The following is a 57,671-nucleotide window of genomic DNA, read 5'->3' on the forward strand; positions in this document are numbered from 1 at the left end:
ATTAGATGACCGAGGTACATTATTTCAAAATGGCCAATTTGAATTACTAGGTCGTTTTGACCGTATTATAAAGCTTGAAGAAAAACGCTTAAGCCTTGACGAACTAGAGCTACATTTATGCAAAAGTGAGTGGGTACAGGAAGCTAAAGTAATAACGCTAAATGGGAAACGTTTAGTATTAGGCGCTGTTATAGTGCTTACACATAAAGGACGAACATATTTAAACGCCAATGGAAAGTTAGCGACTAATACGCTTTTAAAAACACATACATTGAATCGTTTTGAAGGGATCTGCACGCCTAAAAAATGGCGTTTTCTAAATCAATTACCCTACAACACGCAAGCTAAAATAAATTTAAAAGTATTGGAGTCTCTTTTTGTCAAAGTTGATTAACACAAAGCCTGAACTTGTTAACTGTGTATCGTCAACGCAGAGTCATTGCCTAACGCTTTTTATACCGCCAAGTTTAGATTATTTTAAAGGTCACTTTAGTCAAGGCCCTATTTTAGCAGGTGTAGTGCAGCTCGATTGGGCCGTAAATGCCGTGCGAAATTACTTTAATGTTAAACGTGAAGTAAAAGATATTGAAGTGCTTAAGTTTCAGGTTGTTATTACCCCTGGTCTAACAATTAAATTAACTGTTGAAGAAAAGCCTGGCGGTAAGTATGGCTTTTCGTATCAATCAGATAAAGGCCAACACGCCTCAGGGCGTATAGTGTTTAAAAGTGATACAGATGAATAATTTTTGTATTGTTATACCTAATTTTAATCATGTAAGTGTTATAGATGAAGTACTTGCAACGTTAACTGAGTATACGCTGCCAATAATAATGGTTGATGATGCCAGTAGTGTGCAGGCTAAATCTCTTTTTGCTACTCTTGAGAAAAAATATGCCCACCTCACTCTTATATCGCATGAGCAAAATGAAGGCAAAGGTGGTGCGGTACAAACAGGTTTGCGTTGCGCGTATGAGCAAGGTTATAGCCATGCAATACAAGTAGATGCAGATGGGCAACATAATTTATCAGATATCAAAAAGTTGATTGAGCTTTCAAACACACACCCACAGGCATTAATTAGTTGTTGCCCAGTGTATGATGAATCGGTTCCCAAGCACCGTTACTTAGCACGTTATTTAACCCATGTGTGGGTATGGATAGAAACGCTCAGCTTTAAAATTGTGGACTCAATGTGTGGTTTTAGAGTCTACCCTTTAAATGTGACTAATAAGCTTATAAGTGAGGTTAATCTCGGTAAGCGTATGGACTTTGATCCAGAAATACTGGTTAGGTTATATTGGCGCAACGTTCCATTTGTTTTTTTACCAAGCCAGGTTATTTACCCAGAAAATGGCTTGTCACACTTCCAGCCACTCCAAGATAATGTGCGTATTTCGTGGTTACATACGCGTTTATTTTTTGGCATGCTGCTTCGTTCACCTGTTTTACTATGGCATAAATATAAGAGACGTTATGGCCGTTAAACATTGGTCTAAAATGCAAGAGCGAGGTAACTTTTTAGGTATACAAATATTACTATTTGCCCATAAAGTACTTGGCCGTAAAGGGTTGTGGGTTATTTTATTCCCGGTTGTTTGCTATTTGTTTATTACCGGTAAAGTTGCACGCGCGGCTTCTAAGCAGTTTTTAGTCCAAGTTAATAATTACAATAATGTTGAGCGTAAAGTAACTTTTAAACAACAGCTTATGCATTTTTGTAGTTTTGCCGATAGCGCCCTTGATAAAATTGATGGTTGGCTCGGTCGAATTTCAAAAAAGGATATCCAATATACTAATGAACAGCTGTTTATTGATTTAAATGAGCAACAGCAAGGGGCCATTTTTATTGGCTCTCACTTGGGTAACCTTGAGGTATGTAGAGCACTGAGCCAGCATCGCAGCAGTAAAAAAATTAATGTGCTTGTATTTACTCATCACGCTGTTGAATTTAATAAAATGCTTAAAAAAATTAACCCCGCGGTGTCGGTTAACTTAATTCAAGTGAGCGATATGGGGCCTGATCTAGCTATTTTATTAAAAGATAAAGTAGAGCAGGGTGAAATAGTCGTTATTGTTGGTGATAGAACAAGCGCTACAACGGGTGAGCGATCAACATGTGTTGAGTTTTTAGGTAAGCCAGCATCTTTTTCTCAAGGGCCTTTTATATTAGCTGCATTATTAGATTGTCCCGTTTACTTTTTATTTTGCTTAAAAGATAAAAAAACAAAAAAGTATCATGTGATTTTTGAACATTATAGCCAAACATTAAAAATACCACGCTCACAAAGGCAAGGACTATTAACCACTGTGATTACAGATTTTTCTGCACGTTTAGGCTTTTATGCCGCGCGGTATCCTTATCAGTGGTTTAATTTTTATGATTTTTGGCAAAACGATCAGCAAGTAGAACGCAGCAATGCAAAGGAGAAGTAGAGTGTCAGCTCAGGAAGTACAGCTTTTTGGAAACCAACAACTTTCTATTGAAGATATTGTTAATATTGCACATCAAAATACTCAGGTGCAATTAAGTGGCTGCGAGCAATTTAGCGCAAAAATTGATAGCGCGCTTAGCTTTTTAGACTCTCTACTCAAAGAAGATGGTGTGATTTATGGGGTAACTACAGGCTATGGTGACTCAGTCACGGTTCCTGTGCCACTTAACTTAGTTGATGAGCTGCCATTACATTTAACGCGCTTTCATGGTTGTGGACTAGGCGATGTGTTTAATAAAGTGCAAGGGCGTGCAATTTTAGCTACGCGCTTAGCATCACTTTCACAAGGCTATTCTGGCGTAAGTTGGGAAATGCTTAATCTTCTCAAAGACTATTTAAACCTTGATATAGTACCTGTTATTCCTCAAGAAGGCTCGGTAGGCGCTAGCGGTGATTTAACCCCACTGTCGTATGTAGCAGGTGCTATGGTTGGTGAACGTGATGTTTTTTACAAAGATAAAATACTTAACAGCGCACAGGTAATGCAAGCGGCTGGTTTAAAGCCTTTAACGCTTCGCCCAAAAGAGGGGCTTGCAGTTATGAATGGTACAGCTGTGATGACCGCACTGGCTTGTCTAGCGTTTGATAGAGCTAATTATTTAGCAAAACTTGCAAGTAGGATTACTGCATTGTCTAGCCTTGCTCTTAAAGGTAATAGTCATCATTTTGATGAAATTTTATTCTCTGTTAAGCCTCATCCTGGGCAGCAACAAGTTGCTAAATGGATACGAGATGATTTAAACCATCATGACCATCCTCGTAACGCTGATAGACTGCAAGATAGGTACTCTATTCGCTGTGCACCGCATGTTATTGGTGTATTGCAAGATAGTTTGCCATTTTTCAGGCAGATGATAGAAAACGAGCTTAATTCTGCAAACGATAACCCTATTATTGATGGCGAGGGTGAGCATGTACTTCATGGTGGCCATTTTTATGGCGGCCACATTGCAATGGCAATGGATAGTATGAAAACAGCGATTGCAAATCTGGCAGATTTAGCTGACAGGCAAATCGCTTCATTGGTCGATACTAAATTTAATAATGGATTACCATCAAATTTATCAGACAGTGAGGCTGAACGTCGTTACATAAATCATGGCTTTAAAGCCGTGCAAATAGGCGCCAGTGCCTATACTGCTGAAGCGCTTAAGTTAACGATGCCTGCAAGTGTATTTTCTCGCTCTACTGAGTGCCATAATCAAGATAAAGTAAGTATGGGGACTATTGCCTCACGTGATTGTTTGCGTATTTTACAGCTTACAGAGCAGGTTATTGCAAGTACGTTACTAGCAAGTATTCAAGGGGTGAGGCTGCGTATTAAACAAGGCGAGCTTGAATTCTCAAGTTTAACTGCAGATATGCAAGCGATGTATACTGACATAACTCATTATTTCGAAAACCTAACTGAAGATAGGCCAATGGAAGCGGTACTTAGACAAACCATTAGTTATATTCAAGAAAGACGTTGGGCTTTATATGAATAGTAAAGGCGCTTTGCTAACTCATGAAGTGGAAATTGAAATTCCATTTCATGACTGCGATCCGATGAATGTTGTATGGCATGGTAATTACCCTCGCTACTTAGAGGTGGCTCGCTGTGAGTTACTGCGATTATTTGATTACGACTATCCTCAAATGATGGAGTCGGGTTATGCGTGGCCAATAGTGGATATGCAAATTAAGTACGTGGCATCCGCCATATTTACCCAAAAAATTAAAGTGACCGCGCATTTAAAAGAGTTCGAAAACCGATTAAAAATTGATTATATAATTACAGATGCCATAACGAATAAGCGTATTACTAAAGCGACTACCACTCAAGTTGCTGTTAAGATATCGACTAAAGAAATGCAGTTTGCCTCACCAGCGGTGATAGTTGATAAGCTTGCAAAAATACTTAGCTAATATTGGATGATGCTATGAATTATTTAAAAAATTGTGTGTTTGTTAGTGCTCTTTATTTTGTTTTTTTTAGTGCCAGTTTATTAGCTGCTACGACAGTTTCGGGTGAATTTAAGCAATTAAAGCATTTTGCCGGCTTCTCTAAACCATTCATCTCTAAAGGGGAGTTTACACTTGAAGGGGAAAAGCTGCTTTGGTATGTAAAAACACCAGTGCAAAGTACATTACTAATCGAGAATGGCCAAGTATTTGTGAAAAATAAAGAGGGTGAGCTTACTCCTCAGCCTGGCAGCGAGCAGTTTGTAGGCTTATTAACTGACTTACTCGCATTAGATATGAAAGCCTTATATGCGCGGTTTGATGTAACAAATCAAACAGGCTGTTTATTATTAAAGCCAAAAGATACGCTATTAAAACAGCTGTTTAGCCATTTTATTCTTTGTGAAAATAACCAGCGTGTACAAAGTATAACCTTAAATGAGCACTCGGGTAGCAACACAGTAATAGAGTTTTCTTATGCAAATACACCTAATAATTAATAAGTGTAAGTAACCTTCGGAAGAGTGATGTGATTAAACGTATTAGTGTACTTATTACATGGTTTGGTTTTTTAGCTGTTTTACTTTGTGCTGCTTTGTATATCACTAAGCCTGTATTAAATGCTGATATGTTTAGTTTATTACCAAAATCACATTCTCAATTGGCGTACGGCCAAGAGGTCTTTTTTAAAAAAAATGCAAACCGTATTATGTTTTCATTTACTGGTGATGGTAAAAACTTAGCACATGATGAGCTTAAATCATGGCTGTTAAAACGCGATATAAAAAATAGCTTTGAACTGCCAAGCATTGAGCAGTTATCTTCAGTGTTCTCTGCGTATCAACATGCGCTGCTCAGCGACAATTATAAAAATAGTATGGTTGATAAAGCACAGTTTGAGTCATTTTACCTTACTCAATTAAATCAATTAGGAAACCCTTTTGTAAGTGCCACCCTAAAAGCCGATATTAGTTTAAGTCTTGCTGCATTTATAGGCGATAATTTAAAACAAAGTCAGTTATTCTCTTTAAAAAATGAGCGGTTAACGCGCCGTCTAAATCATACTGATTATGCTGTTATATTGGCTACCATTCCTAACAATAGCCTCCCAATTGATGAGTCTATTAAGCTTGCGAGCAGCATTAAAAATAAGCTTGAAAGTTTAAATGATACGTACCCACAGACCACTATTCGCTATTCAGGTGCTCTTTTTCATACAGCTGAAAACGCTCAGCAAGCTAAGTATGAAATGAGCTTATTTGGTGGCCTTAGTGTAATCGCATTACTTTTAATGGTGTTTTGGGTATTTAGGCAAGTCAGTAGCATTTTGCTTGCAAGCTTAACCGTACTTAGTGCACTGGCTGGTGGTGCTACGGCCATGGTATTTGTGTTTAATTCGATTCATTTGTTAACACTAGTTTTTGCTGTAACCCTAATTGGTATAGCTATTGATTATGCATTTCATGCGATGACTGATTTAGCGTATGGCAACAGTTTTTACCAAAGTAGTGGGTTAAGTAAAGGCACAAAAACAGCTTTGCTTTTATCTTTTATTACAACAGGCCTCGGCTATAGCTGTTTATTAGGTGCGCCAATTTCACTTTTATCGCAAGTAGCAGTGTTTGTAATTGCTGGGCTTGCTAGCGCCTGGTTATTCACATTAATTATATTACCTATCTGGCAATCTAAGCTTGTACTCTCTGAGCGAAGTTTGATTAAAAGTCAGCAGTTATTAGGTTTAATGGTGCGCTTTAACCGTTGTAAGCAATCGGTTTTACTCGTATTGGGGCTGGTGTTAATGTTTTTGTTTTATCTTAAACCCATTTCATTTAACAACGATGTACGTTTACTAAATGCAAGCCCACAGCAACTAATACTTAATGAGCAAAAGCATTTAACTTTAATGGGACAGTTAGATGCCCACATTCTATTTTTATTTGCATCAAATGCTGAGCAACTACTGCAAAAGCAAGAGCGACTAATAGATGATTTAAAGCGTATTAACCCACATCTTAAACACAATGCTATTAAGCGTTGGTTACCTAGTAAGCGCACGCAAGAAAATAATTTAGCGCTCTTTAATGGGGCTGTAGAAAACGATGTGTTAATTATCACTGAAAAATATACAGGGATAAAAGTTGAGTCAGCTAACACAGAACTTTTGAGTTACGATGCTTTAGTAAATAGTCATTTTTCAGTACTTTTAAATGCACAAATGTTTGTTGAGCCTAATAAAGCTGTTACTTGGTTTTCTGTATCGGGAGTATCCACGCAAGCGCTAACTTCTAACGTTAATGATTATGAAGATGCGTTTATATATAACAAGCCTAAGCAAATCAGTAGCCTACTAGAAAACTACAGCCAGTATTTATTGCTTACATTGGGTGTGGCCATTGTTATTTGCTTTGTTTTATTTAGCTATAAATTTGGCCTTCGGATTGGCACTGTGCAGGTGATAACATTAAGTGCCAGCCTATTGACTATGCTTTGGGTATGTAATGCAGCGCAAGGAAGTATCTCAATTTTTAATCTGCTAGGTGGCTTACTCATTATTGGCCTAGCCATAGATTATTTAGTGTTTTACCAAATTAACAACTTAACGGCGGTAAATGTATTGGCCATTAGCTTGTCGGCCGCCTCTTCGATGTGTGTGTTTGGTATGCTCGCCTTTTCAGATACCCCCGCCATTTTTAGTTTTGGCCTTACTGTTATGGTAGGGATTTTAGCCGTATATATTTTATCTCCATTAAGTGTATTAAAGTCTCAAAAGGAATAATAATTTGAACAACCTTGAGCAGTATGATGTTGTGGTTATAGGAGCAGGGCCTTCAGGTGCACTTGTAAGTAGCTTATTAGTACAAAAAGGCTGGAAAGTGCTGGTGCTAGAGCAACAAGTATTTCCTCGTTTTTCAATTGGCGAAAGCTTATTACCTCAATGTATGGAGTATTTAGCTGATGCTGGGCTAGTTAACACAATACATGAACATGCAGATGAGCTTGGCTTTCAATTTAAAGATGGTGCTGCGTTTCATCGTAATGGCCAAAATACAGCTATAAATTTTACTGAAAAATTTAGCCCAGGCCCGGGTACTACTTTTCAAGTTAAACGGGCTAATTTTGATAAGCTGATTGCTGATAGAGCGCAGCATCAAGGCGTTGAAATTCGCTATCAGCATAGTGTTATTGGTTTTACTGATGAAGCTGCTAGTGCGACGCTGCAAGTGCAAAATAATAAAAAACAAACGTATGACGTAAGGGCTAAGTTTGTACTTGATGCGAGCGGTTTCGGCCGAGTTTTACCAAAACTTTTAAATTTAGAAAAACCTTCTACTTTTCCTGTGCGTAGTGCTTATTTCAGTCACTTTAATGATGGCATTACTGACGAGATGTTTGATAGAAATAAAATTTTAATAACCGTTCACCCTAAATTTAATGATGTTTGGTATTGGCTCATCCCCTTTAGTGATGGCACGTCCAGCATTGGGGTTGTTGCAAAGCAAGCACGCTTTAATAAGAGTAGTGAAGCTGACACCTTAAAACAGTTTATAGAGCAAGACCCTTACTTAAAAAAACTTTTAGCTAATCGCGTACCTATAACACAGGCGCGTAGCATTAGTGGTTACTCTGCTAATGTATGTACGCTACATGGAAAACATTTTGCTTTACTAGGCAATGCGGGTGAATTTTTAGATCCGGTGTTTTCATCTGGGGTGACTATTGCTTTAAAGTCTGCACACTTAATTGCCCCCTTTATTGATGATTATTTAAATGGAGAAGTGATTGATTTTGAGGAATGTTACGCCGAGCCATTGCAGGCAGGAGTTGATTGTTTTAAAACCTTTGTTAAAGGTTGGTACGATACCCGATTTCAAGACGTTATTTTCTATTCAGAGCAAAACTCGCAGGTTCGTGAAATGATCAGTGCTATTTTAGCGGGTTACGCATGGGATAAAAATAATCCATTTGTTGCTCAAAGTGAGCGTCGTTTAAATGTATTAGCGCAGCTATGTCAAAATTAATCCCAGTTATTGAGGCTCATACCAGACACTTTTTAAAATGTACTTTTATAGCTTTAGTGTGTGTTTGCATAACAGCATGTAGTAGCACATATAAAAGCAGTGAGCGTGTTGATATTTCTGCAGCCACTACACTTGATATTTCGCATGTGCCTGTACAAATGTTTGATCAAAATTGGCAGCATGTTTTATATATTCAAAACAATGAGAAAGAGCATACATTATTAGCACAATTAGAAATAAACAAGCAGGGTACTATCAACTTATTGTTAATGACTACACAAGGCTTACCTATTTTAAAGCTTGAGAAACTAAATAACCAACCACCTAATGTTACTAAAATGATAGTCGGTGTTGATTTAGACCCAGCTTATATATTGGCAGATATTGCCTTAGTGCATTGGCCTGTATTATTTCTTAATGAGAAAATATCTGGGGCGATTATAAAGCAGATAGCCACACAAAGGCGTGTAGTAAAAAATAACCGCTCGATTATTACAATAAATTATAGCGATAATAAAACAGTACTAAATAATAGTGAGCGACATTATCAAATTACATTTGAGAAGGTAAACTAGTGACTTTTTGGTTAAATGATTTAGGCATTGTAAGTGCAATGGGCAAAGGCGTTGAAGATACAATTATTAGCCTAAATAACTTACAAAATAATGAAGCCCCACAGCTTTTAAAGACAAAAGATTTAAGCACAGAGGGTTTGCCATTTTATGTTGGGCACGTGGACTGCGTTCCTCTAAGTCAAAAGCACCGTATTGATACGCTAATTGATATAGCCCTTGAGCAAATATCCCCAACACTTAATCGTTTTTCACATATTGATAAATCACGAATTGCTGTTGTGGTAGGTACAAGTACATCTGGGGTGCATGATGGCGAACAAGCTCGAGCTGACCACGACAGTTCAGGTGTGTGGCCAAGTGACTTTTTATATGCTGATCAAGAACTTGCTACTCCTTCGCATTACATAGCCGAAAAAGTAGGGGCGTTAGGTCCTTGTTATAGTATTTCAACGGCATGTACCTCAAGTGCTAAAGCTCTCATTAGCGCAAAAGCTTTAATAACTGCTGACTTAGCAGACGTTGTAATTTGTGGTGGCGTAGACAGCCTTTGCAAACTTACCATTAATGGATTTAATGCCTTGGCATCAATGAGCACAGGAATGTGTAAGCCTTTTTGCGATGACAGAGATGGTATTAATATTGGTGAGGGTGCTGCGTTATTTGTCATGAGTAAAGAAGCACCGTTAGAAAATGGCGTCATGTTTTTAGGTGGTGGTGAAAGCTCTGATGCTCATCACATTTCGGCGCCAGACCCTAGCGGTAATGGTGCAAAATCGGCAATGAAAGCAGCTCTGGCCGTTGCTGACTTATTACCTAGTGATATTGACTATATAAATGCACACGGCACAGCAACAATTAAAAATGACGAAATGGAAGCCCTTGCAATTAATAGTGTGTTTGGCAACAATACACCGCTGAGCTCCAGTAAGTACTTAACTGGGCACACTTTAGGTGCAGCTGGTGCAATTGAAGCAGGTATTTGTTGGCTGTTGCTCAGAGGGAGAGGAAATATTACTTTGCCTTTTAATAAATGCACACACAGAAATAAGCTGGCAGATGTTAATGTTATTGAGCAAGCTAGCACGGTTAAATTAAATTACTGTCTATCTAACTCATTTGCGTTTGGTGGTAATAATGCTAGTTTGATTTTAGGTACTCATAATGAATAATTATTCTATAGAGCAGGTTGTACCCCACGATGCTCCTATGATTTTAATAGATCAGTTAGTTGAATACAGCGATGAAAGTGCAACCTGCTCTGTGACTATTACACCCCAAAGCCCTTTTTATAATGAGCAAATTGAGGGAGTGCCAAGTTATATAGGTGTTGAATATATGGCCCAGTCTATAGCTGCCTATGCTGGAGCATTAGCTAACGATATTAATGAAGCGGTTAAAATTGGCTTTTTGATCGGCACGCGAAAATATAAAACACATCAGGCCATGTTTTGTAAAAACAGCACCTTAACTATTTATGTTCACAAGCTTTACCAAGAAGAATCTGGTTTAAGTGTGTTTGAATGCCAAATAAGCGAAAATAAAAAAATATTGTGTGATGCAAAAATAAATGTATTTCAGCCAGAAGATCCGCTGGAATTTATAAGAGAAAACCAATGAATAAAAGAATTTTAGTGACCGGCTCTAGCCGGGGTATAGGTAAGGCTATTGCACTTAAACTTGCAGCTCAAGGCTATGACATTACTGTTCATTGCAGAACTGGTTTAGAGCAAGCTCAGCAAACATGTGCAGAAATACACGCACTTGGACAAAGCACTACACTACTACAATTTGACGTATGCAATAGAGAAGCGGCAAAGCAACAAATTGAGCAAGATATTACAAACAATGGTGCTTACTATGGTGTGGTGTGTAATGCGGGCATTACCAACGATATGGCTTTTCCGGCAATGCAGGGCGATGATTGGGATAGCGTAATTAGAACTGGGTTAGATGGCTTTTATAATGTTGTGCACCCAACAGTTATGCCCATGGTACAAACTCGTAAAGGTGGGCGCATTATTACTATGGCTTCAGTGTCGGGTATTGCGGGCAACAGAGGGCAAGTAAATTACAGCGCAGCGAAAGCAGGTATTATTGGCGCTACCAAAGCTCTATCGCTGGAACTAGCTAAGCGAAAAATTACTGTAAATTGTGTAGCGCCTGGTTTAATTGAAACAGCAATGACGGATGAGCTTCCGGTTGCTGAAATGATGAAAATGATTCCACTTAAACGTATGGGAACAGTGAACGAAGTGGCTGGTACGGTTGCATTTTTAATGTCTGATGATGCTGCTTACATCACTCGCCAAGTTATTTCGGTTAACGGCGGGATGGTTTAATGAAACGTGTTGTTGTTACAGGGATGTCGGTTATAACCGCATTGGGCGATGATTGGGATGAATTTAAAAGCGCCTTGATTAAAGGTGAAAATGCAGTTGTAACAATGCGTGAATGGGATAAAGCTGATGGGCTTAATACGCGCTTAGCTGCCCCTGTCACCCATTTTGAAAAACCTAACCATTATAAACGTAAGCAAATACGCTCAATGGGGCGAGTGGCACTTATGTCCACACGTGCAACTGAGCGTGCGCTTGAGCAAGCAGATTTACTTGAACATAAAAGTCTTACAGATGGCTCTACCGGTGTAGCATATGGCTCATCCACCGGCTCAACACCGCCACTTCTCGCATTTGCAAATATGTTGGAAAGTGGCTCAATGTCTGGAGTCACAGCTACAAGCTATATTCAAATGATGGCACATACAGCACCAGTAAATGTAGGCGTATTTTTTGGCTTAAAAGGACGAGTGATCACTACAAGTTCGGCATGTACGTCTGGCTCGCAGGGTATTGGCTACGCCTATGAGGCAATTAAATTTGGTCGTCAAAAAATAATGGTAGCAGGGGGGGCAGAAGAACTTTGTATTACCGAAGCAGCTGTATTTGATACGCTGTATGCTACAAGTATTAAAAATGACACCCCTAAAAATACGCCTCGCCCATTTGATAAAAACCGTGATGGATTGGTTATAGGAGAAGGTGCCGGTACTTTAATACTTGAAGAGTATGAGCATGCTAAAGCTAGAGGGGCAAATATATTGGCTGAGGTTGTCGGTTTTGGCTGTAACTCTGATGGACAACATGTTACTCAACCATCTTCAGATACCATGCAAATAGCTATTGAAATGGCATTGCAAGATGCCAATTTATCACCTGATAAAGTAGGTTATGTCAATGCGCATGGTACCTCAACCGATAGAGGTGATATAGCTGAGTCTCATGCCACTTTTAATGCGCTGGGAGTTAAACCTATTAGCTCTTTAAAAAGCTATTTAGGGCATACTTTAGGGGCGTGTGGTGCAATAGAAGCATGGGCTACTATTAATATGATGAGCGATAATTGGTTTGCACCTACAATAAATTTAACCGATATAGATAATGATTGCGCTGAGCTTGATTATATTAAGACACAAGGGCGAGAAATTAACACCGATTATGTCATGAGTAATAACTTTGCATTTGGTGGGATTAATACATCTCTTATTTTTAAACGGTATAAGCAAGATTAATCAAGTTTATAAACACTAATCACTAACTGTTGACGTGTTTTTGCTGTATAATTTGCGACCCTTGATAAATGTGGCCGCAGGTTATACAGCATGAATTTTAAATCTTTTAGTTTTTCCCCTGAACTTATTCAGGCGTTAGACGAACTTAATTACCACACCCTTACGCCCATTCAGCGTTCAGCTATTCCGGCTGTTCGTAAAGGTAAAGACGTTTTAGCAAGTGCCCAAACAGGCACAGGTAAAACGGCTGCGTTTGCTTTACCTATCATCCAAAAATTAACTGAATCTGAGCTAAGCACAAGCAATGCTCCGCACGCGTTAGTGCTTGCGCCAACTCGTGAGCTTGCAGAGCAAATAGCAAATAACTTTAAAGCCTATGCAAAACATACCGCTTTAAAAGTAGTGAGCCTATTTGGCGGTGTTAATACCGCAGGCCAAGCAAATGCACTTAAAGACGGCGTAGATGTTGTAGTTGCAACCCCAGGGCGTTTACTAGATCATATTCGTTTAGGTAATTTAAGCCTAGCAAGCGTTAAACACTTAGTACTTGATGAAGCTGACCGTATGCTTGATATGGGCTTTATTGAAGATATGCAAAGTGTTATTAAAAGTTGTGACGAGCAGCGCCAAATTTTACTTTTCTCAGCCACTTTTCCAGCGGCTATTAAGCAGTTTGCAGCAAAAGTATTAAAACAGCCTGAAATTGTTCGCGTAGATCAAACTAATAGTACTGCAAGTACAGTACAGCATGTTGTGTACCCAGTTGAAGAGCGCCGTAAACAAGAGCTGCTTTCTGAGCTTATTGGTAAAAAGAACTGGCAACAGGTACTTGTGTTTGTAAACATGAAAGAAACGGCGGATGAGCTGGTTAAAGAGCTTAACCTTGATGGTATTCCTGCCACTGTATGTCATGGTGATAAATCGCAAGGTAACCGCCGCCGTGCACTTCGTGAATTTAAAGAAGGCAAAGTACGTGTTTTAGTGGCTACCGAAGTTGCTGCGCGTGGTATTGATATTGAAGGCCTACCACGAGTAATTAATATTGATTTACCATGGCTTGCAGAAGATTACGTACATCGCATTGGCCGTACAGGTCGTGCTGGTAATCAAGGCCAAGCAATTTCGTTTGTAAGCCGCGAAGAAGAAAACACCTTGTTTGAAATAGAGTCGTTAATTGGCCAAAAAATCAAGCGTGTTTACTTAGAGGGTTATGAAGTAAGTAGCCGTGAAGTACTTATTGATAAAATAGGTAAAAAACCAGCGCATTTACGCCGTAGCCGTACTAATAAGCCAACAGGGCAAGCAACAGGCGAAGCACGTGCGGTAAATCGCTCACGTATTTCAAATGTGCGTAAAAGCTTAAAAGGCGCCAAGCTTACCCTTAAAAAGTAAGCTAAAACGTAAATTTTAATTAAAAAACCTGAGTTTACTCAGGTTTTTTTGTATTTAATGACAGTGTTTTATCAATTATATCAGCATAAGTGTACGCAGCTTGCTCTTGGTTTATGTTAGCAATAATAGATAATCCAACCGGTAAGTTACTTACCTTGCCCACAGGGAGTGTTATATGTGTGCTTCCTGCTATTGCGGGCAAAGAGCTACTGCTGCCTTTAAAATTATCACCGTTAATGAGGTCGGTTTTCCACGCTGGCGATACTGTTGGGGCAATAACAATATCTATATCATTATTTTTATATAAATTAGTAATTGCTGATTTAGCCAGTGCACGGTAGCGTGTTTTAACGCGTTGGTATTTATCTTTATTCGTTAAATCAATTGCCTGCGACTTAGTAAGTATATCTTGTCCGAAGTAGGGCATTTCTGTTTCTTTATTTTGGCTATTAAAGTTAATGAGTGCCTCTAAGCTTTTAGTTTTTACTTCTTTTGGTGTGTTAGATAAGTAATGATTTATTTCAGCTTTAAAATCGTAAAGTAAAATGTAGTATTCATCAGCGAATAAAGTATCTAGATTGTCGGTTACTTCTATTTCAGTAACGGTATGCCCTGCTTGTTTAAGTGCATTTAATTGCTTTTTATAAAGCTGCTGAGTTTGAATCGTAAATTTATCACTTGGTAGCGCACCAATTTTGAGTGCTGATTTAGCCGTTAACTCTTTTGAATTTAAAACAAACTCATGTGTTGATACATCTTTTTTATCTTCGCCTTGTAATACTGCAAGCACAAGTAGTGCATCTTTTAGGGTATGAGCCATAGGCCCAACAGTGTCTTGGCTGCTTGAAAGGGGAATAACCCCATTGCGCGATACTTGGCCCATGCTTGGTTTTATAGCATATACACCGTTAACTGATGCGGGGCAGGTAATAGAGCCATCGGTTTCTGTGCCCAGTGCAATTGGTGCAAAGTTAAGTGCTACGGCCACTGCAGAGCCAGCACTAGAACCACACGGGTTTCTAGTTATATCGTGAGCATTATGTGTTTGTCCACCTACAGCGCTCCACCCAGAGGAAGAGTACGAAGATCGAAAATTGGCCCATTCACTCAAGTTTGCTTTACCTAAAATAATAGCACCCGCTTCTCGCAGTTTTTTAACTACAAAAGCATCTTTATTAGTAATATTGTTTTTTAAAGCCAAAGAGCCCGCTGTAGTCGGTAATTTACCTTTGGTCTCTATGTTATCTTTAAGCAGAACGGGTATGCCGTGAAGTGGCCCGGCCCATTTAGAATTTGCATAGAGTAAATCTAAAGCTTTAGCCTGTTCAATAGCTGAGGGATCGATATTAATCACAGCGTTATATTGTGGGTTGAGTTTTTCTATTCGGTTTATATAAGCTTGTGTAACGTGTTGTGCATTTGTAGTTTTGTTTTTATAAACTGCGTGAATTTGCTCTATAGTTTTTAAATTATTCGCTTTAGCACTAAATACACAAAGCACACAAATTAAAGAAATAATGGTTGTTTTGGTCATTCTATTAAGCCGCTAATTATTATTTATTATACATTTAGCACAAAAAAGCCCCACAAAGTGAGGCTTTTCGGTAAATAACTTAAAAAACCGGTTTAAGCGTTTTCTAACATTGAGAGTGCAACTGCTTCAGCCGCTTTAATACCATCAATGCCTGCAGATAAAATACCACCTGCGTAACCTGCGCCTTCACCTGCTGGGTATAAACCTTTTGTATTTATACTTTGAAAGCTTTTATCGCGTTTGATACTAATAGGCGATGATGTACGCGTTTCTACACCGGTTAATAAGCCATCGTTAGTTGAAAAACCACGAATTTGCTTATTAAATGCAGGTATGGCTTCGCGTATAGCATCGATAGCAAACTGCGGGAGTACATTTGCTAAATCGGTGAGTTTTATTCCTGGTGTAAACGACGGTTGTACATCACCTAAATCGCCCGATGCTTTTCCTTTTAAAAAGTCGCCAATTAACTGTGCTGGTGCATCGTAGTTGCTACCGCCTAATGCATAGGCTTGCTCTTCTAGTTTACGTTGCAAATCAATGCCGGCAAGCGGGTGACCAGGGAAGTCTTTTTCAGGTGTAATACCTACTACAATGGCACTATTTGCATTGCGCTCACTACGAGAGTATTGGCTCATACCGTTTGTTACTACGCGGCCTTCTTCAGAGGTGGCGGCTACAACAGTCCCTCCTGGGCACATACAAAAGCTGTAAACTGTGCGGCCATTATCACAATGGTGAACGAGTTTATAATCAGCAGAGCCTAAAATGGGGTTACCTGCGTTAGGTCCAAAACGACACTCATCAATCATCGATTGCTTGTGCTCGATTCTAAAGCCCACAGAAAACGGTTTAGCTTCTACATAAATGCCTTTATCGTGGATCATTTTAAAGGTATCACGGGCGCTATGTCCCACAGCAAGTACTACATGGCGGGTTTTGAGCTTTTCACCGTTTGAAAGCGTTAAGCCAGTTACTTGACCATCATCTATATGAATGTCGTCTACGCGCGTACTAAAGCGGATTTCGCCGCCAAGTTCAATAATACGTGCGCGCATTTTTTCAATCATGGTAACAAGTTTAAACGTACCAATGTGTGGCTTACTTACATATAAAATTTCATCTGGTGCGCCGGCTTCTACAAATTCGGTGATAACTTTACGGCCGTAATGTTTTGGATCTTTTACTTGGCTGTATAGTTTACCGTCTGAAAATGTACCTGCGCCACCCTCGCCAAACTGCACATTAGACTCTGTATTAAGGGTACGTTTACGCCAAAAGCCAAAGGTGTCTTTGGTACGTTCGCGTACTTCTTTACCGCGCTCTAAAATAATAGGGTTAAAACCCATTTGAGCCAGCACTAAGCCCGCAAATAATCCACACGGGCCAAAGCCAATTACGACAGGGCGCTCAGTAAGGTTAGCGGGGGCGTGGGCAACAAATTTGTATGAGGTATCAGGGGCAGGTTTTACGTGCTGATCTTTAGCAAATGCGTTTAACAGTGCTTCTTCGTTATCTACTTCAATATCGAGGGTATAAATAAGTAAAATAGCCGTTTTTTTACGTGCATCGTACCCACGTTTAAACACATTGTAGCTGTGTAGCTGCGCTGGCTGTATTTTTAGTTTATCAACTATGGCTTGGCCTATAGCGTCTTCGTTATGGTCAAGCGGCAGCTTTATTTCGGTTAAACGTATCATTGTTATCTCTTTTAGGTGTCTTAGCGGTAATATTATCCGCTCACAATAAGAAGTGTAGGGCACGTAATGGCTATACATTAAGGGCGCATATATTACGTTAAATTGACCGCAGATGGCACATATTTATTGTGTTTTTAATGGGGTTGGGTATGATCCTCGCTTTAGATAATTAATTACTAGGTTTAAACTATTATGGCGTTTGTGGTCACCGAAAACTGTATTAAGTGTAAATACACAGATTGTGTGGCGGTGTGCCCTGCAGATGCCTTTTACGAAGGCCCTAACTTTTTAGCAATAAGCCCTATTGATTGCATAGATTGTGGATTATGCGTACCAGAGTGCCCAGCTGAAGCAATTTACCAAGAAGACGAGTTGCCAGAAGACCAAAAAGAGTTTACCGAGCTTAATGCTGAGCTTGCATTGGTGTGGCCACGCATTGTTGAGGTAAAACCAGCGCCTGCTGATGCCGATAGTTGGAATGGTGTGGCTAATAAGGTTAAATTAATTGAAACCTAGCTTTTAAATTAAGCCTTTAATATTAATTAGTTAAAAAAGCTATTGTTTTTAGTATCAAACTATTAACAAATGTACTGACTTAAATTACACTGCATAAATAAGTTTACCTTTTAAGGGTAAACACGTCTAAATGGATGTTTATGCAGTACTTAATAATTATAAAAAAACAATGCAGTGCTTTATTCCCCTTCTTATTAGCACTTTTATTTTCTAACCACCTTTATGCCAGTGAAAAACAGCAGCATTCTCTTGTACATATAAATGCAGATATTACTGTAGATGGCGTACTTGATGAGCCCCACTGGCAAAATGCCACTTTAGTTCCTATAGCATTTCAAGATGAGCCTAACGAAAAGGGCGCCCCACCGGTTAAAACTGATGCTTACATGTATGAAGATGGCAGCAACTTATATGTTGCTTTTGTAGCCGAAGATCCACAGCCGAGCGAAATTACAGCTTCTCTACGTGACAGAGATACGCTTTGGCAAGATGATACGGTTATTTTAATTATTGACACTTTTAACGACGAACGTTCAGCTTACGAATTTTATGTAAATCCATTGGGTGCGCAAGGTGATACCCGGATGAGTGACACCGATGGCTGGCAATCAGACCCGTCTTGGGATGCAATATGGGATAGCGCAGGGCAAATTACCGACCAAGGGTTTGTGGTTGAAATGCGTATACCTTTTAAAGCGCTAAGATTTCCTGAAAATAAAACAGATTTAACATGGGGCTTTGCCCTTATGCGAAATTACCAACGTGATGTACTGTATCAGCTTTCAAATATGGGGTTTGACCGAGATATAAAATGCAGTTTATGTCAGTTTGATAAATTAAATGGTTTTAAAAATATAAAAGCCAGTAAAAATCTGCAACTAACGCCTACACTTACGGCGCTCAGAAATGATTCAAAAGCTACCTTGCCAGGGCAGTGGGATAATGGCGATATAGACACCGAAGCTGGCCTTGATTTACGCTGGGGGGTTACACAAGATGCGGTAATTAATGCCACTATAAACCCAGATTTTTCGCAAATAGAAAGTGATGCGTTAGCCCTTGATGTAAATACCACGTACTCAATTTATTATGCAGAAAAACGACCATTTTTTTTAGATGGCGCATCCTACTTTAAAAGCAGTTTATTTGAACTATTGTATACCCGCACTATTGCAGAGCCTGAAGTAGGGGCGAAATTAACAGGTAAAACAGGGCAACATAGCTATGCATTTATGTATGCCGATGACAATAATAGCAATATTTTATTGCCTACAAATCAAGGCTCTGGTTTTGCAATTTTAGAGGATAAAACCCATGCAGCAGCAGCGCGTTATCAATACGATATTGGCCAACAAGGCACTATAGGGCTAAGTACGACTCACCGCGAAAGCGATGATTACTACAATACAGTACTTTCTGTCGATGGCAGCTATTGGTTTAATCAATCAGATCTACTGACCTACCAGGTAGCTACAACAGATTCTAAAAACTCTGATTTTTTAACAAGTAACTATAACTTATCTAAAACTCAATCTGATGAAGCGTACGCTATAGAGTTTACCCGTGATAAACGTGACTACAATTTGTTTGCTAGCTACGAAAATATAGGTAAAGACTATCGTACTGACTTAGGTTATCAAGAAAAAGTAGATTATGAGAACGTAGGCTTTGGGGGCGGGCAAACCTGGTATGCAGATGAGTCTGGCTTATTAACGTCATGGTCTTATGAGGCTGATTGGGATAAAACATGGGCGCAAAATGGCGACCTACTTGAAGAAAAATACCAAGGGTTTATAACATTAAAAGGGCAAAAGCAGTCTATTTTTGAAATTGGCTTACTGCATCGTTATGAAAACTATAATGATGCTTTTTATAACCAAAATATTGGCTTTGTTTATACGGGCTTTAAACCTAAAAATAATATATGGCTTTCGTTTTATGGCGAGTATGGCAGCCGCATTGATTACGCCAATGAGCAAATTGGCGATTCGTATGCAACGCAAACACAAGTTACGTGGGATATAAACGATCATTGGCAAGTAGACGCTACACATAACTACAGCGTTTTAGATAACCCTCAAGGGGAGCGAGTTTATACTGCGAACTTATTAGATTTTAGGCTTTATTATAAATTAAGCATGCGCGCTATGCTCAAGCTTATATTGCAATTTGAAGACATTGATAGGAATAAAGACGCCTACTACTACCAAGTTAGCCACATTAATAAAGACTACGGCAGCCAATTAGTTTACTCGTACAAAATTAATGCTCAAACATTATTTTATTTAGGCTACTCAGATAAAAGCTATCAAGACGATTCCCTAAAACACGTTGAAAGAGATCAACGCACATTTTTTACAAAAGTGAGCTATGCATGGCAACTTTAAATAACCATAAAAAGGATGAATATGAAAACAATAAAAATAACTATCGCAGCTGCAATGGTAGCAACCCTAGCGGGTTGTGCTGCTAAGCAAGATATAACTCGCTTTGACACTGTGAAACCAGAAGTAGTATGTATAGCTGAACATAAGGCAGTTAAAGAAGGCGTTGTCACAGCAATGGAAGAAGGGTTTGCAAAACATAACGTCAAAACACGTGTAATTGCTGCTAACTATGTATTGAAACATCAGGAGTATCAAACTGAATTACCTAATGCTGACATCGCAGGGTGTAATGCCGTTGCTTATTACGTGGCTAACTGGCATTGGGATTTAGCGTTGTACATGTCGTACGCGAATATTTGGGTTACAGACGCTCAAACCAATAAAAAAATTGCGCAAGCATCTTATCGCACCGGCGGTGGTTTGGATAAGTTTATAGACGCGAAAGAAAAAATTATCGAACTAATCTATGGTATGTATTAAATACTTGTAATATTAGTTTTTTCAAACATTTTAAGCTTAAGGTTTATTTTTATTCATCACACTCTATAATTAGTTAATTACTAAGCATTAATTTATTCTTTTTGAGTACAGTTCTAAAAATTTTAATGAATAAGGACTGTGCTATAGCTTGCTTAGTACTAAAAACAGGCGATATAATCGTCTTTTAGTAACGGGTTTATAGGATAAGTAATTTAGATGGATTTTGTTGATGAATAAATTTAAACCCTTAGGCGGCATTTTTTTTGTATTTATCTTGTTTTGCTTTTGTTTAAACATCGAACTAACAAACCAGATTAACCGCATTAATTTATTCAACCCTGATATAGATTTACGCCACTTTGATATTGTAGATACAACGCTCGAAATGGCGCCTTGGTATAACCCTATGCTCAATGGGCACTATTTAATACACCAGCCTTCTGCCGATTTTTTGTTAGTTAAAACTACCGACACGGAATTTATCGCTGCAAACGCAACAAAGCTTATTTTAATGACGCTAACGTCGCCAATAAACTTTATATTGGTGTGTATGGTATTGTTTGTTGGCTTTACAATTATTCGTAAAGAGCGTAAAAAAATCTCTTATCAGCATCAAATTGCACAACTGAATAACAACGCTAATCAATTGCTTGTAGCCTTTAACCTACAACCCCAACACGACAACCCATCAGGGTTGGGTAATTTAAGCCAGTCAATAAACAATTTAAATACCCATGTTGCTAATTATTTAAAGCAAACACAAACAAGTATCTGCCAAGATAAACTAACCTTGCTCATTGACCGCCATGCTTATATTGAGCATATAGATAGGCAAATAAATTTTACTGATGAAGAGCAGCTTAAATGCGCCTTATTGTTTATTGACCTAGATGGCTTTAAACAGGTAAATGACTCGTTTGGCCACAGCTTTGGTGATGAAATTTTGGTGCAAGTTGCTACGCGCCTAGCCAACGTATTACGCCATCATAAATTAAGTAATATTAACGAGGCGAATCAGTTAGAGCAAAATTTATCACGTTTAGGCGGTGACGAATTTTCAATTTTTATTGAGTCGGTAGATACCGATAATAAAGTGGTCGATATTGCTAAGCACGTACTCAGTGAACTTGAAAAGGACTTTGTACTAGGTAATAAAATAATAAAAATTAGCGCCAGTATTGGTATAGCGGCTTACCCAGAGAGCGCATCAACCCCACAAGCATTATTGCAATTGGCCGATGTGGCAATGTACCGTGCAAAAAGCGATGGTAAAGGCATTTTTAAAGTGTACTCCCCAGAGATGGGTAATAAAATGCGCCGCTATCACTATTTACTAGAAGAGTTGCGTTTAGCGGTTGCGTGCAAAGACTTTTACTTATCTTTTCAACCTATCGTGCATGTAGAAGATTGCATGATAGATTATTTTGAAGCGCTTACACGCTGGGATCATCCTATAGAAGGGATGATTTCACCGGCGGAGTTTATACCTATTGCCGAAGAGTCTAACCTTATTTTAGAGCTCGGCGATTGGATTATGCATGAGTCGTGTAGGCAAATGGCAGCATGGCATAATGCCGGTATGCGCAAAGTAAAAATTTCGGTTAATGTATCGGGTGTGCAACTAAAACACCGCTCAGTGTACGATTGGATAATGAAAAACCTAAAAAACACAGGGCTGCCATCGCATTCTTTAATGCTAGAAATAACAGAGTCTACGTTTATTAAAGCCAGTAAAAGTATGATTGAAGAGCTTGAGCGGCTTCGTGCAGAAGGTGTGACAATTGCTATTGACGATTTTGGTACCGGCTTTAGTTCATTAAGTACATTGGCTGATTTGCCCATTGATGTAATAAAAATAGATCGCTCGTTTATCTCTCAAGCCGATAAAAGTCCAAAGTACAATGACATCCTTAATACGATTAGCGAGTTAGGTCAAAAGTTAGGACTTAAAATAGTGGCTGAGGGCGTAGAAGAAATCGAGCAGTTTGAACTTGTAAAACGCATGGGAGTAAGCTCTGTGCAAGGCTATTTGGTTAGTCGCCCTCAATCATCTATCAATGTGGGTAACAAAGTTTTGCGTAAAAATACGGCTAACTTATCTGCAGCGGGCACCAGCGCGTGGGAAATAGAAAGTTAGAGCCTGTTTATTATAGGTAATTTAATAGCTTATGTAGGGTTTTAGGCCCATGCTATGGTATTAAATTGCCCCTACCGATAGCGATTAACTTGAGCATTCACTGGTGCAGCTATTCAGGCCGCGAAATGTTAAACCCTATATTGTGCTTAATTGCCCCTAAATAAAACTAAGTTCTTTAGGACTACAGCCTTAAAATTTAGTAAAAAAAATGCCACTTTTAAAAGTGGCATTTTTGTTTGTAGAATCTAACAACTACAATTTTATAAATCGAATGTGCGTGATATAGCAAGTACTATACGCTCATCAGCGTAATCGTAATCTAGGCTTGTGTCTTCAGCAGCAATCTCAATACCAAAGCCTTCGTAGCTAGTTTGGTACGCTAGGCGGTAATGTTTGTATGATTTCTTTTGGTTTACATCCCATGCCCATTTTTCGCCATCAAGCGAATTAGAAATATCAAAGCTTGCACGAATGGCATGATTCGGGGCAATTTCAAAGGTGTGGGCAATCATAGAAATAACATGGCCAGCCCCTGTACCAAAGTAATCCCAGCTATACCAAAAGTTTAGCTCTGTTTGACCATACTCACTTGCATAGCCAAATTTTGTGTAGGCTTCGGCGTAGTTACCATCGCTGTTATTACCTTGGTATGTGTAATAAGCAATACCGTAATCAGCGCTAACCGTGTCAGTTAATTGCACGTATTTACCTAGGTAGGCATCAAGTTCAAAATCAGTGTCATCACCAAAATCTACATTAGATGCCCATGCACCCGCGTAAACACCGCTGTCGAACGCGTAATCAAGGCTTGCTTGAATTGCAGGGTCGTTATCAGTTTGTGTTACACCGTTAAAAGTATAGTCAGATGCTGCTGTAATGGTTGTTGACCAGTTAGCTGACACCGTAGTTGATAAAAGTGCGAAAGGTAGCGCTACTGCTAATTGTTTTAGTTTGTTATTCATTGTTGATCCCTAATGTACAGTTTCTATTTTTGTGTAATCTATTTTGTTTGCTTTTGGCGAACTGTCTATATTGTTAACCGTTTTAAATTTGCTGTAGCCAATAAACGCAGCACAACCAAAAAACAGTGCAATAACTAACGCGCCAACCCATTGAATTTGTAAAAACTCAAGCTTAAACAATAGGGTTAGTAACGAAAGGGCAACAATATTTAGTATCATATAGTTCATTTTACCTAAACGTTTAACCGTTAAGTTAAGGTTATCTGTGTATAAGCGTATTAATGAATCAAGCGAATTAATAACAAACACTATCCCAACAAATACCATGGCAAAGTTTTTAATACCCGCTGTTGAAATACCCATTTCGTGGTAGTGGTAAAGTACGCTAAACCAAATCGCAATCGGAATAGATGGAAATATCAACATTGCACCTAATACTTGGTATGTTTTAAGGCCGCCTACAAAACGAGACGTAAATTGGCCAATCATAATGCTCCACGCAAACCACCAAAATAGATAAAATTCATGGTAGTCATTAAGCGGTAAAACAAACTGATTTATATTGGCAAAGTAAGTACCAATTTCAGCAAGGTTATTGGTAAATGCCGACATTTCGCTATCACCAACGACAAATGCACCTGCCCACATAAAGGCAATTAATGCGATAAATAACCACGTTGTAGAAATACTTAAAAAGCGCACGTATTTAATATCTGTACTTGAGTAAACAGCAAAGCAAATAGCTGCAAATACAATAAAGTAGAAGGTAGGTATAACGCTCGAACCATCGCCTAGCTCTGGTAAGTACCACGGCAAGTTAGAAAGCAGTAGGTAAGCTGTAAAGGCACATGTGCCAATAATAACTACGTTATTAATGAACTTAACCCATGAAATTTCGAAAAATTTAACTTTGGGCTCTATTACACAGAAATAAAAGCACGTAAGAAAGTAAAATCCCCAGATCAAGAATCCCCAATAGCCAAACTCAATAGCCAGTGGGTTTGCAAACGCGTATTCTGGGCTTGCTTTTATGTCTGCATAACCTGCAAATTCGGTTAATGGAAACATGATTAGGCCAACGTCTAGGCCTGAGGTAAATAAGATTGCGATAAAGGTAAACGTTCTCACTGGTGTTACGCCTACTACGCGTACGTTACCCCATTTAAATAAAATAGTAATAACAGCAAGTAGCGTAAATATAATGCCAGCACTAAGCCATATAGTCATTATCGCCCTCCCAAAATGAATAAAAGTAACTCATAAGTTCTCCGTTTTTGTTTTATTACTTGCACAAACACCGCGTAACCAATTTACGCCGTGAGCCACTGCAAGTTTAACGTGCCCTACATAGTGTTAGGCACGTTATGGCTTAATTAAATCTCGCTATTACGTTGCGTTGTTTGCCAATTACTGCTCATGGCAACGTTTACCGATGCCAGTGTAAGTGGGGCTTTACCTAAAATTAGATCAGCTGCTTTTTCTGCAACCATAATTGTAGGGGCATTTAAGTTGCCATTTGGCACCGTAGGGAAGATTGACGAGTCAACAACACACAGTCCTTCAATACCGTGAACTTGGGTATTAGAATTAACCACGGCCATGTCATCTTCGCCCATTTTGCAAGAACAAGACGGGTGATAGGCACTTTCTACTGCTTGGCGTACAAAGGCATCTATTTCTTCGTCGGTTTGAATGTGCTTACCTGGTTGAATTTCTTCATCGCGGTAGTCATCAAATGCGCTTTGCTCAATAATGTCGCGAGTTAGGCGCACACACGCTCTAAAGCCTTCAATATCGTCTTTATGCTGCAAGTAGTTAAATAAAATTTTCGGCGGTTGCTCAGGATTAGCTGATTGAATTGTGACACTACCCCGGCTTTTAGGTTTGTTATGACCTACATGCACCTGAAAACCATGGCCCGCAAATGCACTGCGCCCATCGTAGCGCATCGCCGCTGGTAAAAAGTGGTACTGAATATCTGGCCATTCAACGTCTGGTTTTGAGCGAATAAACGCACACGACTCAAAGTGGTTTGTTGCACCTAAGCCTTTTCGGGTCAGTAGCCATTTAGCGCCAATTAAGCCTTTTGAAATAAGACCTAATTTACCGTTTAAGGTAATAGGTTGTTTACACTTATACTGAAAGTAAAACTCAAGATGATCTTGTAAGTTTTGACCTACGCCTGGTAAGTGATGCTTTACCTCAACACCGGCTTCTTCAAGTATGGCTTTATCGCCAATACCCGAAAGCTGTAAAATATGAGGTGAGCCAATTGGACCTGCACTTAATACAACGTCTTTAGTCGCATGCGCCGTTTTAAGAGTGCCATTTACAGTATACTCAATGCCTGTGGCTTTTTTGCCTTCTAAAATCACTTTTTGTGCTAAAGCACCTGTAATAACTGTTAGGTTACTGCGTGATTTTACTGGGTCTAAATACTCGCGCGAGGCTGAACTGCGCACACCGTCTTTAACAGTCATGTGCATCGGGCCAAAGCCTTCTTGCTGAGCTGCGTTGTAGTCGTCTGTGTGTGCATACCCTGCTTCTACACCTGCATTTATAAAGGTGGTGTAAAGCGGGTTCTGCATTTCGTTACCGTTATTAACGCCAAGCGGGCCTGTGCCACCACGGTGCGCATTTTCACCTAAATAAAAGCTTTCCGCTTTTTTAAAGTAAGGTAAGCACGACTGATAATCCCAGCCGTTAGCACCATGTTGTTGCCACTCGTCAAAATCTTTCGCATGGCCGCGTACATATACCATGCCATTAATTGATGACGAACCGCCTAACACTTTACCGCGTGGGCAGTGCATTTCTCGGTTATCTAAATACGGCTCTGGCTGAGTGTGAAATTGCCATGCGTATTTATCTGTATTCATAGGAATAGAGAGCGCCGTTGGCATTTTTATAAATATACTTTTATCGCTACCACCGGTTTCTAGCAATAGCACTTTATTGTTTGTATCTTCAGATAAGCGATTTGCAAGTACACAACCTGCAGAACCGGCGCCAACAATAATATAGTCGTAAGTGTTACTCATAGTTGCCACCTTAAAACGGGCTTTCTATGTCGGCCATGCCCACATAAATAGACTTAGTTTGCGTATAATGATCAAGCGTTTCTATGCCATTTTCACGGCCGATACCTGATTGCTTGTAACCACCAACAGGCATTTCAGCAGGTGAATTACCGTAAGCATTAATCCAACAAATACCGGCTTCTAATTGGTGAATAACACGGTGCGCACGTTTAATATCGCTAGTAAATACGCCTGCAGCTAAGCCAAGGTGTGTACCATTTGCACGGACGATAACATCGTCTTCGTCTTCAAAAACAAGTACGCTCATAACTGGGCCAAAAATTTCCTCTTTAACAATAGTCATGTTATCGTTGCAATCGGTAAATACCGTAGGCGCTACAAAGTAGCCATTAGGCGCTGATTCAGGAGAAAGAGTTGTACCGCCAGTAAGTAGCGTTGCACCTTCGGCCAAGCCACTTTCTATGTAGCTCATTACCAATTCTTGATGCTTTTTAGAAATTAATGCCCCAAAGTTAGTATTTAAATCTTGTGGGTCGCCGGCAATAATATTTTGATCAGTACGTGTTTTAAGCTCATCAATAAATTGTTGATATACATTTTTATGAACATAAATACGGGTACAGTTAGTACAAATTTCGCCTTGCGTATAAAAGTTACCTAGCATGGCAGCACTGACTGCTTGCTCAATATTGGCATCTTCAAACACTAATAAAGGTGATTTACCACCTAATTCCATTGTTACGTCTTTTAATGTACCGGCAGCGCTTGCCACTACTTTTTTACCTGTGCCTACTTCACCAGTAAACGACACTTTGTCTATTTCACTGTGAGAGGTTAACCACTGACCTACATCACCGGCACCTTGCACAACGTTAAATACGCCGGCAGGTACGCCTGCTTCAACAAAAACTTCAGCTAGTTTAATAGCACCTAAAGGGGTTTCTTCAGAAGGTTTAAAAATAAACGCATTACCTGCGGCAAGGGCAGGGCCCGATTTCCAACATGCAATTTGCAGCGGGTAGTTCCATGCACCAATACCAGCACAAATGCCTAGTGGCTCTTTGCGGGTATAGTAAAAGTCTTCGCCAACCATTTGCTGCTGGCCAACTTGCGCTGGTGCTAGGCCTGCAAAGTATTCAATTACATCTGCGCCTGTTTCTATATCAACGCAGTTAGCTTCTTGCATTGGTTTACCTGTATCAAGCACTTCAACTAAGGCAAGTTCATCATTACGCTCACGCAATAAAGCAACCGCTTTTAATAAAATACGGCTACGTTCTATTGGGCTCATTTTTGACCATTGAGCAAAGCCTTGTTTTGCACTTTCGATAGCCGCGTTTTGAATAAATTCGTCGGCAACTTCTACCGAGTAAATAACTTCATCTGTGGCTGGGTTTTTTACATCAAAAGTTTCACCACTTTGGTTTGCAAGGAAGTGGCCGTTAATAAAGTTTTGATAGACAGGTGTAGTCACGCTAGGCTCCATATTGCTTGATGAGTGAATGTACATAGCTTTTTGCTAATGTTTCACTGTGTTTAAATTGGTTTTCGTCAGATTGACTTAATACTGCTCTTAACCATAGGCCATCAATCATGGCGGCGCTAAGTTCTGCAGCTTGTTTTGCTTGCTTTACGGGCATTAGTTGCTTAAAAGAAAATGCTAAATTACTTTGCAAGCGATTACTGTTTACATTTTGCAGCCTGTGCAGCTCTTGATCGTGCATTGACTGCGCCCAAAAACTTAACCACGTACGCGTGGTGTCATTGCGCTGTTGAACAAGTGCAAAGTTGGCCTCAACAATAAACATCAAACGCTCAATTGCGCTGGTGGTTGGCTCAACTTTTTCAATTAATTCATTTTTTAAATTCGATAACAAATACCTAACGGTTGCCTCTATTAACCCCTGCTTACCACCAAAGTAATGGCTAATAATGCCAGATGATAAACCCGCATTTTTACTGATGGTGTTAATGGTTGTTCCTTGCAAACCGCGCTGTGCAACTGACTCAATGGTCGCGTCAATTAGCTGCTGACGCCTGACAGGTTCCATTCCGACTTTAGGCATAATTTTTATTAATTGAACGTTCAATAAAGATAAGCTTAATGTAATAGCTCTAACAATTCAAGGCGCAAGTAAACAACCAGATACCAAGATGTAGATGGATTATTAATAAAAACGGGTTAATTTGTAGTAGTACCATATGTAGGCCTTTATCAATAAAGTCACATATATTCAATGGGTTACACTTTTATTTTTAAACGCTAAAAATAGTAAGGATTTGTTTACGGGGTATGAGTAATAAAAAAGATAAATATTCGTTAGAATGGTAATAGTTAGAGTACGAAGGGTATTTTAAATAAGCAAACGAAACCATTTCACATGTTTAATTAGTGTACTAATTAAAAAAGTAGCAGTGTGTAATGGCTATAAGAGGAGGGGTTAAGGTTAAAAAAGGCGTGTAAATTAGGCGCTATTAATAACGCCTTTAAATAATAGTGGGTAGCGTCTAAGGCGATTACCTATGTAATCATCGGCTAAGATTTGTTGGCATATAAAATTAACATCGTTACTGGCCTCAAACACCCAGTCAAAGCGTTCAATAGCCAGCAAAAAACCGCGTTTAAGGTGAGTCTGTTCGCGGTATTCATTTAGGTTTCGACGGATTATCTCCAGCTTTTCTGGGTGCGCTTGCAGCTCAGTAATTACCTGGTTTATAAACGTGGTGGTTTGCTTGTTTGTGGTGCGTTTACGAATGCGTCTTGGCTGCATTATTCCTCATTAGCAATGTTGTATAGTTTTTTTAAAAAGTCGTCTTTATGTTTGTCATGCTCATAATCTAGGTAATAAGCATTATGAAACCCGAAGCGCAATAATACGCCGCTACCTTCTAAGTAAATAGTGTAGCCGTCAATGTCAGAGTAAGCCGTAACACCTTGATAATGTTTACCAATATCATTTTGTTTACCGCGCTGCTGAATACGTTCGTATACAGAGAGGATCTGCTTGTTATCGAGTTCGTTTTTCATCATTAACCCTTTATTGTTTAAACCTATTACGTTTTATATATGAGGGTCGATCACCGTAAAAACAATGGCTAAAAAGCGCTAAAATAATCTTGCTATTAACTGGTTTTACCTTATGCTCAAGCCTCATTTTTTGTTGAGCTTACACCATGATAGACAAGGCTTTACTCCTTAAAACTCGCGAACTGTCAGAGCAATTAATTGCTTTACAAACACCCATTAGAATACTCGATGCTATTAACTGGGATAAACAAATCAAAGAGGCGTTTTTTAGGCAAAAGTGCCAAAAAAATCCGCTAATCGATAGCGCCTATTACCAGCAACGAGATTTAGGATTTGTCCCCAGTGAATTACGCCAAGCGTTTTCTAACTTGCATCGCAATATTATTAACCAGTTAGGTCAGCTAAATCCTATTTCTCAATACATGGGTAAAATGTGTAGTGAGTATAAAACGGTGCTCAGTATGCTTGAGTATAGAGGAACGCCTGAGTTTCATGATTTGTCAGTAGAGCTTTTTGGTCACCCAAAAGATTTATTTCATGCAGGTGAACCTTCACTGTTCGAACTTGCCAATATGCTAGAAAAACCACTGCAAAACTTATTAATAGCCGATATTTTGCCTGATGATCCTAAAAATATTAATGCAAGTGATGCCGTGCGTATTTTATCTGAGCAAGTAAATAGCAGTATGGCGGGTATTAATGTAGAGGTTATGCTTAGCGATGGGATTGTCAGTGATGCTGCTGCAGGTGCAAATAACATTAAGCTAAATCAAGATGTTAAATTCTCCCAGCGTGAGCTCGATATTTTAGAAGTGCACGAAGGGTGGATACACGTAGGTACAACGCAAAACGGGCTAGCTCAGCCTTATTTAACCTGTTTAAGTAAAGGGACGCCAAGCTCAACAGTGACTCAAGAAGGCTTAGCTGTTTTAACGGAAATAATTACCCTTAAATCAACGCCTAGGCGTTTATCAAAGTTAGTAAATCGTATTCAAGCAGTTACTAAAGTGATTGATGGCGCAGAGTTTGTTGATATATACCGTGACTACTTAGCGCAAGGGCTTTCAAAAGATGAAAGCTATACGTTAGCACAACGTGTTTTTAGGGGCAGCACGGCAACAGGCTTACCTTTTACTAAGGATATTGCTTACATTAAAGGATTTGTGCTGGTATATAACTTAATTCGTGTTGCTATACAGCTTGGGCGCATTGATCAGCTGCCATTATTGTTGGTCGGAAAAATATCGATTGATGATTTTAGACTTATATCGCAATTACATAGTTTAGGTGTAATAGAAAGCCCAAAATTTGTACCACCACATTTTAAAGATTTACGAGGTTTAGCAACGTGGCTAAGCTTTGGCAGATTTATAGGTGACTTATCGTTTGAACAGTTAGAAAACGACTATAAACCACTATTTTTGTAATTAGTAGCGCAGGTTGCTTTTATTAGAGCCTACTTTGCTGATCAAAAAGGTAAACAAGCCCCAGTTATTTAACGCAATAAAAAAACGCAGTTGGAATGAGCAACTGCGTTGAAATGTATAGGTACAAGCCAGCGTACCTATAGCGAGGAACTTATTTTCTTAACCTGTTAATACTTGGCTGTGCATTTGCTCGTTTAATACAACGACCTCAGCACGTTTAAAAAAGTTAAAGTCGGTTGCTGTAGCAAGTGTGTAGGCACCCATCATACGGCTAATAATTAAATCGCCATTGTTTAGTTTTGGCAGCATAATTGAATCACTTATTACATCTATACTGTCGCATGTTGGGCCTGCAAGTACCGACTCAAAACGCTCGCTATCTTGTTTTGCACTATCGATAGGGTAGGCTGCTTCATCAAACATTAAACCGCTAAAAGAGCCATAAACGCCATCATCTAAGTAGTACCATGTTTTACCTTCGCGCGTGGCTTGTCCCATTACAGAGGCAACACTGGTTACACTACTCGCTACAATAAAACGGCCAGGTTCAGCAATAATTTGCATTGTTTCCGGTAATTGTGCCAACGCGATATTAATAGGCGCACAAAATACATCAATTGGTAGCACATCTGCGCTGTACGGCACAGGAAACCCACCACCAATATCGAGCGTACTAAGTGCTGGTAAGCCTAACTCAGCCACCTGTTTAATCACTTTTGCAGATGCATTTATCGCTTCAACGTATTTAGTTGGGTTAGGTGATTGCGAGCCAACATGAAACGATAACCCTTTAATACGAATACCAAGTTGCTGGGCAAGGCTAATAATGTCGATTGCCGCCTCTGGGCTGCAGCCAAACTTTTTAGACAAATCAGCAAATGCATCTTTATTACGAAAGCTTAAACGCACTAAAATTTCGGCTTGATCTTTATAGGCAATAAATTTTTCAAGCTCGTTAATGTTATCCACCACAAACACTGTACAGCCGTAGGCAAGTGCGTCGCGAATGTCACTGTCGCGCTTTATTGGGTGCGTGTGAATTGTACGCTCGCTTGGTACGCCTTGGCTTGCTACTAAGTCAACTTCGCCACTGGTTGCTAAATCAAAGCTTGCGCCTTCATCTAACAAAGTGCGCACAACAGCAGCATGCGGTAAAGGCTTTAAAGCAAAATGTAACACAACGCCAGGCAATGCACGTTTAAGTGCACGGTATTGACGACGTATAGCGTCGCAGTCAAGCATCATTAGAGGTGCGCCAAATTGTGAAGCAAGTTGTTCAATGTGGGCAATACTCGGTTGCGCGTAACTAATTGCTTGATTTGCAGCAACCGCTGCTGCAGGTACTTTAGTTACGGTGTCTTGTTGTTGTGTTGATAAAGCCATTTTATTTTCCGAGTCAATTAAGCAACTGCTCGGGTATGGTGTATCCACGAGTCAGTTGAGTGAGATCAATAGTGCAAACGCACAGTCAAATTCACTCTTGGATAGTTGCTCTATCGCCTTGCTACAAACGGGGTTTGTAATGTACTCGGATTGGCTATCATCAAGAAGCGGCGAGATAATAATGTAGGTTTTTATTCAGCGCAATAAAAATTTTAAATAAATTTAAAATAATTTATTTGTTATTAAAATCATTAATTTATATTGATTTGTGGTGTTTATCTTGACGATTGATTTTACTCATCAGAGGTTAAGTATACGTGCTCTTGAGAGTAAGCAAGCATCATAGCGCTAGATGTATCAGCACTATAGGCTTGTTGTAAACTTTTTTGTAAGCGGTCGTAAATTTCGGGGGTGTTCATTAAAATATTGATGGTTTTTATTACTTTTTCGCCAAGCTCTGACTTACTACATGCAAAGTAGCCATTAACAAATTCTGGAAATTCAGCTATTTCACGGCTATATATTTGTTTTAGTTGCTCATTGGTGAGTGCACCAAGTACGTTAACCTCGTAATCAACAATCATGTCTATTCTATTATGGATGAGAAGTTGAGGCAGTTGAGAGCTGGTATCTTCTGAGCTTATCGCTGCAATTTGCTCATTATACTTTGTTAAAACAGGCTCAAGTTTTTGGTAACTCGTTCCTGAGTCAACGGCAAGGGTAAAATCTTTTTCTAGTAGTTGAGCAACAGAGACTCGTTCAGGAAAGTTTTGTAAGGTGCGTTTAAATGCGTATATTTTTCGTTGCTCGTAAATAGTTGTTGGTATATTTGAGAACAAAATATGTTTTTCACGCTCGGGTGTTTTTATTATATCGTAGCTGCATACTGCTTCATTACCCATAAGCCGCTTGATTAAACGTGCTTGGTTGGTCCACTGCAATTTAGTATTAATTGTATGATTGAGCAGGCTTTCGAACGTTTTATCTGAGTTTAAAAAGCCATCAGTAGACGCATTCGCTCTAGAGAGTAATGTAAGTGGTTCATTTGCATGGCTCAATGATGATATAAGCAGTACATGCAAGATAATCAAAAATTTAGTAAATACAGGCATAAAACTTAGTGTAAATGTTCTAAATATTTTTGTCATAAAAAAAAGCCCAAACGGGCTTTTTTTAAGTTAAAACATTAAGGCATGTTTTATTTTTAACGCGCGTTAGTGCTTTCAAAGATTTTATCAGCAGAGGCTGCAACAAACCCCGTGTAAAGCTCGCCATCGGCTTTAGGGTATCTAATGGCAAACTCATAAAAACAGCTAGGGATGCGCAGGTCACCGTCGCTAAAGGTGACAGCATACTCATCTGCAAGGGTTGATGATTGCTCTAATAACACCTCTGGTGAGCCTTTTACTTCGCCGCCTGATGTATTTAGGGCAAAGCCTGCATCTTTAAGTGCTTGGTTAACATCCTGAATATTATCAAACTTAGCAAGCATATTAATATTTACAGTAAAGTGGTTTGCACGATAGCCCCATGCCGACATCCACGCTGCGTACTCACTTTCAGCGAGTAACTGCTTGTAAGTATCGCTACTTACTTGCCAATGGGTACCTGAGTATAAAAAGTTATCGGCAGTTACTGCGTTTTCATCTATTTGCTCTACCATATCTGACACAATGGCTTGTAACTCTGGTGAACACTTTTCAACTAATAGCTCTGAAATAAATACTTTAGGTTGCTTAGGGTCGCTATGCTCGTAGTGTTTAGCATAGAGCTTTTTAGCTTCAAAGTGGTATTCACCACACTCTGTATAACCAAGTGCTAAAAAGTGCGCGGCTAGTTTTTCTAGGCCTACTTTTTCAATATTAAAGGTCCGCAGCGCAATATGGTCGTTAATAATGTCATCTTTTTGCGTTGAGCCTAATAAATCATGAATTTTATCTGCCGAGGGGGTAACGGCTAAATAGTTATCCCATAGGTTTTCAAATAATGTATTTACGTTAGTGTGCATGTTAAATCCTTAAATTGGGTTATTCACTTATTCAATTACTAAGCCTGGCGCTAAAGTTTGTGGCAGGTTTACCTTATCGGCCTCAACTGATGCTACAGGGTAGGCACAATAATCAGCGGCATAATACGCACTTGCTCTGTGGTTACCACTTGCGCCTATGCCACCAAACGGTGCTGCACTAGAGGCACCTGTAATAGGGCGGTTCCAATTGACGATGCCGGCACGAATGCGCTTTAAAAAGTGGCTGTAATCATCTTCGTTATCGCCAAGTAAGCCTGCTGATAAACCAAAGCTGGTGTTATTAGCCTCTGCTATTGCGCTGTCAAAGTCGTTGTAGCGATACACTTTAATGAGCGGGCCAAAGTGTTCTTCATCGTCCATGTTGGTAATGTTAGTTACATCAATAATACCTGGGCTTACAAACCCAGTGCCTGCTTTTAGCTGCTTAAGCTCAACAAGTATTTCGCCACCACTTGCAACTAATTCATTTTGCGCTGCAACCATGCCTAAGGCGGCTTTTTCGCTGATCATGGCACCCATAAATGGTTGATCGCCAGCAAAGCTGTCATCAACAACAATGTTTTTAGTTGCGCTAATCAGTTTTTCTAAAATAGCATCGCCATTGAGCGATTTTTCAATAAACACGCGGCGTGCACAAGTACAGCGCTGGCCAGAAGTAATAAAGCCCGATTGAATAATATCGTGCACTGCAGCGCTTACATCGGCTACATTTTTAACGATTAAAGGGTTATTACCGCCCATTTCAAGCGCTAATATTTTACCTGGGTGGCCTGCAAACTGTTTATGTAATAAATGGCCGGTGTTTGAGCTGCCGGTAAAAAATAAGCCGTCTATGTTTTGATGCGAAGCAAGAGCTTTACCTGTTTCTACTTCACCTTGCACTAGGTTAATAACACCTGCTGGTAAGCCTGCTTTTAACCAAAGTGATAAAGTAAATTCAGCAACGTGAGGGGTTAGCTCAGACGGTTTAAATACCACGGTGTTACCCGCTAAAATAGCAGGGACTATATGACCATTAGGTAAATGCCCAGGAAAGTTATACGGGCCAAATATAGCCACAACGCCGTGTGGTTTATGGCGTATAAAGGCTTTTGCACCCGGCATTGGGTTTTCAGTGGTGCCGGTACGCTCGTTGTACGCTTTAATCGAAATGGCCACTTTACCTGTCATAGCGCCTACTTCTGTGCGTGTTTCCCAAAGAGGCTTGCCAGTTTCGCGCGCTATAATGGCTGCAAATTCTTCGCTGTGCTCTTTTAATTGTGCTACAAAGTTTTCAAGTATGGTTATACGCGACTCAATAGGCGTATCTGCCCATTGTACTTGTGCGGCTCTAGCTGCATTGATTGCAGCATCTACTTGCTCAGCTGTTGCGCCATTACCTTGCCATACAACTTTGCCGTTACTCGGATTAACAGAGCTAAAAGCGGGGCCTTGGCCTGTATGCCATTGGTTATTTATAAGGTGTGTGTTCATATTTGTTTTACAGGCGGAAAAAACGCGCTGCATCTCCTTGGGATAAATTAAGGGCATCAGCCACTTCTTGGCTTATTACTAATGTGTGTTTAGCGTGGTTATAATGGGCGTGTTGGGTAAAGGTTGCTCTAAACCCACCTACACCTTGATTGCAAACGGCTAAAGTATCTGAGCTGTGCTGGCTAATATGTTCCAGCTCGCCAATTGTAATAGGGCATACTTGAGACTCACGAATACTGCGAATATTACCAAGCTTGGCTTCTACCGTTGGGCCTGCATCAAACAAATCAACATAGCCACGGTGCTCAAAACCTTCTTTTTCGAGCAGTTTAAGTGCGGGTTTAGTTTTTTCATGCACGTTGCCAATCACTGCTTGGGCTTTTTTACTGAGTAAGTTTACGTAAATAGGGTATTTAGGCATTAACTCACTAATAAACACTTTATCGCCAAGCCCCACTAAATGATCGGCCTTGGGAAACTCAATACTAAAAAAGTGCTCTTGCAGCCACTGCCAAAACGGTGAATGACCATCTTCGTCGCTTACACCGCGCATTTCAGCAATCACGGTATCGGCAAAGCGTTCGCTGTGCTGCGCCATAAATAAAAAGCGTGAGCGTGATAAAAAGCGCCCGGTTAAGCCTTTACGGCTGTTTTCGCGCAAAAACAAAGTACATATTTCAGAGCATCCGGTGTAATCGTTACACATGCTTAAAATATCAACGGTGTTATAAACATTAAGTGTAGGCGAGTGGTGTACTGTTTTACCTAAATGGTAATGATAAAGCGGCACCGATAAGCCAACAGCGGCTTCTATGGCGGTTGTGCCAATAACCTCACCTGTTTCGCTATCTTCTAAAACAAATAAGTAGCTTTCATCGAGTGGCTGATTGATATTTTTAGCAAAGCTTTTTTCGGCGCGGTCTATTTTGTCTTTTAATAGCTGGTCGTCCACCGGAAGTGAGGTAAACCCATGGCCCGATTCAATCGCAATTTGCTTAAGTGCAGCAAAGTCTTCAGTGGTAATAGGACGTAATACTTGCATTTATTACTTGCTCCAACAGCGCGCCCTAAGGCGCGCTTAATTAAATTAGCCGTTTACTACGTCGCTTACTGCTTTTTCAAAGCGTGCTAGGCCTTCTTTAATATCTTCAAATGGAATAACTAAAGAAGGGGTAAAACGAATAACATTCATGCCTGCAACAAGGTTCATTAAACCATTGTTAGCACTGGCAACTAAAAAGTCACGTGCGCGGCCTTCAAATTTATCGTTTAATACCGCACCAATAAGTAAACCTTTACCACGTACTTCGCTAAATACGTTGTATTTTTCGTTAATTGCGTTTAAGCCATCGCGAAATAGTTGTCCACGCTCTTTAACGCCGTTGAGTACATCCGGTGTGTTTACGGTGTCAAATGCAGCTTCTGCTACTGCACAAGCTAGTGGGTTACCACCGTACGTAGAGCCATGCGTACCTACTTTTAAGTGCTCTGCGATATGAGTACGAGTGATCATAGCGCCAATAGGAAAACCACCGCCTAACGCTTTAGCTGTCGTTAAAATATCGGGCACTACACCTAAACCTTCGTAAGCGTATAAATCGCCAGTGCGGCCAACGCCTGTTTGTACTTCATCAAAAATTAGCAGTGCATTGTGCTTAGTACATAACTCGCGTACTTTTTTAGCAAATTCGTCGGTAGGTGAAATAATGCCGCCTTCACCTTGTAGTGGCTCCATCATTACGGCACATGTTTTATCACTGATGAGTGCTTCAAATGCTGCAATGTCGTTGTAATCACAATGCATAATGTCGCCAGGTTTAGGGCCAAAGCCATCAGAGTAAGCAGCTTGTCCGCCCACCGTTACAGTAAAAAATGTACGGCCGTGAAACCCTTTGTTAAAGGCAATAATTTGTGATTTTTCTTCGCCGTGTTCGTCAAGTGCAAAACGACGCGCAAGCTTAAGGGCCGCTTCGTTGGCTTCTGCGCCTGAGTTTGCAAAATACACTTTATCAGCAAATGTCGCTTCAACCATTTTTTGTGCTAAACGCAGGGCAGGTTCGTTAGTCATTACATTTGATAAGTGCCAAATTTTCTCGCCTTGCTCTTTTAAAGCAGATACAAGCGCTGGGTGACAGTGGCCTAAACAATTAACGGCAATACCGCCTGCAAAATCAATAAACTCATTGTTATTTTGATCCCACACACGTGAGCCTTCGCCGCGTACAGGAATAACTGCCGACGGATTGTAGTTTGGCACCATTACATCGTTAAATAAGTCTCTTGTTACTTGCATTATGTACACCTAAAAATTGTGAATATTGAATAAAGATTAGCAAAATAAAAACGTTAGCGTTTTCTCAGCTAGGTAATTTTTGTTATTAAGCACTATTATCGAAGGTTGTAGGTTAAATTTGCAGTGCTATTTTGTGAAAAATGATTACAATAAAAGTCAAAATAACGAAATTAATAAGCAATATGATAACTCCACAAGACGAAAAGCTACTTTCAATTTTAAAAACCAATGCAAGAGCCAGTATTTCTGACTTGGCACGCATGCTTAATTTATCGCGCTCTACCGTGCAAAGCCGTATGTTAAAACTTGAAGAAACAGGAGTTATAAAAGGCTATAGCGTAGATTACGGTGAAGACTATTTGACCAGTATGGTCTCGGCTCATGTATCTATAAAGGTGATGCAAAAACTTACCACTAAAACCAATTTAGAACTTAAACAGATTGATGCTATTTCCCAGCTTTATGCCATTAGTGGGGAGTTTGATTTAATTGCTGTAGTGCAAGCGCAAAACTTAGAAAAGCTAAGCCATTTACTTGATGATATAGGTAATTTAGATGGGGTAGAGCGCACAACATCGTCAGTGATTTTAGAAACAAAATTTAAGCGTTAAAGTATAGTGTTACTGAAGCGAAAGGTTACCTATTGATTTAACTTAATATTTAATTTTATCGAAGTTAGGTATTTCGGCAAAGCCTTACTATACTTATTGTAATTAACACAATTATTTAGCAATGGATTATGCCCACAACGTTATTTTTTGCACTTTTAACTTTAACTGAACCCTTAAAATTAGGTACCAATGTATCGCTTACAACACCAGATAATGCGGTTAACCAAGTGCAATGTATTTTACACAATATGGACATGCCATTTGAGTTGCAATCGTTACCTTGGCTGAGGGCTCGTCGCGAGGTAAAACAAGATAGGTTGGATGGGTATTTTACAACGCATTTAACCTCTGAGATGAGCCAGTATGGTAAGTTGTCATCACCTATTTACCTAGAAAATTGGTACTGGTTTACTCATCCCGATAGCGTTAATAAAGACCCCAAAAAATTACGTTATGGCGTGGTCCATGGCAGTTATCAGGCTAATTGGTTTAAAACGCAAAATATTACCTCGCTGCTTGAAGTAAACTCGCTAGAAGAAATAGTAAACGTACTTCATCATCATAGAGTAGACAAAGTATTACTTGATTTAGATGATTTTAATAATGCTGCCGATCACTTAGGTATTGACGCATCTGCCTATCCGCGCTCATTTTATCGTTATGTGCCTCTAGGGGTTTTTGCTGCTAATAAGCTTATTAATTCGCACCCTTCTTTTTTAGAAAAATTCGATGAAACGATTCCTCAATGTGCCCCTGCACCGTTTTATTTATCACAGGGCGAACAAGTACAAATACTAAATACATTGTTAGAGCCAATAAAGGCGTTAATTTCACAGCCCATAATTACCGATGCCGCAGCGCAAAGTAACCATATAAAGCTGACTAACAAAGCGCTTAAACTCGCTGACGATCATTGGATAAAAGAAGTTAAAACACATCAACATGATTTAGCTAAAAATATGCTATTTACTGATGCTTCCTTATATTTAAAACAATGGCAAAGGCAGTTCAAAGGCATAATTACCGAAATTATAGTGACAGATAAGCAAGGTAAAAATGTGGCTATAAGCAAAATCACCAGTGATTATTGGCAAGGGGATGAGAATAAATTTAGCCTCGTATACCAGCAGTCTTTAGCGTATCGCTTTGACAGTGTTGAATATGATGCTTCAACACATCATTTTCAGGTGCAATTAAGTCTACCGATAAAAAATGCCAAGGGCGATCATATTGGCGTTATTATTTTGGGAGTTGATGTAGAAAAAGCGCTGCACTCATTTAATAACAACGCATTAAATTAATAGCGTGAGCAGCGTTTTATTCAAGCCCACGTGTATAGCAAAATTTTGTGTAAATATTGTATAGCTATTTATTTACAGCAGCCTTTGGCGCTTGTCTGATTACGGTTTTTTGTGCTTCGTTTAATTTAATAACGTAAGCATTTCCTCCTACCAGCCCTTTAAATTCTTCATCGGTAAAAATAAGCGTATTATCGTCATAAAAGGTGATCGCTTCTTTTTGCGTAACAATACCTAAATCGATTCGAGACACATCACCAGAAAAAAACTTGTCGCCTTTAAAGTTTTCGAACAGCCAAATGCTTGTAGAATCAAGTAACACAAGTTTAGTCCTGTCAGGGCTAAGAGCAGCGGATGTGATCCAACAGAGTTTTTCTAAAGTTGTGCATGTTTTAAATGAATCAATCAACTGTGCATCAAAATTGGCTGCATGATCGCCCACTTTATAAACATTGGTTATGCCGTCGAAAGGTTCTGTTCTATTTTTGGTAAATAAATATAAATGGCGTTTGTATTCTACGAAGGCCTCTAAATCAAAGTTGCGTTTATTAGGCGTAATGGGAGTGCCGTCCATTTCAGGATAGGTAAACTTAATAATTTCGGCTTCGGTGGTCTCTGTTTTTATGTCTATTGGGTTTTCTATTTTATAGATAGTTAACCACTTTCTGTCGTTTTTATTATTGCCAAAATCACCTAAGAAAAAATGACCAAATTTATTTTGCGTCATGTCTTCCCAGTCTATATTTTTAGCATTCGTAACAAGGATTTCTTTTTCAATAGCGCCATCTTCGCCCAGGCGATAAAGTTTTGGGTCGTCACCGCCATCATTAATCGCCCACAAACGCTTTTTTTTATCAAACTCAATGCCTGAAATTTCTTTTAATTTAGGGTCTACTGATAATTGCTTTTTACTAAAAAGGGTATATACAGAAAGGCTTACAAAGGAGGCAAGTGCAATAAATACAATTACCGTAGTAAATAAAATGCTTTTTTTCAACATGAAATTTTTGGTATTTCAGAGACGTAAGATGCTGTGTATTATTACTTAAGCACACTGATAACGAAAGAATTTTATAGGTTAGTGTGAACCTTTATACGATTTTTTGCTCAATATATTAATAATGAAAAATGATTAAGTTGGTTTAATACTTGCTGTACATTAGTTTGTCATTAATAAGCGAAAATTTTTTATTGTAATCGCACCTTATATGTGCAGCTAAAAACTTTTTTGCACTGTAATAATGCGTAAATAAAAATTTGTTTAAATTACCCGCGTTTAATGATGTTTAAATGCACCCCACATCGCCCTTTAAAGTGTTGTATCGGCCCTGTGGCAAAGATTAAGTACCCATTTTGGTTTAGTTGGAGCCTACTATGTTGAATAAACGTTTTTTCAAAACAAAAAATGAAGCTGAAGTTACCTTTGAGTTTACCCACCCTGATGCAGAGCAAGTAAGTTTACTTGGCGAATTTACCGATTGGCAGCCGGTGCCTATGAAGCTTAATAAAAAAGAAGGGGTATTTAAATGTAAGCAACGCTTGCCAGTTGATCAGCAGTTTCATTTTCGTTATTTAATTAATGGTGATATTTGGGATAACGACCACCAAGCAGATGACTACCTACCTAATACATTTGGCACAGAAAATAGCATAGTGAATACTCAACGCATAAATTAAGGCGAGTAAATGGACGCACTTTCGCAGTTGTTTTATCTGCACGGTATCGGTTATGAGTTTACTAAATACACGGGCGAGCAGGTTATATTTAGCGAAGACACGCGCAAACGTGCCTTACAATGTTGTGGTGTAAATACCGAAGATGAACACCAAATAGCGCAGCTTAATTATCAATTAGATGTTGCGCCTTGGTTAGAGTTAGCACCCGATACCAGCTTAGTGAATTTAACTGATAACCTTTTTTATATTCGCATAGATGAGCGTCAACGTGATTTACCTGTTGCGATAACGTTGCCAAAGTTAAACGTTACCTATGAGCGTGCTAATTTACATAATTTGGCTATTACGGGCGATTACTATGTACATGGCGTGCGTTATATTGAAGTAGCAGTGCCGTTAGGGGCTATTCCGGTAGGTTATCATCAGGCGCTGGTTAGTGTAGGGGAGCAAAGCAAAGAGATTCAATTGTGGGCCACTCCAGAAAAAGTTTTTCAAGTAGATGATACTAAGCGCACTGGGCTTTCGCTGCAGTTGTACACAGTTAAAAACAAAGCAGGCCTAGGTGTAGGGGATTTTAATGATTTACTAGAGCTATGTGACTTATGTGCACAGCAACACATGGACTACATATTACTCAACCCATTACATTTGCTGTTTGCACAGCAGAGTGAGCGAGCCAGCCCCTATAGCCCTAATAGCCGTGCGTTATTAAATCCTTTGTACATTTGTGTTGAACTATCAGCTGATGCTAAAAACAATCCACAATTAGATGCTTTGTTACACAGTGATGAGGTAAAAGCGCTTTTTAACAGCAATGAACAGTTTATAAATTATGAAAAAGTAAGCGCCGTTAAATATGCATTATTTAAAGCGCTATTTAGTCATTTTGAAGCACATGCCAGCGCTTCACGACGCGATGAGTTTGCCCAGTTTTGCAAACAAAACGCCCAGACCCTAACTACGCTAAATTCAGCCAATCCTACCTTTGATTACTACTTACAATGGCAGGCTAAATTACAATTAAGCCATTGTCAGCAGCACTGTTTAAATAAAGGCATGGCAATAGGTTTAATTAATGACCTTGCTGTTGGTTGTGCAGGAGATGGCGTTGAGTATCAATCTCAGCAATCACTTTTTAGTGATAATGCCAATGTTGGCGCACCGCCAGACCCTTGGGCGCAAGCAGGGCAAAATTGGGGGCTGCCTGCGCTTAACCCGCAACAATTAAAAAATGATCACTTTGCCTTTTATCGCTCACTTATTAGCGCAAACATGCAAGGCGTTGGCGGTTTGCGCATTGATCACGTTATGGCACTAAGGCGCTTATGGTGGTGCTTTGAAAATAATCACACACAAGATGGCTGTTATGTTTATTACCCTTTCGAGCACTTATTGGCTATTTTAAAAATAGAGTCTCACCTTAATCAGTGCATAGTAATAGGTGAAGACTTAGGCATAGTCCCGCCCGAGGTAAAACACGCACTTGCTGTGAGTGGTATTTATTCAAATAGCTTATTTTATTTTGAAAAACAACATGATGGTGAGTTTTTACCATTACAAGAATTACCTAAGCATTGTTTAATTATGATAGCGAATCATGACGTACCGCCATTTTGCGGCTGGTGGCAAACAGATGATTTAGATATTAAACGTCAGTATCAGCTTATTGATAATCAGCAGTACCAACAGCAATTGCACGAACGACAACAAGAAAAACAACGATTACTGCGTTTTATACAGTTACATAGCGCAGAGCAACTTAGCGAAACTAGCGATGCTATGTGCGTTTACGGTGAACTTGCCAAAGCACTTGCACACAGTGAGACCCGTTTATTTGCACTTCAGCTTGATGATTTAGATAAACAAACGTATCCGGTGAATATACCCGGTACTAATACCGAATACCCAAATTGGCGCCGTGTTTTAACTCATTCAAGCAACGCTATTTTTAAAAATAATGCCAGTACCTTGGCTGCAGTTAATTCAATAAGGAAAGGATATGAGTAGTACCGCACCAAAGGATTCATTACAGACCCATTATGACGCACAGGTAACTGCACTACAAGGCGGCAGATTTAAAGACCCTTTTAGTTTTTTAGGGACACATGCTTATAAAAATGGCTACGAAATACGCGTGTATTTACCCGCGGCTAAAAATGTAAATATTATTATTAATGATAAAAAAGTTATTGCTAAGCGTTATAACAGTAGCGATTTATTTATTGCAACAAGCAACGAAATGCCAACGCAGCCTTATAAGTGCAACATTGAATATGCAAACTCAGCATTATGTTTTTACGATGAATATAGCTTTGCAAGCAGCCTAGATACAGATGCAATGTATTTATTTAACGAAGGCAGTTTAGAGCATGCATATAAACATTTAGGCGCTCACTTTATTAATCAACAAGGGGTTGATGGAGTGCGTTTTTGTGTGTGGGCGCCTAATGCAGCCAGTGTATCTGTTATCGGCGAATTTAACCTTTGGCAAGCTAATCGTCATTATATGCGTTTTCATCCTGCGTGTGATGTATGGGAGCTTTTTATCGCAGGGCTTCAGCCCGATACCTGTTATAAATTTTCTATTGTGACACAGCAAGGCGATGTGCTTGAAAAAGCAGATCCGTTTGCCTTTAAAATGCAGCAAGCTCCGGGTACGGCCAGTGTGTTACAACAGCAAGCAACGCCTATTTCGCTGAGTGATAGCGAGCTTAAAAATCGTCAAAAGCGTAACCATATAGACGCGCCCATAAGTATTTACGAAGTGCACTTAGGGTCATGGCAAAGGGCTGAAGAAAACCGCTATTTAAGCTATAGCGAACTTGCCGACAAACTGGTTAATTACACGCTTGAAATGGGCTTTACGCATATTCAATTAATGCCAATAAGTGAATATCCGTTTGATGGCTCTTGGGGTTACCAGCCAGTGGGGTTGTTTGCACCAACTAGTCGCTTTGGTGATTACAGCAGTTTTAAATACTTTGTTCAGCAGTGCCACAAAGCAAACTTAGGCGTGCTACTTGATTGGGTGCCTGGGCATTTTCCTAGTGATCCGCATGGTTTACACCACTTTGACGGCACGCATTTATTTGAGCATGCCGATATTCGACAAGGCTTTCATCCTGATTGGAATACCTATATTTATAATTACGACCGCCCGGAGGTTAAAAGCTTTTTAATCTCTAATGCGATGTATTGGCTAGAGCAATTTGGCCTTGATGGACTGCGCGTAGATGCGGTGGCTTCAATGCTTTATTTAGATTACAGCCGCAAAGAAGGTGAATGGGTTGCCAATTGTTATGGTGGGCGAGAAAACCTAGGCGCTATTGAGTGCTTAAAGCAGGTAAATTTGCGTAGTTATAAAAATAATCAGGGCATTATGATGGTGGCTGAAGAGTCGACCGCGTGGCCGGGAGTCACTCAAAGTGTTGATCACAATGGCTTAGGCTTTGGCTACAAGTGGAATATGGGGTGGATGAACGACAGCCTTCATTACATGCAACATGATCCGCTTTATAGGCAGCATCATCATCACGAAATGACGTTTTCGATGGTGTACGCATTTAGCGAAAATTACATTTTACCGCTAAGTCATGACGAAGTTGTACATGGTAAAGGCTCATTAATTGAAAAAATGCCTGGTGATGATTGGCAAAAATTTGCCAATCTACGTGCGTATTACGCATTTATGTGGGCGCACCCAGGCAAAAAGCTGCTGTTTATGGGCGGCGAAATAGCACAGCGAAAAGAATGGGATCACAACCATTCTATTGATTGGCATTTGCTAGAGCATAAAAGCCACCGCGGTATACAAAACACTGTACAAGCGCTTAATACTGCTTATAAGCAGTCCCCTGCACTGTATGAACTCGACTCAAGCTCTGCGGGTTTTGAATGGATAGATAACAACAATAACGAGCAAAGTATATTTAGTTTTGTACGTTATGCTAAAAATGCCCACGACTTTATTGTAGTAGTGGCAAACTTTACGCCTGTTTCTTATCAAGAGTATGAAATTGGGGTACCCGCAGCGGGTAAGTATAAGGTTATTTTAAACACCGATGATGACGCTTTTTTTGGCTCAGGTATTAAAGTAACAACAAACAAAAACGCCACGGTTAGTAGCGTTAAGGCAAGCGCTCATGGCTTTTCGCATAGCATTAAAATTGCAATGGGCGGGTTAACGACTATTTATTTACAAAAGGTTGAAGATGAGTAATCGATTTGAGGTTTCACATGGGCAACCACAGCCACTTGGCGCAACTATTAGCAGTGGCGGCGTTAACTTTAGCTTGTACGCACCTAAAGCAACACAAGCTTATGTGTGCTTATTTGATAAAAGTGGGCACTCTGAAATATTAAAAGTAACCATGCATATCAACGAAGGCGGTATATGGACAGCCCATGTAGCACCCTTAGCCGAAGGCGCATTATATGGTTATCGCGTAGAAGGGGAGTACAGTCCTGAAAAAGGTCTGCTGTTTAACGAGCACAAGTTGCTGATAGACCCTTATGCAAAAGACTTATTTGGCGAATTTACATGGAGTGAGCGCCACTATGGGCAAATGCCTATTGGCACGAAAAGCACCGTTAATAATGCCATTGATATACCTAAATCACGGGTTGTTAATAGCCAGCCTTATAAACATAAAAAGCCAAACCATAGCTGGTCTAATATCGTTATTTATGAGTGCCATGTAAAAGGCGCCACGTGCCGACACCCTAATATGCCTAAAAATTTGCAAGGCAAGTTTTTAGGCTTAAGCCACCCTAGCTTTATTGAGCATTTGCATAATTTAGGGGTTACCGCACTAGAGCTGCTCCCTGTACATGCTTTTATAAGTGAGCAGTTTTTAACGGCAAAGGGGCTGCAAAATTATTGGGGCTACAACACACTTAACTTTTTTACCCCGCATAAAGATTATTTAGTTGATGATGACATTAACGAATTTAAGCGCATGGTTAGCGAGCTTCATAAAGCAGATATAGAGGTTATTTTAGATGTGGTTTATAACCACACCGCAGAAGCGGGCGCCGATGGGCCGATTTTATCGCTCAGGGGGTTAGATAACCTAGCTTACTACCGAACGGTGGCTGATAAGCCTCAGGTGTATATAAACGATACAGGCTGCGGTAACACCATTAATATTGATCATCCTAAAACCTTAAAGCTGGTACTTGATAGCTTACGTTATTGGGTGCAAGTAATGGGAGTAGACGGATTTAGGTTTGATTTAGCCACCATTTTAGGCAGAAATGCCCATGGTTTTAATAGCGCCCATGCATTTTTTCAAGCCATTGAACAAGACCCTGTATTAAGCCGTGTAAAGCTTATTAGTGAGCCCTGGGATATAGGGCCAGGAGGTTATCAACTGGGGGCTTTTGCTGCACCTTGGCGAGAGTGGAATGACCAATACAGAGATGTAATACGCCGATTTTGGCAAAGCGAAGAAGGCGTTATTGCAAATGTAGCAAAGCGTATTCATGGCTCATTTGATATTTTTGAGCACAGCCAGCGCGGGCCGCTAAACAGTATTAATTTTATTACCAGCCATGATGGTTTTACGCTTGCCGATTTGGTGAGTTATGAGCATAAACATAATGAAGCGAATGGCGAGCAAAATCGCGATGGCCACAGCGCTAATCATTCCACCAATTGTGGTGTTGAAGGATTTACTAATGATGCCAAAATTATTGCCCTAAGGCTGCAGCAACAAAAGAACTTTTTACTTACGCTAATACTCTCAAAAGGGGTGCCTATGATTGCCTCAGGCAGTGAAATGGGTCACTCGCAAGGGGGCAATAATAATGCGTATTGTCAAAATAACCGCACCAGTTGGTTGGCATGGAAAGACTCACAGCTAAATCATTCACTAACCCGATTTATTGACGATGCACTAAAAATAAGGCGTGGTCACAGTGCGTTTAAACACAGTGTGTTTTCAGAAGATATTGACGAGCGCTTTACGGTTAAATGGTTTACCGAGCAAGGCGTAAAAATGACCAACGAGCATTGGCACGAGCCACAGCGCCAGTTTTTAATGTATAGCTTGTTAGATAAGCAAAATAAATACGCCTTATTAATCATTTTAAATGCGAGTAAAAAAACAGTTTTTTGTAAGTTACCCCCATCGCCTATCGCGGCGCAATGGGAGATGGTTTTATCAAGTGTACATAACGCATCGGTGAGTAGTAAAGAGGATGCAATAGTCGAAATTTCAGCACAAAGCAGCTGGGTTTTTAGTGCAAATTTAGAGGACGATGGTCATGTCTAAGCAAGACGAAAATGTGTGTGTGGTAAAAGGGTGGCAAGAAGGCCCTGTAATTGATGAAAGCACTTTAAAAGATGATTTAACTCGGCACTTTTATTACAGTTTAGGGCGTGACAAAGTGGGTGAGTCGCAACTGTATTTATATCATGCACTTGCGCTGACAATCAGAGATCGGCTGGTTGCACGTTGCAGAGAAACCAAACAACAAATCAAGCAAGAAAAACGCCGTAAAACAGCTTACCTATCGCTGGAATTTTTAATGGGTAGAGCACTTGGTAATGCAATTTTAAATCTCGACTTAGACGAGCAAGTCTCCAGTGCACTGCAAGAGTATTGCACCACAATTGAAACCGTAGCCCAGGCAGAGCACGATGCAGGGCTAGGTAATGGTGGCCTTGGGCGTTTAGCTGCCTGCTTTTTAGATAGCTGTGCAAGCCTTGCGCTTCCCGTGGTTGGTTACGGTATTCGCTACGAATACGGTATGTTTAACCAATCATTAAAAAATGGCCACCAAGTTGAGCAGCCCGATAACTGGCTTCGTGAGGGGCACCCGTGGGAGCTTGCCGCGCCTGAGCAATCACAACGAGTGAAGTTTTTTGGGCACGTACAAAGTTATACCGACAAACATGGGCGCGAACACCGTCAATGGGTTGGTTGTCACGACGTATTAGCTGTGCCATATGATGTGCCTATTCCTGGTTATAAAAACGACATTGTTAATACGCTAAGGCTATGGAAATCAGAAGCGACCGACGAATTTAATTTAACCGAGTTTAACGCGGGGAGTTATTCAGAAGCGGTAGCGCAAAAAAACCTAGCAGAACAAATTACAATGGTGCTTTACCCAAATGACAGCAGCGAAAATGGTAAAGAGCTTAGATTGCGCCAACAGTACTTTTTATCATCAGCGAGTATTCAAGATATTGTATCGCAATGGGTTGAACAGTACGGCGAAGACTTTAGTGACTTTGCAGCCCATCATGTATTTCAATTAAACGATACGCACCCAAGTATTGCCGTGGCAGAGTTAATGCGCATTTTAGTTGATGACTACGAGCTTGATTGGGATAACGCGTGGGAAATTACAACCAGCACAATGGCTTACACTAACCACACTCTATTGCCAGAGGCATTAGAAAAATGGTCAGTGCCGCTTTTTGCAAAACTATTGCCGCGAATTTTAGAAATTATTTATGAAATAAACGCTCGCTTTTTAGCGCAAGTGGCTCAGCATTGGCCAGGCGATGCAAGTAAGCAGCGTGCGCTTTCGTTAATTGAAGAAGGCGACGTGCCGCAAATACGCATGGCTTATTTAGCGATTGTGGGTAGCTATTCGGTAAATGGTGTGGCCGCACTACATACCCAACTTTTAAAAGAAGGGCTATTTAAAACCTTTTACGAGCTTTGGCCTAACAAGTTTAATAATAAAACCAACGGGGTTACGCCAAGGCGTTGGTTAGCACACTGCAACCCGGCCTTGAGTCATTTAATTACAGAAAAAATTGGCTCAAAATGGGTTAGCGATTTTGCAGATATAAGCCAATTACGCCGCTACTTCGACGACACCGCGTTTCATCAGCAATGGCAAAATGTTAAACGCGAAAACAAACAACGTCTCGTCGATTTGGTGAAAGAGCGCTGTGGTGTTGATTTTGATGTAGAGATGATGTTTGACGTACAAGTTAAACGTATTCACGAATACAAACGCCAGTTATTAAATGTACTTCATGTTATTCATTTATATGACCGTATACGCCGAGGCGATACCACAAACTTAGTACCACGTTGTGTGCTTCTAGGGGGTAAAGCCGCCCCTGGTTATTACATGGCTAAAAAAATAATTAAGTTAATTAATAACGTAGCTGAGGTTATTAATAAAGACCCACTTGCAGCGCCTTATTTACGAGTTGCGTTTTTACCAAATTATAATGTAACCGCAATGGAAACTATTTGCCCTGCAACCGATTTATCAGAGCAAGTATCGACCGCAGGTAAAGAAGCATCAGGCACCGGTAACATGAAGTTTATGATGAATGGTGCGCTTACTATTGGTACGTTAGATGGGGCGAATATTGAAATTAGAGACGCTGTTGGCGCTGATAACTTCTTTTTGTTTGGTGCGCAGGCTCATCAAATTGATGATATTAAATCGCGATATAACCCTTCTCATTTAATAGAGCAAAACAGCGACCTAAGCCATGTAATGCAGTTACTCGAAAGCGGGCAATTTAACCTGTTTGAGCCTAATTTATTTGACGACATTATTAATGCTATTAAAAGCCCTCACGATCCGTGGTTGGTTGCACATGACTTTGAAAGCTATGTGGCAGCGCAAAAGCAGGTAGAGGCTGCGTATCAAGACCAAACGCATTGGACGCAAATGAGTATTTTAAATACGGCCGCAAGTGGCATATTTTCAAGCGATAGAACCATAAGCCAATACAGTGAAGATATTTGGCACCTAACCCCCCTAACTATTAGTGAAACAGACTTACACGCAACTACGAGCCATGCCACTAAGAGCACAGACTAAACGGAGAGAGTATTATGCCTAGTTATGCAAATCGTTACATAAGTAGCTTAACCCGAGATACGTACGCGTTAATACTGGCTGGTGGACGCGGCTCACGCTTACACGAATTGACAGATTGGCGCGCAAAGCCCGCTGTTTATTTTGGCGGTAAGCACCGTATTATCGATTTTCCATTATCAAATTGTATCAATTCGGGTGTGAGGCGTGTAGGCATAGCCACACAGTACAAATCGCACTCTTTGATTCGTCATGTTAATCGCGCCTGGGGCCATTTTAAAAAGGAGCTGGGGGAGTCGGTTGAAATTTTACCCGCATCTCAGCGTAATGGCGATGAGTGGTATTGTGGGACTGCCGATGCGGTTTTTCAAAACATGGATATTATTCGCCACGAACTGCCAAAATATGTGATGATTTTGTCAGGCGATCACGTTTATCGAATGGATTACGGCGCTCTATTAGCCGAGCATGTGCAAAAAGGCGCCGACATGACAGTATGTTGCCTTGAAGTACCTGTTGAAGAGGCTGCAGATACCTTTGGGGTAATGACTGTTGATGAAAAAAATCGGGTATGTCGCTTTGATGAGAAACCTTCGATCCCCAGCTCTGTCCCTGGTAAGCCAGGTACCTGCTTAGCCTCTATGGGCAACTATGTGTTTAATACTGAGTTTTTATTTGAGCAGCTAAAAAAAGATGCTGAAAATGAAGGTTCTGGCCGCGACTTTGGGCACGATATTATTCCGGCAATTATAGAAGAGCACAGTGTGTATGCGTTTCCGTTTAGAGATCCCATGCAAGAAGGGCAACCTTATTGGCGCGATGTAGGAACGTTAGACTCGTTTTGGGAGGCCAATATGGAATTGGTAATGCCCGAGCCACAGCTAGACTTATACGATCCAACCTGGCCTATTTGGACCTACCAAGAGCAGTTGCCACCGGCTAAGTTTATTTTTGATGATGAAGATAGACGCGGTATGGCGGTAGACTCAACGGTATCAGGAGGGTGTATTGTATCGGGCTCAGTGGTTAGAAAATCACTGCTGTTTTCAAACGTGCACGTGCGTTCATTTTGCGAAATAGAGCAATCGGTTATTTTACCCGGGGCTCTCATTAATCGTCATTGTAAAATTAAGCGAGCCATAATTGATCGAAGCTGTGAAATACCCGCAGGGCTTGAAATTGGCTACGATAGAAAAGCCGATGAAGAAAATGGCTTTAGGGTGTCTAAAAAAGGCATCGTATTAGTCACCCGTGATATGCTCACGGAACTTGCTAAAAAGCTTGAACGCCAAGCTCACGAAAATAAAAAGTTCGCTTAAAATCGGATGCGAATAACAAAGGTTAAGGAAGTAGTAAATAAATGCATGTATTAATGGTTGCCGCAGAAAACGATGCTTTACCAAACGCTAAAGTGGGCGGGGTAGCAGATGTAGTCAGAGATGCCCCAAAAGCACTAGCAGCACAAGGCGTGAGCGTAGATGTTGTTATTCCTGATTATGGGTTTGAGCAACTGCAACGTGAATATATAGGTGATGTCACTGTTATATTTAGAGCGCAGCCACAGGTATTATCTTTATTTAAAATAAGTGATGACAACACACACATTAATCAATTTGTTATTTCGCACCCACTGTTTAGCCAATCGGGTTCGGTGTATTGCAATGACGAACCCGGACGACCTTTTGCTACTGATGCAACAAAATATGCATTATTTAGTGCCGCTCTATGTGAAGCGCTGCTAGAGGGTTTAATAATGCGCCCTCAAGCACTGCATTTACACGATTGGCATAGCGCGTGTGTCGCCGTATTATTAAAATTTGATAAACGCTACGATACCCTCGCTAATTTACATATTGCCTATACAGTTCATAATTTAGCATTGCAAGGGATCAGGCCTTTTAAGCACGACGACTCGAGTTTAGAGGCTTGGTTTCCTTCGTTAGGTTATAACGGGCAACATTTGTGCGACCCTCGTTACCCACACTGTTTTAATCCTATGCGCAGTGCTATAAATTTGGCAGATAAAGTTCATTTAGTCTCACCTACTTACAGTACCGAGGTACTAAAGCCGAGTAATTATCAGCAAGGTTTTTTTGGTGGAGAAGGTTTAGAACTTGATTTACAAAATCAATCGGCTCAAGGCAAGGTTGTGGGAATATTAAATGGCTGTGAATACCCTGAGCAAAACCCTGAGCAGGTTACTTTATCGCTCTTGTATGAGCGTATTGAACATACTTTATTTAACTGGATGGCAAAACATGAGCAGCTTGAAACGAGCTACTATGTGGCGCATCAGCGCATGCTGCAGTTTAAAAACACGCCAATAGATGGGCCCCTTGTAACAAGTGTTGGTAGGCTGACCGAGCAAAAGGTGTTATTACTTTGCCAACAATACGGTAATGTATTAGCGCTTGATAAAGTGTGTGAAATAATTAACCGTTTTAAAGGTCGTCTTATTATTTTAGGCTCTGGTGACAAAACCCTTGAAAGCATTTTTACCAAAGCTATGGCACGCAATGCAAACTTATTGTTTTTAAAAGGTTATGGGCAAGGTATTGGCGATAGCCTATATGAGCTTGGGGATTTATTTTTAATGCCAAGCTCGTTTGAACCTTGCGGAATTAGTCAAATGCTTGCTATGCGCGCAGGGCAACCTTGTTTAGTACACAGTGTTGGCGGTTTAAAAGACACCGTAAGCCACAACAACAATGGCTTTGCATTTTCTGGCGGCTCGTTGGATGAGCAAGTTGATGGGTTAATGACATGCTTAACTGAAACCCTTACGCTAAAACAGCAAAATCCTAAGCAATGGAGTAACATTACAGCTAATGCTAAAGGAGCACGTTTTTCGTGGGAAACGGTCGCTGCTGATTATATTTCAAGCATGTATTGCTAAATCATTAAAATTAAACGCAGTAGAAGTGACATTTATACCTATTTACGCTATTAATTACTTAGTTTGAGTATATAAATAAGAAGTAGGTAATGTGTCTGTATTTGTTGCAAGGCAAGCAATATTCAATCGTAAGCAAAATGTAGTTGCTTACGAGCTTTTATTTCGTAATAGTGCTGAAAACTTTTTTCCCGATATAGAAGAAGGTCAAGCAACTGCTCGCCTAATAATGGAAAACCAGCTTAATTTAGGCACACGCCACATCACCTCAGGTAAAACGGCACTGATAAATATAGGCCCAGACTCTTTAAAGCACAATTTATGTGACTTTTTACCCTGTAAAGATGTGGTCATTGAGCTGTTAGAAACCATTGAACCCACCGACGATAACTATCAGCTTTGCAGAGAGCTTTTTCATAAAAACTATAAACTCGCATTAGATGACTTTGTTTATAACGAGCAATGGGAGCGATTTTTAAAGTTTATTAAGCTAGTAAAGTTTGATATTGCGCAAACGCCTTTATCAGATATTGCTGAGATTGTAGAAAAACTAAAACAGCATAAAAAAATAAAAATATTAGCAGAAAAAATAGAAACCCAAGCCGATTATCACCAAGCACATAAAATGGGGTTTGATTACTTCCAAGGCTACTTTTTTGCCAAGCCCACAATGCACGAACAGCAAGACATTGATTATAACTATGCGGTAGTTGTGGCTATTTACGCGCAAGTAATGAAACCAAGTCCAGATATAAAGCAAATTAGTACGTTATTTGAAGCCGATGCGGCCTTGGCTTATAAGCTTATGCGGCTAATTAACAGCGGTGTTTTTCCAATTCAGAGTAAAATATCATCTATTAAACAGGCGTTAGTGTATTTAGGGCATGAGCGTTTAAAAAAGTTTGTTAGTTTAATTGTTACCGCGCACACCGCGGGTAAAAAGCCAGCAGAATTAATGCAAGTGTGTGTAGTTAGAGCACGCTTTTGTGAGCTAATAGCAAAGCAGGTGTCTAAATCGTTGGCGGGTGAGGCGTTTTTAACCGGCTTGTTTTCGTTACTAGATGCGATACTCGATCAACCTATGAGTTTATTAGTCGAAAAATTACCTTTTCCTGATGATATTAAAGCGGCGTTATTAAACGAAAAAAACACCCTATATTATATTTTAAATGTAGTACAAGCGTACGAAACAGGTAGCTGGTGGACATTAGAAAAAGCCGTTATATTACTTAATGTTAAAAGTGATGTGCTGCCAGGGTTATATAATCAAGCCGTAGATTGGGCAGATAATTATAAAAATAATAGTTAAAGGACAGTAACCGCTCATTATGCGAAATTATAATATGGACTTTATTCGCGGCATTGCCGTGCTTTGCTTGGTGTATATGAATGGCTATGCGTTTGGCTTAATGGATTATAGCTATATTCCTTTATCTACCCCGCCTTTTAGCGACACCCTTATCCATGCTGTGAGTACTTTTTTTGTTGATGGCCGATTTAGAACGCTGTTTAGCTTACTGTTTGGGGCAGGGCTTTATATTCAGTGGCAAAAAGTTAAATCAACAGCACCTTTAAAAGCGCGATTGCATTGGCTTATCATTTTTGGTTTGGTACATGGTTTTTTACTTTGGGCTGGCGACATTTTATTTTTGTACGGTGTATCTGCCTGGTTTGCCCTAAAATATTTACAAAGTAATAACCAACTGCTTGTAAAAAGGGCAGGGGAGTTTCTTTTAATTGGTTGTGTAGCCACGGGGTTGGTGCTTTTTAGTGCGCCTGATGAGGTCGTTTATCGTGATTCAGCACAATATATCGATTTATATAGCCCTCATTACAGCGATTACTTTTTGAGTAACCTAGGTATGAATATATTAATGCTGGTAGCTGTTCCTATCATGATCATGTGGCTGTGCGTAGGGCTAATGCTGATTGGCATATATTTATATAAAAATGAGGTTTTTAGTAAAGGTTTAACTAAGCCGAAACTTATTGTTTGCATAGCTGGCGCCTTTATTTTTTCAGGCATGAGGCTTTATACGTCAAAGTTTACAGGAGGAGCAGGGTTAGCCATACAAGAGTTTATAAATACCTTTGCCGCATTGTTCATGGCTGTATTTTATATTCATCTCATCGTTAAATTTTGTAATAACCGTGCTCATGTGGGCCAGCTTATTCAGCAGGCGGGGCGCTTAGCTTTTACCTTATATATATGCCAAACACTGATGCAGCTGTTGCTTTATAAAGTGTTGTATCCGCAGTGGGTATTAAGTTTTAACCGAATAGACTATTGGATAGTCGCGACTGGCCTGGTTAGCGGGCAGCTATTGTTTACAGCTTTATATTGTCGCTATTATGAGCAAGGGCCGCTGGAATATGTTTGGCGCAGGTTAACTCAAGCAAAAATTGCAAAAATTAATGCGTAAAGGTTTAAATTAGGGGCGAAAAATAATGGCGTGTGGTTTACACTAGTCGCCTTTAAAATTAGGACCATTAAGTGCCATGACCGAATTAAAACGTTTAAATAAATTTATTAGTGAAACAGGTTTTTGTTCACGCCGTGAAGCCGATAAATATATTGAGCAAGGTCGTGTAACGGTTAATGGTAATACGTCTGAAATGGGCGTAAAAGTGGCTGATACCGATACTGTTTTAGTCGATGGAAAACCGCTGCGCGAAAAACCAAAACGCGTGTACATTGCGTATAATAAGCCAGTGGGTATTACCTGTACCACCGAGAGTAAAATTCAAAGTAATATTGTCAAAGCCGTTAATTATCCCACCCGTATATTTCCTATCGGCCGTTTAGACAGGCCTTCAGAAGGATTGATTTTTTTAACTAACGAAGGCGATATCGTTAATAAAATTTTGCGAGCGGGTAATAACCACGAAAAAGAATACGTGGTGACAGTTGATAAACCACTCAATCGCCAATTTGTGAGCAAAATGGCCAACGGTATTCCTATTTTAGATACCGTTACAAAAAAATGTAAAGTGACACAAACAGCTCCGCAAGAATTTAAAATTGTGCTTACGCAGGGTTTAAACCGCCAAATTCGTCGTATGTGTGAATACCTAGGTTATGAAGTTGTGACCCTTAAACGTACCCGCATTATGAATGTAACGTTAAAGGGCTTAAAAGTAGGCCAGTGGCGACATTTAACCGACGTAGAAATGGCACAAATTAATGACTCCATTGCTGATTCGGGTAAAACGCAAGAGCATTCGGTTGATACCAATAAGCAAAATGCCAATAACAAACGCGAGCCTAAAAAGCGTGATTTTCAGGGGGAAAACCCACGCGCCTTTAATAATGAGCGAGGCACTCGCACTCAAAGAAGTAATACCCCTTTTCAAAAGCGCTCAACCACCTATGTAGGTAAAGGGGGAGCTAGCAAAAATACGCAAGGCGATAGCAAAAGCGCAAACAACAAAAAGCCAGCAAACGGTAAAGCGCGTTCATCTGGCACATTAAGTTTAAAAAAATAGCGTGCACACTTACCATTGTATTTGATGTACAACGTTACCGAGTGGGCTTTTAACGCCCACGATGTTTATTTTCTCATTTTTTAGCCGCTTTAATGCTGGTTTATCTAAATACCACCTAAAAGAGCGCTTTCTGTAAGTTTGTAAATCAAGCACAACCAGTTTTGCGCAGCTGTATTCGTAATCACTCGGGCACGCCTCTACAGCCAGTAGCTGGTACTCTTGCTGCCAGCTATTGTCGCTATAATAATACGTCCATAACTTTACTGAAATACAAAAACTAGCCCACAGCCATAAATAAACCAAAACCGGTATAAACAAAATACCCAGCCAGCCCCTAAGCCGTCCATAGTGCTCTAGATAATCTTTAAAATTTGATTTAAACGTTTTGCATGCGTTGTACTTTTTGTATCCGTACATCCCCCCTGCAATACTAATTATTACTGACAAAACAGGAAGCAGCTTATGTGTTAAAAAATCATAAGCGGTATTGGCAATAAAGGGGGGATCGAGATTTTCATCCCAA

Annotated in this window: 49 protein-coding genes (1 of these 49 running past the window's edge); 32 read left to right on the plus strand and 17 right to left on the minus strand. The window is 39.9% G+C overall.

The annotated features are described in order from the left end of the window. The 15 genes from VOI46_RS17970 to VOI46_RS18040 form a co-directional block, all read left to right on the plus strand. Nucleotides 1-394, plus strand: the final stretch of a protein-coding gene (locus VOI46_RS17970; RefSeq protein WP_004586475.1) for an AMP-binding protein. Its footprint begins 971 nt before the window's first position; only the last 394 of its 1,365 coding nucleotides appear in the window; its start codon lies off the left edge, out of view; its stop codon occupies nucleotides 392-394. Further along, a complete protein-coding gene (locus tag VOI46_RS17975; protein ID WP_004586474.1) occupies nucleotides 378-743 on the plus strand; it encodes a hypothetical protein in 366 nt (121 codons plus the stop codon). Before VOI46_RS17970 ends, VOI46_RS17975 begins: the two co-directional genes overlap by 17 nt. After that, on the plus strand, nucleotides 736-1,485 hold the full coding sequence (locus VOI46_RS17980; protein WP_004586473.1) for a glycosyltransferase family 2 protein: 750 nt from the start codon (nucleotides 736-738) through the stop codon (nucleotides 1,483-1,485). Before VOI46_RS17975 ends, VOI46_RS17980 begins: the two co-directional genes overlap by 8 nt. Further along, the gene (locus VOI46_RS17985) at nucleotides 1,475-2,434 is read left to right on the plus strand and encodes an acyltransferase (RefSeq protein ID WP_004586472.1); all 960 of its coding nucleotides are present in this window, start codon (nucleotides 1,475-1,477) and stop codon (nucleotides 2,432-2,434) included. The genes VOI46_RS17980 and VOI46_RS17985 overlap by 11 nt, the downstream gene beginning before the upstream one ends. Before the next feature lies 1 nt (nucleotide 2,435). Continuing rightward, nucleotides 2,436-3,980 (plus strand): aromatic amino acid ammonia-lyase, encoded by a 1,545-nt coding sequence (locus VOI46_RS17990; RefSeq protein WP_004586471.1) that lies wholly within the window; start codon nucleotides 2,436-2,438, stop codon nucleotides 3,978-3,980. Further along, a complete protein-coding gene (locus VOI46_RS17995; protein WP_004586470.1) occupies nucleotides 3,973-4,401 on the plus strand; it encodes an acyl-CoA thioesterase in 429 nt (142 codons plus the stop codon). The genes VOI46_RS17990 and VOI46_RS17995 overlap by 8 nt, the downstream gene beginning before the upstream one ends. 14 nt (nucleotides 4,402-4,415) lie before the next feature. Next, complete coding sequence (locus tag VOI46_RS18000; RefSeq protein ID WP_004586469.1) at nucleotides 4,416-4,937, plus strand: outer membrane lipoprotein carrier protein LolA; 522 nt, start codon at nucleotides 4,416-4,418, stop codon at nucleotides 4,935-4,937. A gap of 29 nt (nucleotides 4,938-4,966) precedes the next feature. Further along, a complete protein-coding gene (locus VOI46_RS18005) occupies nucleotides 4,967-7,213 on the plus strand; it encodes a hypothetical protein (protein WP_004586468.1) in 2,247 nt (748 codons plus the stop codon). 4 nt (nucleotides 7,214-7,217) lie between these two features. Further along, nucleotides 7,218-8,456 carry an NAD(P)/FAD-dependent oxidoreductase gene (locus tag VOI46_RS18010; protein WP_004586467.1) on the plus strand — a complete coding sequence of 413 codons (1,239 nt, stop codon included), beginning with the start codon at nucleotides 7,218-7,220 and terminating at the stop codon, nucleotides 8,454-8,456. Then, entirely contained in the window at nucleotides 8,444-9,031 is a 588-nt protein-coding gene (locus VOI46_RS18015; RefSeq protein WP_004586466.1) for a DUF3261 domain-containing protein, read from the plus strand. The genes VOI46_RS18010 and VOI46_RS18015 overlap by 13 nt, the downstream gene beginning before the upstream one ends. Further along, the gene (locus VOI46_RS18020; protein WP_004586465.1) at nucleotides 9,031-10,200 is read left to right on the plus strand and encodes a beta-ketoacyl-ACP synthase; all 1,170 of its coding nucleotides are present in this window, start codon (nucleotides 9,031-9,033) and stop codon (nucleotides 10,198-10,200) included. Before VOI46_RS18015 ends, VOI46_RS18020 begins: the two co-directional genes overlap by 1 nt. After that, nucleotides 10,193-10,648, plus strand: coding sequence for a hotdog family protein (locus VOI46_RS18025; RefSeq protein WP_004586464.1), 456 nt, complete (start codon nucleotides 10,193-10,195; stop codon nucleotides 10,646-10,648). The genes VOI46_RS18020 and VOI46_RS18025 overlap by 8 nt, the downstream gene beginning before the upstream one ends. After that, nucleotides 10,645-11,370, plus strand: coding sequence for a 3-oxoacyl-ACP reductase FabG (gene fabG, locus VOI46_RS18030; protein WP_004586463.1), 726 nt, complete (start codon nucleotides 10,645-10,647; stop codon nucleotides 11,368-11,370). The genes VOI46_RS18025 and fabG overlap by 4 nt, the downstream gene beginning before the upstream one ends. After that, on the plus strand, nucleotides 11,370-12,599 hold the full coding sequence (locus tag VOI46_RS18035; protein WP_004586462.1) for a beta-ketoacyl-ACP synthase: 1,230 nt from the start codon (nucleotides 11,370-11,372) through the stop codon (nucleotides 12,597-12,599). Before fabG ends, VOI46_RS18035 begins: the two co-directional genes overlap by 1 nt. Nucleotides 12,600-12,689: 90 nt before the next feature. Beyond that, nucleotides 12,690-13,991, plus strand: a complete 1,302-nt coding sequence (locus VOI46_RS18040) for a DEAD/DEAH box helicase (RefSeq protein WP_004586461.1) — start codon at nucleotides 12,690-12,692, stop codon at nucleotides 13,989-13,991. Nucleotides 13,992-14,025: 34 nt separating this feature from the next. On the opposite strand, the gene VOI46_RS18045 is transcribed toward VOI46_RS18040, so the two are convergent. Beyond that, complete coding sequence (locus tag VOI46_RS18045; protein ID WP_004586460.1) at nucleotides 14,026-15,525, minus strand: amidase family protein; 1,500 nt, start codon at nucleotides 15,523-15,525, stop codon at nucleotides 14,026-14,028. Nucleotides 15,526-15,617: 92 nt separating this feature from the next. After that, entirely contained in the window at nucleotides 15,618-17,225 is a 1,608-nt protein-coding gene (locus VOI46_RS18050) for an NAD(P)/FAD-dependent oxidoreductase (RefSeq protein ID WP_004586459.1), read from the minus strand. Nucleotides 17,226-17,417: 192 nt separating this feature from the next. On the opposite strand from VOI46_RS18050, the gene fdxA reads away from it, so the two are divergent. The 4 genes from fdxA to VOI46_RS18070 all read left to right on the plus strand — a co-directional run bounded on the left by fdxA (nucleotide 17,418) and on the right by VOI46_RS18070 (nucleotide 22,745). Next, complete coding sequence (gene fdxA / locus VOI46_RS18055) at nucleotides 17,418-17,741, plus strand: ferredoxin FdxA (RefSeq protein ID WP_004586458.1); 324 nt, start codon at nucleotides 17,418-17,420, stop codon at nucleotides 17,739-17,741. Between the two features lie 140 nt (nucleotides 17,742-17,881). Further along, nucleotides 17,882-20,128: a carbohydrate binding family 9 domain-containing protein gene (locus tag VOI46_RS18060; RefSeq protein ID WP_039972159.1), complete on the plus strand. Its 2,247-nt coding sequence runs from the start codon at nucleotides 17,882-17,884 to the stop codon at nucleotides 20,126-20,128. Between the two features lie 21 nt (nucleotides 20,129-20,149). Beyond that, nucleotides 20,150-20,608, plus strand: coding sequence for an Sbal_3080 family lipoprotein (locus tag VOI46_RS18065; RefSeq protein ID WP_324738339.1), 459 nt, complete (start codon nucleotides 20,150-20,152; stop codon nucleotides 20,606-20,608). 229 nt (nucleotides 20,609-20,837) lie between these two features. After that, nucleotides 20,838-22,745, plus strand: coding sequence for a GGDEF domain-containing phosphodiesterase (locus VOI46_RS18070; protein ID WP_024031793.1), 1,908 nt, complete (start codon nucleotides 20,838-20,840; stop codon nucleotides 22,743-22,745). Between the two features lie 260 nt (nucleotides 22,746-23,005). Here VOI46_RS18070 and VOI46_RS18075 read toward each other — a convergent pair whose 3' ends face one another. The 7 genes from VOI46_RS18075 to VOI46_RS18105 all read right to left on the minus strand — a co-directional run bounded on the left by VOI46_RS18075 (nucleotide 23,006) and on the right by VOI46_RS18105 (nucleotide 29,776). Further along, nucleotides 23,006-23,707 carry a TorF family putative porin gene (locus VOI46_RS18075; protein WP_004586454.1) on the minus strand — a complete coding sequence of 234 codons (702 nt, stop codon included), beginning with the start codon at nucleotides 23,705-23,707 and terminating at the stop codon, nucleotides 23,006-23,008. 9 nt (nucleotides 23,708-23,716) lie between these two features. Further along, a complete protein-coding gene (locus tag VOI46_RS18080; protein ID WP_004586453.1) occupies nucleotides 23,717-24,934 on the minus strand; it encodes a BCCT family transporter in 1,218 nt (405 codons plus the stop codon). A gap of 146 nt (nucleotides 24,935-25,080) precedes the next feature. Next, nucleotides 25,081-26,748: a choline dehydrogenase gene (gene betA / locus VOI46_RS18085; protein ID WP_004586452.1), complete on the minus strand. Its 1,668-nt coding sequence runs from the start codon at nucleotides 26,746-26,748 to the stop codon at nucleotides 25,081-25,083. A 10-nt stretch (nucleotides 26,749-26,758) separates the two neighbouring features. Next, a complete protein-coding gene (gene betB, locus VOI46_RS18090; protein WP_004586451.1) occupies nucleotides 26,759-28,222 on the minus strand; it encodes a betaine-aldehyde dehydrogenase in 1,464 nt (487 codons plus the stop codon). Nucleotide 28,223: 1 nt separating this feature from the next. Further along, the gene (gene betI, locus VOI46_RS18095; RefSeq protein ID WP_024031790.1) at nucleotides 28,224-28,799 is read right to left on the minus strand and encodes a transcriptional regulator BetI; all 576 of its coding nucleotides are present in this window, start codon (nucleotides 28,797-28,799) and stop codon (nucleotides 28,224-28,226) included. A 414-nt stretch (nucleotides 28,800-29,213) separates the two neighbouring features. Beyond that, nucleotides 29,214-29,519, minus strand: coding sequence for a hypothetical protein (locus tag VOI46_RS18100; RefSeq protein ID WP_004586449.1), 306 nt, complete (start codon nucleotides 29,517-29,519; stop codon nucleotides 29,214-29,216). Beyond that, nucleotides 29,519-29,776 (minus strand): DUF3081 family protein, encoded by a 258-nt coding sequence (locus VOI46_RS18105; protein WP_004586448.1) that lies wholly within the window; start codon nucleotides 29,774-29,776, stop codon nucleotides 29,519-29,521. Before VOI46_RS18105 ends, VOI46_RS18100 begins: the two co-directional genes overlap by 1 nt. Nucleotides 29,777-29,922: 146 nt before the next feature. Here VOI46_RS18105 and VOI46_RS18110 point away from each other — a divergent pair, with 146 nt between their 5' ends. Next, complete coding sequence (locus tag VOI46_RS18110) at nucleotides 29,923-31,203, plus strand: flavohemoglobin expression-modulating QEGLA motif protein (RefSeq protein ID WP_256846284.1); 1,281 nt, start codon at nucleotides 29,923-29,925, stop codon at nucleotides 31,201-31,203. Nucleotides 31,204-31,362: 159 nt separating this feature from the next. Here the strand turns inward: VOI46_RS18110 and VOI46_RS18115 are convergent, their stop codons facing one another. The 6 genes from VOI46_RS18115 to VOI46_RS18140 all read right to left on the minus strand — a co-directional run bounded on the left by VOI46_RS18115 (nucleotide 31,363) and on the right by VOI46_RS18140 (nucleotide 38,381). Next, nucleotides 31,363-32,586, minus strand: a complete 1,224-nt coding sequence (locus VOI46_RS18115) for a type III PLP-dependent enzyme (RefSeq protein ID WP_004586446.1) — start codon at nucleotides 32,584-32,586, stop codon at nucleotides 31,363-31,365. Nucleotides 32,587-32,879: 293 nt separating this feature from the next. Then, on the minus strand, nucleotides 32,880-33,734 hold the full coding sequence (locus tag VOI46_RS18120) for a transporter substrate-binding domain-containing protein (RefSeq protein ID WP_004586445.1): 855 nt from the start codon (nucleotides 33,732-33,734) through the stop codon (nucleotides 32,880-32,882). 56 nt (nucleotides 33,735-33,790) lie between these two features. Further along, a complete protein-coding gene (locus VOI46_RS18125; protein WP_004586444.1) occupies nucleotides 33,791-34,594 on the minus strand; it encodes a DUF1338 domain-containing protein in 804 nt (267 codons plus the stop codon). 27 nt (nucleotides 34,595-34,621) lie between these two features. Then, nucleotides 34,622-36,088 carry a succinylglutamate-semialdehyde dehydrogenase gene (gene astD, locus VOI46_RS18130; protein WP_282337372.1) on the minus strand — a complete coding sequence of 489 codons (1,467 nt, stop codon included), beginning with the start codon at nucleotides 36,086-36,088 and terminating at the stop codon, nucleotides 34,622-34,624. Nucleotides 36,089-36,095: 7 nt separating this feature from the next. Continuing rightward, the gene (gene astA, locus VOI46_RS18135; RefSeq protein ID WP_004586442.1) at nucleotides 36,096-37,130 is read right to left on the minus strand and encodes an arginine N-succinyltransferase; all 1,035 of its coding nucleotides are present in this window, start codon (nucleotides 37,128-37,130) and stop codon (nucleotides 36,096-36,098) included. Between the two features lie 45 nt (nucleotides 37,131-37,175). Continuing rightward, entirely contained in the window at nucleotides 37,176-38,381 is a 1,206-nt protein-coding gene (locus VOI46_RS18140) for an aspartate aminotransferase family protein (protein ID WP_004586441.1), read from the minus strand. A gap of 182 nt (nucleotides 38,382-38,563) precedes the next feature. Here VOI46_RS18140 and VOI46_RS18145 point away from each other — a divergent pair, with 182 nt between their 5' ends. Together VOI46_RS18145 and VOI46_RS18150 are read left to right on the plus strand one after the other, a co-directional pair. Then, nucleotides 38,564-38,992 (plus strand): Lrp/AsnC family transcriptional regulator, encoded by a 429-nt coding sequence (locus VOI46_RS18145; protein ID WP_004586440.1) that lies wholly within the window; start codon nucleotides 38,564-38,566, stop codon nucleotides 38,990-38,992. 128 nt (nucleotides 38,993-39,120) lie between these two features. After that, the gene (locus VOI46_RS18150; protein ID WP_004586439.1) at nucleotides 39,121-40,293 is read left to right on the plus strand and encodes a hypothetical protein; all 1,173 of its coding nucleotides are present in this window, start codon (nucleotides 39,121-39,123) and stop codon (nucleotides 40,291-40,293) included. 64 nt (nucleotides 40,294-40,357) lie between these two features. Here VOI46_RS18150 and VOI46_RS18155 read toward each other — a convergent pair whose 3' ends face one another. Further along, nucleotides 40,358-41,290: a hypothetical protein gene (locus tag VOI46_RS18155; RefSeq protein WP_004586438.1), complete on the minus strand. Its 933-nt coding sequence runs from the start codon at nucleotides 41,288-41,290 to the stop codon at nucleotides 40,358-40,360. Nucleotides 41,291-41,664: 374 nt separating this feature from the next. On the opposite strand from VOI46_RS18155, the gene VOI46_RS18160 reads away from it, so the two are divergent. The 10 genes from VOI46_RS18160 (at nucleotide 41,665) to rluF (ending at nucleotide 57,148) form a co-directional block, all read left to right on the plus strand. Beyond that, complete coding sequence (locus tag VOI46_RS18160) at nucleotides 41,665-41,967, plus strand: isoamylase early set domain-containing protein (RefSeq protein WP_004586437.1); 303 nt, start codon at nucleotides 41,665-41,667, stop codon at nucleotides 41,965-41,967. Nucleotides 41,968-41,976: 9 nt separating this feature from the next. After that, nucleotides 41,977-43,974 (plus strand): 4-alpha-glucanotransferase, encoded by a 1,998-nt coding sequence (malQ, locus tag VOI46_RS18165; RefSeq protein ID WP_004586436.1) that lies wholly within the window; start codon nucleotides 41,977-41,979, stop codon nucleotides 43,972-43,974. Continuing rightward, nucleotides 43,967-46,186, plus strand: a complete 2,220-nt coding sequence (gene glgB, locus VOI46_RS18170) for a 1,4-alpha-glucan branching protein GlgB (protein WP_282337374.1) — start codon at nucleotides 43,967-43,969, stop codon at nucleotides 46,184-46,186. The genes malQ and glgB overlap by 8 nt, the downstream gene beginning before the upstream one ends. Next, complete coding sequence (gene glgX / locus VOI46_RS18175; RefSeq protein WP_004586434.1) at nucleotides 46,179-48,242, plus strand: glycogen debranching protein GlgX; 2,064 nt, start codon at nucleotides 46,179-46,181, stop codon at nucleotides 48,240-48,242. The genes glgB and glgX overlap by 8 nt, the downstream gene beginning before the upstream one ends. Continuing rightward, nucleotides 48,235-50,772 (plus strand): glycogen/starch/alpha-glucan phosphorylase, encoded by a 2,538-nt coding sequence (locus VOI46_RS18180; protein WP_004586433.1) that lies wholly within the window; start codon nucleotides 48,235-48,237, stop codon nucleotides 50,770-50,772. The genes glgX and VOI46_RS18180 overlap by 8 nt, the downstream gene beginning before the upstream one ends. Before the next feature lie 14 nt (nucleotides 50,773-50,786). Further along, nucleotides 50,787-52,088, plus strand: a complete 1,302-nt coding sequence (glgC, locus tag VOI46_RS18185) for a glucose-1-phosphate adenylyltransferase (RefSeq protein ID WP_004586432.1) — start codon at nucleotides 50,787-50,789, stop codon at nucleotides 52,086-52,088. A 41-nt stretch (nucleotides 52,089-52,129) separates the two neighbouring features. Next, nucleotides 52,130-53,665 carry a glycogen/starch synthase gene (locus VOI46_RS18190; RefSeq protein WP_004586431.1) on the plus strand — a complete coding sequence of 512 codons (1,536 nt, stop codon included), beginning with the start codon at nucleotides 52,130-52,132 and terminating at the stop codon, nucleotides 53,663-53,665. 91 nt (nucleotides 53,666-53,756) lie between these two features. Further along, nucleotides 53,757-54,971 carry an HDOD domain-containing protein gene (locus VOI46_RS18195; RefSeq protein ID WP_004586430.1) on the plus strand — a complete coding sequence of 405 codons (1,215 nt, stop codon included), beginning with the start codon at nucleotides 53,757-53,759 and terminating at the stop codon, nucleotides 54,969-54,971. Between the two features lie 34 nt (nucleotides 54,972-55,005). Next, nucleotides 55,006-56,085: a DUF418 domain-containing protein gene (locus tag VOI46_RS18200; protein ID WP_324738368.1), complete on the plus strand. Its 1,080-nt coding sequence runs from the start codon at nucleotides 55,006-55,008 to the stop codon at nucleotides 56,083-56,085. Between the two features lie 76 nt (nucleotides 56,086-56,161). Next, entirely contained in the window at nucleotides 56,162-57,148 is a 987-nt protein-coding gene (gene rluF, locus VOI46_RS18205) for a 23S rRNA pseudouridine(2604) synthase RluF (protein WP_004586428.1), read from the plus strand. 9 nt (nucleotides 57,149-57,157) lie between these two features. On the opposite strand, the gene VOI46_RS18210 is transcribed toward rluF, so the two are convergent. Further along, nucleotides 57,158-57,595, minus strand: a complete 438-nt coding sequence (locus VOI46_RS18210; protein WP_232423969.1) for a hypothetical protein — start codon at nucleotides 57,593-57,595, stop codon at nucleotides 57,158-57,160. Nucleotides 57,596-57,671 lie beyond the last annotated feature (76 nt).

This window comes from Pseudoalteromonas sp. CuT4-3, assembly GCF_035666335.1.
In the GTDB taxonomy this organism is placed as follows: domain Bacteria; phylum Pseudomonadota; class Gammaproteobacteria; order Enterobacterales; family Alteromonadaceae; genus Pseudoalteromonas; species Pseudoalteromonas atlantica.

What these genes read in the sequence shown, in the direction of transcription:
- VOI46_RS18050 (WP_004586459.1), bottom strand. Translation starts at nt 17,225, where the DNA reads ATGATACGTTTAACCGAAATAAAGCTGCCGCTTGACCATAACGAAGAC.
- VOI46_RS18200 (WP_324738368.1), top strand. Translation starts at nt 55,006, where the DNA reads ATGGACTTTATTCGCGGCATTGCCGTGCTTTGCTTGGTGTATATGAAT.
- VOI46_RS18080 (WP_004586453.1), bottom strand. Translation starts at nt 24,934, where the DNA reads ATGACTATATGGCTTAGTGCTGGCATTATATTTACGCTACTTGCTGTT.
- VOI46_RS18160 (WP_004586437.1), top strand. Translation starts at nt 41,665, where the DNA reads ATGTTGAATAAACGTTTTTTCAAAACAAAAAATGAAGCTGAAGTTACC.
- glgC (WP_004586432.1), top strand. Translation starts at nt 50,787, where the DNA reads ATGCCTAGTTATGCAAATCGTTACATAAGTAGCTTAACCCGAGATACG.
- VOI46_RS18015 (WP_004586466.1), top strand. Translation starts at nt 8,444, where the DNA reads ATGTCAAAATTAATCCCAGTTATTGAGGCTCATACCAGACACTTTTTA.
- VOI46_RS18140 (WP_004586441.1), bottom strand. Translation starts at nt 38,381, where the DNA reads ATGCAAGTAACAAGAGACTTATTTAACGATGTAATGGTGCCAAACTAC.
- VOI46_RS18075 (WP_004586454.1), bottom strand. Translation starts at nt 23,707, where the DNA reads ATGAATAACAAACTAAAACAATTAGCAGTAGCGCTACCTTTCGCACTT.
- glgB (WP_282337374.1), top strand. Translation starts at nt 43,967, where the DNA reads ATGAGTAGTACCGCACCAAAGGATTCATTACAGACCCATTATGACGCA.
- VOI46_RS18105 (WP_004586448.1), bottom strand. Translation starts at nt 29,776, where the DNA reads ATGAAAAACGAACTCGATAACAAGCAGATCCTCTCTGTATACGAACGT.
- VOI46_RS18100 (WP_004586449.1), bottom strand. Translation starts at nt 29,519, where the DNA reads ATGCAGCCAAGACGCATTCGTAAACGCACCACAAACAAGCAAACCACC.
- VOI46_RS18070 (WP_024031793.1), top strand. Translation starts at nt 20,838, where the DNA reads ATGAATAAATTTAAACCCTTAGGCGGCATTTTTTTTGTATTTATCTTG.
- VOI46_RS18150 (WP_004586439.1), top strand. Translation starts at nt 39,121, where the DNA reads ATGCCCACAACGTTATTTTTTGCACTTTTAACTTTAACTGAACCCTTA.
- VOI46_RS17985 (WP_004586472.1), top strand. Translation starts at nt 1,475, where the DNA reads ATGGCCGTTAAACATTGGTCTAAAATGCAAGAGCGAGGTAACTTTTTA.
- VOI46_RS18125 (WP_004586444.1), bottom strand. Translation starts at nt 34,594, where the DNA reads ATGCACACTAACGTAAATACATTATTTGAAAACCTATGGGATAACTAT.
- astA (WP_004586442.1), bottom strand. Translation starts at nt 37,130, where the DNA reads ATGCAAGTATTACGTCCTATTACCACTGAAGACTTTGCTGCACTTAAG.
- VOI46_RS18145 (WP_004586440.1), top strand. Translation starts at nt 38,564, where the DNA reads ATGATAACTCCACAAGACGAAAAGCTACTTTCAATTTTAAAAACCAAT.
- betA (WP_004586452.1), bottom strand. Translation starts at nt 26,748, where the DNA reads ATGAGTAACACTTACGACTATATTATTGTTGGCGCCGGTTCTGCAGGT.
- VOI46_RS18045 (WP_004586460.1), bottom strand. Translation starts at nt 15,525, where the DNA reads ATGACCAAAACAACCATTATTTCTTTAATTTGTGTGCTTTGTGTATTT.
- betI (WP_024031790.1), bottom strand. Translation starts at nt 28,799, where the DNA reads ATGGAACCTGTCAGGCGTCAGCAGCTAATTGACGCGACCATTGAGTCA.
- VOI46_RS18065 (WP_324738339.1), top strand. Translation starts at nt 20,150, where the DNA reads ATGAAAACAATAAAAATAACTATCGCAGCTGCAATGGTAGCAACCCTA.
- VOI46_RS18110 (WP_256846284.1), top strand. Translation starts at nt 29,923, where the DNA reads ATGATAGACAAGGCTTTACTCCTTAAAACTCGCGAACTGTCAGAGCAA.
- rluF (WP_004586428.1), top strand. Translation starts at nt 56,162, where the DNA reads ATGACCGAATTAAAACGTTTAAATAAATTTATTAGTGAAACAGGTTTT.
- VOI46_RS17980 (WP_004586473.1), top strand. Translation starts at nt 736, where the DNA reads ATGAATAATTTTTGTATTGTTATACCTAATTTTAATCATGTAAGTGTT.
- fabG (WP_004586463.1), top strand. Translation starts at nt 10,645, where the DNA reads ATGAATAAAAGAATTTTAGTGACCGGCTCTAGCCGGGGTATAGGTAAG.
- VOI46_RS18035 (WP_004586462.1), top strand. Translation starts at nt 11,370, where the DNA reads ATGAAACGTGTTGTTGTTACAGGGATGTCGGTTATAACCGCATTGGGC.
- malQ (WP_004586436.1), top strand. Translation starts at nt 41,977, where the DNA reads ATGGACGCACTTTCGCAGTTGTTTTATCTGCACGGTATCGGTTATGAG.
- VOI46_RS18025 (WP_004586464.1), top strand. Translation starts at nt 10,193, where the DNA reads ATGAATAATTATTCTATAGAGCAGGTTGTACCCCACGATGCTCCTATG.
- glgX (WP_004586434.1), top strand. Translation starts at nt 46,179, where the DNA reads ATGAGTAATCGATTTGAGGTTTCACATGGGCAACCACAGCCACTTGGC.
- VOI46_RS17995 (WP_004586470.1), top strand. Translation starts at nt 3,973, where the DNA reads ATGAATAGTAAAGGCGCTTTGCTAACTCATGAAGTGGAAATTGAAATT.
- fdxA (WP_004586458.1), top strand. Translation starts at nt 17,418, where the DNA reads ATGGCGTTTGTGGTCACCGAAAACTGTATTAAGTGTAAATACACAGAT.
- astD (WP_282337372.1), bottom strand. Translation starts at nt 36,088, where the DNA reads ATGAACACACACCTTATAAATAACCAATGGCATACAGGCCAAGGCCCC.
- VOI46_RS18180 (WP_004586433.1), top strand. Translation starts at nt 48,235, where the DNA reads ATGTCTAAGCAAGACGAAAATGTGTGTGTGGTAAAAGGGTGGCAAGAA.
- VOI46_RS18000 (WP_004586469.1), top strand. Translation starts at nt 4,416, where the DNA reads ATGAATTATTTAAAAAATTGTGTGTTTGTTAGTGCTCTTTATTTTGTT.
- VOI46_RS18155 (WP_004586438.1), bottom strand. Translation starts at nt 41,290, where the DNA reads ATGTTGAAAAAAAGCATTTTATTTACTACGGTAATTGTATTTATTGCA.
- VOI46_RS18060 (WP_039972159.1), top strand. Translation starts at nt 17,882, where the DNA reads ATGCAGTACTTAATAATTATAAAAAAACAATGCAGTGCTTTATTCCCC.
- VOI46_RS18115 (WP_004586446.1), bottom strand. Translation starts at nt 32,586, where the DNA reads ATGGCTTTATCAACACAACAACAAGACACCGTAACTAAAGTACCTGCA.
- VOI46_RS18190 (WP_004586431.1), top strand. Translation starts at nt 52,130, where the DNA reads ATGCATGTATTAATGGTTGCCGCAGAAAACGATGCTTTACCAAACGCT.
- VOI46_RS18040 (WP_004586461.1), top strand. Translation starts at nt 12,690, where the DNA reads ATGAATTTTAAATCTTTTAGTTTTTCCCCTGAACTTATTCAGGCGTTA.
- VOI46_RS18120 (WP_004586445.1), bottom strand. Translation starts at nt 33,734, where the DNA reads ATGACAAAAATATTTAGAACATTTACACTAAGTTTTATGCCTGTATTT.